This window comes from Occultella aeris (assembly GCF_902703175.1).
Taxonomy (GTDB): Bacteria; Actinomycetota; Actinomycetes; order Actinomycetales; family Beutenbergiaceae; genus Occultella; species Occultella aeris.
In genome coordinates this window covers 1-49323 of the sequence record NZ_CACRYJ010000029.1, presented here as the reverse complement: position 1 = coordinate 49323, position 49323 = coordinate 1, and the positions used below count along the sequence as shown (strand labels likewise).

Below are 49323 nucleotides of genomic sequence, written 5' to 3'. Positions count from 1 at the left end.
GGGTGGTGGTGCGTCGGGTGGCCGGGGTGGGTGGAGGGTGCCGTTGATGATGTGGCCGAGGAAGGTCGTGGTCTCGTCGCGTTCGCGGCGGTAGCGCAGCCCGGCCGGGGTGGTCCACTCGAACACGCCGGGTTCGGTCTGCTCGACGTCGAAGTCGCCGTGGGTCTTGAGGTTGTGGTCCCGGCCGCATAGCGGAGACAGGTTGTCCGCCGAGGTCCGCCCACCGGAGGGGTCGCCGGGCTCGTCGGACCCATCCGGGGCATCGACCCAGGGCACGTTGTGATCCAACTGGCACCCTCCCGCGGGGCACGAGCAACCGGGCCGCACGCAGGTGCGGTCCCGGGCCACGATGTGCTCGGCCAACTCCTGGGTCGGCCGGTACCGGGTATGCCCCAGATCCAGCACCGCCTCCGAGAGCGGGTCGGTGACCAGGCGCCGCCAGATCCCACCCGCCGCGATCGCCCGCGCCGTGGCCGGGGTGATCGGCCCGTACCCGGTCAGGATCGGCACCGACTCCGGATCGATCGACCGGGTCGGCGGATCCGGATGATCCGGATGCGGATCCGACGCCGCCACACCGGTCCCAGCCCCGTGCTGGCGGGGCGTGGCGGAGTTCGGACACAACGGATCCCGACACCGACCCCGCACCGACGGGTCGGCCGCGGTCGGTGCGGCAGAGGGCGCGCCCGACCCGGCTAGACCACCCGGGCCGCCGTCGGGCCCGGCCGCAGCTGGGTCACCGGAGCCCGCTCCGGTCACGGCCCCAGACGGGCCACCAGATCCCGCCCGAGCGCGCGGCGAGTCAGGGCCACCCGAACCGGTAGGGATACCCGAACCGACAGGGGTACCCGAACCGGGCGGAGTCTGCCCAGCAGCCGGAGTCTGCCCCGCAGCCGGAGCCTGCCCCGCAGCCGGAGTCTGCCCTGCGGGTGGGGTAGCCACCCCGGCTGGGGTGTCCGGGGCAGAGTTCTGGCCCGTAACCGTGACCGTGTCCCCGTCTGCGAGGAGGTCCGGGGGCAGCAGGTGCTCGATCGCGACGATCACCTGGATCTCCGGCCGCCGCCCACCCACCGTGCCGGCCAGGGGTGTGCCGTCGGGGAACTCACCCGTGGCCAACGCCTGGGAACCGACCCCGGCGAGGGCATCGAACCGCAACTGATCCAGGGTCCGGTCATCACCATCGGCCTTCGCGGCCCGGGCCGCGGCGTCCAGCGCGACATCCAACGCCAACACCTCCGGAGCAGGCCCCTCGATCCACATCGACGCCGCCCCATCGGGCAACGCCCGGGGCCGGGTGACCTTCCGGCCACGCGCCTTACGCTGGGCGCGCTCATGCGCGCCATCGGGGTCGACACTGATCAACGCCTTCGAAATATCACGCCGCAACTGCTGCGGCGTCCGACCCGCCGCCCTGGGCAACACCAGGTCCTCGACCGCCATCGCGGCCTGCCACGGCACCTCATACAACGCGTCGACCATCACCTTGGCCTTCGCCACATCGATGCGGCCCAGCCGCAACGCGGTCCCGGTCTTCGCCAGGATCGTGGTGAGCATGATGCCCTGCCGCACCAGCGACAAACACTCATACCTCGGCGCGGTCAAATCGGATCGAAAGCTCATCACCAGCGGTGCACGCCTCCCCACCGGTGACCAGAGCAAGGGCGGGCTGGTTCATCGCCGACCGCTCCGCCAGGATCGCCGCCGCCCTCGTCAACGTCTCCTGCGCAGCCGCCTGCACCCGCCGCGCAGCCGCCGCGACCTCCACCAACGTCGCATCATCGACCTCATCCAGGTCCAAGGCTTGGATGCGCGTCATCAGCGCCGGCGTCGGGAGCATCTGCGCCAACCGGGCCGCCTCGGGCAACGCCTCCCACACGGCCACCATCGCCGACAGTGCCGCCTCCAGCCCGGACCGCTGCGAGGCCAACAGCACCCGGACCGAGCCCGGTCCGGCAGGCCAGAACTGCACCCGCGAGGACCCCTCGTCCTCACCCCGGGCCGCACCGCTCACCAGCTCCTGCGCCATACCCAGAACACTATGACCGACCACCGACATTTGGATTGGCACCGAGCCCGTGGGCGACCCGAACCACCGACCGGGACGCGTTGTGATCTCTGAGGATTGAGAGGTCGTCCGCGGGCTTGTGTCTATCCCCGAAACCCTGTGATTCCGAGAATGCGAAGAGTCGATGGAAGCGAGCAAACCTCGCCACGCAGTGTCGATCAGCTGACCTGACGCCGCTGCTCGAGGTCGGCCTGGATCCAGGTCGCCGCGGCCTGCACGCGTCGATTCGTGCCAGCGTCCCGGCCGAGCCCGAGCTTGTTGAATATCGACGACACGTGGGTGTCGACGGTGCGCTCCGAGACCACCAGCGTGGCGGCGATCGCGGCGTTGCTCTGCCCCACGGCGATGAGCCTGAGCACCTCCTGCTCCCGCGGACTCAGCGTCCCCTCCAACGGTGCGGCACCCACCGCCTCGTTCTCCGGGGCATCCGGACCGGGCGCCGCCATGAATCGGGCGACCCGCGCCTCGACCGGCCGGTACCCAGCCACGAACACGACGCACAGCACCACCGCGACCGTGCTGGCCGCGAGCGCACTCGGTGTCCCGGCGCCGACCGCCAGCAAGGCGGCAAGCACCGCCGCCAACTGCGCGGTGATCGTGACCCACAGCGCACGCAGCACCCACTGTGCGGCCCGACCGATCGTGCCGGTGACGCCATCGTCCCGGGCTGCGCAAGCGACCGCCAGCCCGGGGGCCACGATGACGGGCGGGAGGCAGAACGCCACGGCCAGCGCGGCGGTCGCGATCGCGTCCTCCAGCAGGCTCGCCGCGGACCCGATCGACAGCAGTACACAGGTGGCGAGCGTCAATAGCGGCGTCGCGGCGGCGATGGCCGCGATGGTCAGGCGGCCGCGGCGCAGTCCCACGGATCGACCGGCGGCGCGGAACACGAGCGTCGGCGCGAGCGCCGCCGACACCATCCACCCGAGCGTGCTCAGGCCGAAGATCGCATCGGCCGCGGGAGACCCCAGCACGGTCCGCCCCAGCGGCGCAGACGCCGCATAGTCGGGCTCGTACGTGAGCACCCCGAACCCGGTGACCAGGCCGCAGACCGCCAGCGCCACGGGCACGATGCCTCCCCAGCGCAAGGATCCCGGGGCTTCGAGCAGTTCCTCGGCCGCTACGAGGCAACAGATGCTGCACAACGTCACCGGGATGATGAACCACGCGCCCTCCCAGGCGACCACCCACGACGACGCGTGCACCGTCGCGAGCCCGGCGACCGCGGCATAGGCGGCCAGCGACAGCGCCAGAGCGGCGACCCAGCGCGCCACCCGATGGTGCCCTGTGCCGTGCAGCACCAACCCCGACATCAGCACCACGGCGGTCACGGCGCCGACGCCCACGACGAACAGGGTGGGGCTGACCGGATCGATCCCCCGGGCCGGTGCGGTCGCGTAGGCCACGGCCGCGAAGGAGAGCGGCAGCAGGCAGCCCGGGACCCACGCCCAGAACGGGCCCAGGTCCCGGAGACTGCGAGTACCGACCGCCGCGGTCACGATCACATTGTGGTCCGGTCACCGGCCGTCGCATAGACCCAGGCCGCGGCACCGAACGCCACCGAGGCGACCAACCAGCCGATCCCCATGGCGAGGGCCGAGATGAGACCGCCGATCACGATGACCGGTGTGGACGCCATCAGCAGCACCGCGACCCACACCGGGCAGGTGCCCCGGCGCGCGGCGAGGACGGCGGCGATGCCGAGCAGCAGGACGCCGGCAGGCAGACAGACGAACAGCGCGCCCGCCAGCATCGCGAGCGGTTGGGCGTCGTATGCCGCGATCAGGCTCAGCACCTGGGCATCGTCGAGGCCGGCGGCCGGCGCGACCGAGATCGCGGCGACAGGTCCGGGATAGGTCGCGACGACGAACCCGACGAACGCGATCGCGGCCGCGGCGCCCCCGAACCGAGGTGCGCCACGCCGGACGGCCGCGCCGACCACGAGTGCACCCGCGGCCCCGAGGAGGCCTGCGAGGAAAAGCAGCAGCACGCTGAGTTGCGCACCGGCGGGATCGGCCATGATCTTCGCGGCCGAGGTGGGGATCGAGTCGGCGACCGCGTAGGAGGAGGTCAGTGCCCAGCCGGCCATGCAAGCCGGGCCGAGCGCAGCGACGGCGGCCAGGGCGAGACGGGTCGTCCTGGACAGGCCGACGGGGGCGATTGGAACCTTGGGCTTCAGCGTGGTGATGTTCATGCCCCGGAACGTACGGAGAGCGGCCCGGCCGAGGCATCCGTGCCACCACCGGAACATGCTCGGATCGCCCGATTCCGTGCGGGCACGGACCCAGGATCAGACGAGCATGGACACCGGCTCCTCGACGACCCGCGTGAACGCCGCGAGCCACTGCGCTGCCACGACGCCGTCGGCGATCCGGTGGTCCGCGGACAATGTGCAGGTCATCACGGTGGCGATCGCGAGGGCACCGTCGGTGACGACCGGCCGCTGCTCGGCCGCGCCGACGGCGAGGATCCCCGCGTGCGGCGGGTTGATGATCGCCGCGAACTCCCGCACGCCGTGGGCACCGAGGTTGGAGACGGTGAACGAGCCGCCCTCGAGTTCGTCCTGGCGCAGCCGTCTCTCGCGCGCCCGCGCGGCGAGGTCGGCGATCGCCTCGCTGAGCTCACGCAGGCGCATCCGCTCCACGCCCCGGACCACCGGCGTGTACAGCCCGTGGTCGGTGGAAACGGCGACGGCGACATCCACCCCCGTGAAGTGGCGGACCGCATCGTCGGTCCAGCTGGCGTTCAGGTTCGGCACCCGTTCGTGCGCGGCGGCGACCGCTCGGACCACGAGGTCGTTCACGGAGACGCGCCGGCCGCCGTCGGCGTTGATCCGACGGCGCAGGTCCAGCAGGGCGTCGACGCGGATCTCCGCGGACAGGTAGTAATGCGGCACGGTCGCCTTGGACTCCGTCAGTCGGCGGGCGATGGCGCGCCGCATCCGGGTGTGCGGGACGTCGGTGAAGGCAACGGCGGCTTTCGCCGACCGGTCCTGCCCGACGGCGGTCGCCGGCTGATCCCGGACGGTGTCCGTGGTGTCCGTGGTGTCTGCCGCGCTCGCGGCGGCCTCGACGTCCCTGCGCACGATGCGCCCGCGCGGCCCCGAGCCGCGCAACGAGGCCAGGTCGAGGCCTCGGTCCCGGGCCAGCTTGCGGGCGAGTGGGCTCGCGAAGATCCGCCCGCCCCGGGTGGCGAGCTCGCCCGCGGCCGGGGCATCGTCGCGCGCGTTCGGCGCGGCACCCGACCCACCACCTACGGCGACCCGACCGCCCGAGTCCACTCCGCCGTCGGGCCCCGCGCCACCACCCGATCCACCATCGACGGCGACCTCACCAGCCGGGCCCGCTCCGCCGTCGGGCGTCGGGTCCTCCTGCCCCACCTGCGCGAGGAACGCCGCCAACACGGCGTCGTCCTCGCCGGGGGCGAGCAGCACCGCGATGGGTGCGCCGACGTCGACCGTCGCGCCGGCGGCCACGAGCCGGCGCCCGAGGACGCCGTCGGACTCGGCCTGGTACTCCACCACGGCCTTCTCGGTCTCGATCTCGGCGAGCGGCTGGCCGACGCGCACGCTCGCGCCCTCCGCGACCAGCCAGGTCGCCAGTACCCCCTCGGTGGCATTCGCGAGAACCTCCGGCATCCGAACGATGGTGGGCATCGCTCACACCTCCATCGTCGCGACGCGCTCGAGGGCGGCGAGCACCTCGTCGGTGCGGGCGATCGCGGCACGTTCGAGGACCTTGGAGATGCTCGGGGACGCCTCCGACCCGTGCACGCGCTGCACGGGCTGGTCGAGCCAGTCGAAGAACCGCCGGTTGATCTCGTCCGACAGCCACCCGCCGTAGGACGTGCCGACCGCGCCCTGCTCGACGATCAGCACCGTGTTCGTCTTGCGGATCGATTCGCCGACCGTCTCCCAGTCCAGGCTCGCCCGGTCGAGCCAGCGCAGGTCGATCACCTCGGCGTCGATGCCGTGCTGCTCGACCGCCTCGAGTGCGTGGTTGACCATGCTCAGATAGCTCAGCACGGTAAGCGCACCGCCCCGCCTACGCACCGACGCCCGGCCGAGCTCGATGCGGTAGTCGAGGTCGTCGACGGGCACCGGGCCGGTGGTCTGGTACAGGTCCACGTGCTCCAGGACGAGCACCGGGTCATCGAGCGCCAGCGCGGTGTTCATGAGGCCGATGTAGTCGAACGGGGTGGACGGCGCCACGATCCGCCAGCCGGGGCTGGTCGCGAAGATCCCGGCCGGGTCCATCGAGTGCTGGGAGCCGTAGCCGCTGCCCGCGGCGACCTTCGTGCGCAGCACCAGTGGCACCGCGCTGGTGCCGCCGAACATGTGCCGCGCCTTGCCGATCTGGTTGAAGACCTGATCGGCCGCCACCCACATGAAGTCCGGGTACATGAACTCGACCACCGGGCGGAACCGGCCATCCAGGGCGATGCCGCCGCCGAGCCCGGCGAACGCGTTCTCCGAGATCGGGGTGCCGAGGATCCGTCCCGGGAAGCGCGCCGGCAAGCCCTTGGTGACCCCGTTCGTGCCACCGGCGAGCTTGTGCACGTCCTCGCCGAGCACCACGTACCGCTCGTCGGTCTCCATGCGGCGGCCCATGACGGCGGCCGCGCACTCGACGAGGCTGCGCTCGGCGAGTTCTCCGGTGTACTCGGCCGGCTCCAACGTCCGACCGCCCTCGAGCTCACGGGCGTCGCCGCGGACCCCGACGTCCACGAAGGTGCGCTCCGGCCACAGCCCGGGCCGGATCCGGCGGCTGCCGGGCTTGCCGTCCGGGTCCGCCTCGATCAGCTCGGCGGCGACCTCGGCCATCACCCCGGAGGCCTGTTCGCGCACCGCGGCGTCGTCGGTGAGCAGACCGCGGGCGGCCATCTCGGAGGCCACCCGCGCGAGCGGGTCCCGCGCGCGCCAGGCGGCTTCCTCGTCCTTGCTGCGGTAGCCGAACGCGCTGCCCGGGTAGGGGCCGTTCTGGTGGAAGAACCGGTAGACCTCCGCCTCGATCACGGCCGGCCCGTTGCCCGCGCGCAGGTGCGCGAGGGCCTGCGTGGTGGCGAGGTGCACCGCGAGCGGGTCCATCCCGTCCACCCGCCAGGCGGGGATCCCGAAGCCGGGCCCGCGCCCGGACAGCCGTGGCTCGCCGGTCGCCTCGGCGACGCTCGTCGACACCGCGTAGAGGTTGTTCTCGATGAAGAAGCACAGCGGCAGGTCCCAGGCCGCGGTGAGGTTCATCGACTCCAGCACCGACCCGATGTTCACGGCGCCGTCGCCGAAGTAGGAGATCGTCACGTCATCGGTGCCGGCGTGCCGCTGCGCCCAGGCGTTGCCTGCGGCGAACGGCACTCCCCCGCCGACGATCGCGTTCGTGCCGAGCGCACCGGCCTCGTGCCACTGCAGGTGCATCGACCCACCGCGGCCGCTGCAGAAACCAGGGGCGAGGCCGAGGATCTCCGCGAGGGTGCGGCTCAGCACGGTGCGGATGTCCGCGGTGACGAGCGCGGTGAGGTCGATGCTCGGGCTCACGTGTGAGATCGCTTTCGCGAGGAACTGGTGGTGGCCGCGGTGGGACCCGTTGACCCCGTCCGAGGAGCGCAGCCCGACGATGGATCCGACGGCGCCGCCCTCCTGCCCGATGCTGGAGTGCGCCGGGCCATGCACGAGGCCCGCGCCGGCGAGTTCCAGCACGGTCTCCTCGAACGCCCGGATCAGGTGCAGCTGGCCGAGCATCGCCGCGAGCAGCGCCGGGTCCGCCTCATCCCAGTCCTGCGGCGTGCTCCGCACCTCGACCCACGGGACCGAGGGGGTGAGCGTATTGACCTGCGGCATCGCAGTTCTCCTTCGACGGCGGCGTTGAACGAGTGAGCTGCCTCAGGATATGGCCCTATTGGATCCAATAACAAGATGAACGACGGCGGATGTTACGCAAACCTAGCCAGTTGTGTTTCGTATGGATACATTTGGGCGAACTAGCGCTCTCAGTGTGGACAGGAGGCTCCCATGGCACTACCCGGGCTCGTCGGCACCGAGCACGTCGGCTTCACCGTCCCGGATCTGGACGAGGCCACCCGGTTCTTCGTGGACGTGATCGGCTGCGAGTGGCTCTACTCGCTCGGCCCGTTCGAGGACCCCGACGGCGACTGGATGGCCGACCACCTGAACGTGGAGCCACGCACCGTCATGCGCGAGAACCGGTTCTTCCGGTGCCGCACCGGGCCGAACTTCGAGGTCTTCTCCTACGACCCGCCCACCCCGGCGGCACCGCAACCCCGCAACAGCGACATCGGCGGGCACCACCTCGCGTTCTACGTCGAGGACCTGGACGCCGCTGTCGCCTACCTGCGCGAGCAGGGCATCCGGGTGCTCGGCGAGCCGACCGCGAGCTCGCGACACAACACCGGGCAGCGCTGGGTCTACTTCCTGTCCCCCTGGGACATGCAGTTCGAACTCGTGAGCTACCCGAACGGCAAGGAGTACGAAAAGTCGGCGACGACGCTACTTTGGCACCCGGCACATCCGAACGACTGACCCGATCGGACCGGGCCGACCGAGCAGCACCGAGAAGGGAGCGGCGTGGCGAGCATCCCACGGGCGGACGCCCTCGCGTCCCAGCGCATCGTCGCGGGCCTGCGCGCACAGATCCTGGCCGGCGACCTCGAACCGGGCGCACGGATCCGCCAGGAGGACCTCGCCGAGAGGTTCGGGGCGAGCCGGCTCCCGGTCCGCGAGGCCCTGCGACTGCTCGAGGCCGAGGGTCTGGTGCGCCTGGTCGCGAACACCGGCGCATGGGTCGCCAGGCTGAGCCTGACCGAGTGCACCGAGGCGTACCTGATCCGCGAGCGTCTGGAGCCGCTGCTGCTGGCGGAGTCCATCCCGTCCTTGACCGAGCCCGCCGTGTCCGAGCTGGACCGGCTCGCCGACGCCATGGAGTTCGCGGACCTGGAGACGTTCCTGGTGCTGGACCGGCAGTTCCACATGCTGTCCTTCAGTGGCGCGGTCTCGGAGTCGCTCGCGGCCCAGGTCCGCCGGCTCTGGAACACCACCCAGCACTACCGGCGGGCGTTCGCCATCCACGTGGACATCCAACACAGCCACCTCACCCATCACGAGCACCACCTGATGGTCGACGCGATCAGCCGCCGCGACCCCCAGGACGCCGAGGCGCTGGCGGCCCTGCACATCCGCCGGACCCGCAAGGCGCTGGCCGAGCACCCGGAGCTCTTCGACGTAGCATGAGGCGTGCGCACGCCGAGCAAGTGGGAACAGAAGGTCAGCCAGAACCCCGAGCACTCGCACTGGTACGTGCAGCGGTTCCGGACCATGGCTGCGGACGGCGCAGACCTTGCCGGTGAGGCGCGGCTGATCGACGCCATGCTGCCGCGCGGGGCGCGGGTCCTGGACGCCGGCTGCGGGCCGGGCCGGGTCGGCGCCTTCCTGGCCGGGGCCGGCCACGAGGTCGTCGGCGTGGACGTCGACCAGGTGCTCATCGAGGCCGCCCGGACCGATCACCCGGGCCCGACGTGGCTCGTCGGCGACCTCGCCGAACTCGACCTCCCGACGGCGGGGGTCGCCGAAGGCTTCGACGTGATCGTCTGCGCGGGCAACGTGATGACGTTCCTCGCCACGGGCACGGAGGTGGAGGTGCTGCGCCGGTTCCGCGAGCACCTGAACGACGGCGGTCGTGCCGTGGTCGGTTTCGGCGCCGGGCGAGGCTATGAGTTCGAGACGTTCCTCGCCGACGCCGCGACCGCCGGGCTGACTGTGGACACCATGTTCTCCACGTGGGACCTGCGCCCGTTCGCGCCGGACTCGGACTTCGTCGTGGCGGTGCTCAGCAAGGGCTGAGCCGCCGCCAGTCGAGTCGGCGCAGAGCCGTCACTCGGTCGACAGGGCGGATCTGATTCCCCACCGATAGCCATCGGGGTCTGCCACGACCGCATACGACTGCCCCCAGGGCATGTCGGCGAGTTCCTGGACCACTCGACCTCCGTGCGACCTGATGGTCTCGACGAACGCCACCGCACCGGGCCTGGCATCGATGGTGACGTCGAGCGTGGCAGAGCCCGCCGCTGCGGCAGGAGCGGAAGAATCCCACCAGGCAGCGAACTCCGTCCCGTGCAGGCAGACCGGAGCGAAGCCGGTCGTCGCCGCCCAGGCGCCCGGTGCCTCGTTGCCCGGCAACATGATCGGTCGTAGCCGGCAGCCCACGGCCTCGTAGAAGGCGCGACTGCGCTCAAGGTCCGAGACCACAAGGTTGATCTGACTCACGCTCATCGACCGAGTCAAGCAATCCTCGGAGCGGGCCGTCAACGTTCGCAGGCTACGTCCGCTCGTGCGGGCGCCCGCCCAGATACAAGGCGGACAGCTCCGGGTCCGCGAGCAGGTCCGCGGCCGGACCGGTGATGTGCAGCCGGCCGAGGTCGAGCACACAGCCGATGTCCGCCGTCTCCAGGGCCCGCCGGGCGTTCTGCTCGACCAGCAGCACCGCGGTACCCGCATCACGCATCGTGACGATCTGCTCGAACACGGCTGCGGTCGTCTTCGGGTCCAGGCCCATCGACGGCTCGTCGAGCAACACCACCTTCGGGTCCACCATGAGCGAGCGGGCGAACTCCACCTGCTTCTGCTGGCCGCCGGAGAGCAGCCCCGCGAGCGAGGACCACCGCTCCCCCACCACGGGGAACAGGTCCTTCACGAACGCGGTCCGCTCCGCGATCAGAGCCCGGTCCTTGACCGAGTAGGCACCGAGGCGGATGTTCTCCTCGACCGTCATCTCGGGGAACACACTGTGTCCCTGGAGCACATGGGCCAGGCCACTGGCGAGCCGCTCCTGGGGCCCTTGCCGGGTGACGTCGACGCCGTCGACCAGGACCTGTCCGGCGCGCGGGGTGAGCATGCCGCTCGCGACCCGCAGCACGGTGGACTTGCCGGCGCCGTTCGGCCCGACGAGGCACACGATCGTGCGCGGTGGGACCTTGACCGTCAGGCCGCGCAGGACGAGGGCGGCGCGGCCGTACCCGGCCTCGATCCCGTTCAGCTCGAGCAGGTTCGCGGCCCCGGTCGCACGCGTGGTCCCGGACCCAGGCTCTGGTGCCGGCGACGTGGGCTGTTCAGACGCCAAGGTAGGCCTCCAGCACTCGCGGGTCCGCCTGGACGTGGGCCGGGTCGCCCTCGGCGATCGGCCGGCCTCGGTCGAAGACAACCACGTGATCGGACAGGCTCATCACCAGCTCCATGTTGTGTTCGACGACCACGAAGGTGCGCCCCTCGGCATTCAGCTCCCGGATCAGTGCCGAGATCCGCCCGATGAGGGCGGGGTTCACGCCACCGGCGGGCTCGTCCAGCATGATGATCTCGGGGTCGCCCATCAGGACGCCCGCGAGCTCCAGCAGCTTCTGCTGCCCGTAGGAGAGGTTGCGCGCCTCGGCGTGCTCGAGGTGATCGATGCCGACCCGCCGCAGCCACACCCGGGCCGCCGCGATCGCCGTCGGGTTCTTCGCGGAGCCCAGGGCGCCGGTCAGGGAGGGGTTCTTCACCGCGACGAGCAGGTTTTCCAGCACGGTCATCCGCGGGAAGATCCGGCACACCTGGAAACTGCGGCCGAGTCCGAGCCGGGCGATCCGGTCCGGGGACGATCTGGTCACGTCGTGGCCGGCCAGCGTCACCGTGCCGGCATCGGCGCGGATCATCCCGGTCACACAGTTGAAGAAGGTGGTCTTGCCGGAGCCGTTCGGCCCGATGATGGCGTTCACCTTGCCGGGCTGGAAGGACACGCTGGCGTCGACCACGGCGTGCACGCCGCCGAAGGACTTGCTCAGGTTCGCGACCTCGAGAGTGACGGTCATGGCTTGCTCGCCTCCTCGGCGTCCCGCTCGGCGGCCAGGTCCGCCGCGCTGATCTCCCGGATCGAGGAGGCCTGCGGCCCGAACCGGGCGAACAGGCCCTTCACCGCCGGGATCACACCCTCCGGCATGAACAGCACCACCACGGCCAGCAGCAGTCCGGTCGCGACCAGGTGGAACTGGGTATCCCCGTACTGGGCCTTGAAGAACTCGATCGCGATGCCGACCACCAGGGCGCCGAGGAGCGGGCCGAACAGGGACCGGACGCCCCCGAGCAGCGACATCAGCACCATGTACGCGCCCATCATGATCGAGAACTGGAACACCGGGTCCAGGTCACCGAACCAGAGCGCGTAGAGCCCACCGCCGAGACCGGTGAAGAACGCGGACAGGATGAACGCGACCAGCTTGGCGCCGGTCGTCGGCACCCCGAGCGAGCGCGCCTTGTCCTCGTCCTCGCGGACCGCCTTCAGACCCATCCCGAACCGGGACCGGTCGATGGCCCACCAGGCGAGGAGCATCACCGCGAGCAGGCCGAGATAGATGTAGTAGAAGGTCCGGTGGTGGTCGGTGCGGATCAGGTCCGGGAACGGCCGCGGCAGCGAGAGCCCACCGGAACCGCCCGTGATCGACCCCATCGACTGGAACATCAGCAGCAGGATGAGCACGAACGCGATCGTCACGATCACGAACGAGGCTCCCCGCACCCGCAGGGCCGCGATCCCGATGGGCACCGCGATCACCGCCACGATCAGCGCCGCCAGGGCGAGGGCGAGGAACGGCGAGACACCGGCCTTCACCACGAGGATCCCGGTGCCGTAGGCGCCGAGGCCGAAGTAGGCGGCGTGGCCGAGCGAGATGTACCCGGTGAACCCACCCATGAAGTTCCAGCCGGTCGCGGTCACCGCGTAGTTGAGGATCACCACGCCGGTGGAGAGCAGGTACCCGACCTTCGTGGTCTGCGGGAACACCACCAGCACCGCGGCGAGGGCCAGGAGGGCGATCACCCTCGCCGCGGTCAGCCAGCGGGCCCCGGTCAGGGCGCGCTCGAGTTCCAGCGTCTCAGAAGCGTTGCGCAAGGCGACCTCCGAAGAATCCCTGCGGGCGCACCATCAACGTCACGAACAGCGCCACGTAGAACACGGTCTGCGCCCAGGTGGTCCCGAGCGGGATCTGCAGCAGCGACTGCGAGATCCCGAGGACCATCGCCGCGATCGCCGCTCCCGGCACCGACCCGAGGCCGCCGACCACGATGATTGCCATCAGCGGCCCGATCCAGTGCCAGTGCAGGGACGGGTAGATGGTCGCGTCCATCGCCAGCGCGGTACCCCCGACGGCAGCGGTCGCCAGTCCCAGCCCGAAGCCGTAGCTGGCCACACGGTCGGTGTTGATGCCGACCAGCTGCGCCGCCTCCTTGTTCTGGATCGTGGCCCGCAGCGCCTGGCCGAACCCGGTCTTCTTCAGTATCAGCCACAACGCTCCGAGCGCGAGCACGGCCAGCGCGAACGCGACGAGCTTGACCACCGGCACCTCGGCCCCGAACAGGGGCACGCTCGCCGAGCCGTAGCTGAAGTGGATCCGGCGCTGCACGCCCGTGAACACGAACCCGAGCATGCCCTCGATGATCAGCGCGATCGCGAACGTGAGCAGCACCGACATCATCGTGAGCGTGGCCGGCTTCAGCCGGGTGATCAGCAGCCGCTGCAGGCCGACTCCGACGACGAAGAACAGCGGCACCGTGATCACGAGCGAGAGGAGCGCGTCCAACCCGGTCCTGGTCGCGAAGAACCAGGCCAGGTAGGCCGCGAGGATCAGGAACGCGGAGTGGGCGATCTGCACCACCCGCATCACCCCGAAGTACAGCGTCAGTCCCGAGGCCAGCAGGGCATAGAGCCCACCCAGCAGGATCCCGAGAATGAGGCTCTGGACGAGTAGCGACATGAGGCCTCAGGTCACCATTCCGGCTTGATGTTGATGAACTCGGCCGTGGCCTGGTCGGCCGGCAGCACGATCTCCGGCTGGCCGGCCACGTACTGCTGGATGAAGTGGGCGCCGTTCGGGCGTCCCGCCTCGTCCCAGGCGAGGTCACCGACCACGGTCGGCACGGTGTTGGCGTGCAGCCAGTCGATCAGTTCCTGCTGGCACTCGCCCTGCTCGGCGCACCCGACCGCCTCGACCGCGGCCTGGACCACCTGCCCGGCCGTGTAGGCGTTCGCCTCGTCCTCGCTGGGCTCGCGGTCGTACAGCTCCGCGATCGCCTCGACGAACTCGGCGTTGCCCGCGTAGTCCGCCGTCGGGGAATATCCGGTGGGGGCGAGCACGCCCTCCACGCCAGCACCGAGAGCGTCCACGAACTCCGGCAGCGTCGGCGCCGTGGTGAACGCGGCCATCCGCGGCTGGTAGTTCAGCTGCTGCACCGCGACGATCATGTTCACACCGTCCTGGTACTGCGTGCCGCCGACCATCAGGTCCGCATCGGCCTCGGCCAGCGCCGCGGCGATCCCGGAGAAGTCGGTGGTGTTCGGCGGGTACACCTCGTCGACGAGCGTGGTGATGCCGGCCTCCTCGAGCTTGTCCTTGAGGCCGTAGGCTGCGCCCTGGGCGAGGGGGTCGTCCATCGTGGCGTACGAGGCCGTCTGCGGACGTTCGTCCTCGGGCATCTCCATGATGTAGTCGAAGAGGTAGTTGTAGTGGTCGTCGGCGATCGCCGGCGCCGCGTAGAAGAGGTTGCCGTAGCCCGCCTCGAAGATGTTCGCGGCGGCACCGGCGGGCTCGACGAAGAGCATCCCGTACTCGTCGACCACGCGGGCCGAGGCGAGCACGAGGCGGCTCGAGAACGGACCGATCACGAGGTCGACCTCGTCCTGGGTGATCAACGCCTCGTAGTCGGCGACGACCCGGTCCGCGTTGGACTGGTCGTCCACGATCTTCAGCTCGATCTGGCGCCCGAGGAGGCCGCCGTTCGCGTTGACCGTCTCCGCCCAGAGCTCGTAGCCACGCTGCACGCCCTGGCCCGGTTCGGCGAAGTCACCGGTGAGCGGGAGCGAGATCCCGATCAGGATGGGGTCGTCGCCACCCTCGCCGTCGTCGTCGCCCTCGTCGCCACCGCCACTGCACGCGCTCAGGATCAGCGCCGTGGCACCGATCCCGGCGATCAACGCCGAGGTCCGGCGCCGTCGTGAGGTCCACCTGCTCATCAGTTCCTCCTGTGCATCATTGCCATCGACCGAGGTACTTCGCACTCGAGAGCGCGGGTTCATCTGCAATCGTTTGCCGTTCTAGCTACAGTGCTGCCGCGGCGGATCCAGATGTGTTGGGAGTGACGCTATCCGACCCCGGCGACATCCGTCAATGAATCGGCCACCCGACTTCGAAGCGCCGTTACCCCTGACATCGCGCCGATTGTCGACGCTCGCCATGGCAACGGCAGCGCTCGCGTAGGCAGGTCGTGGTACGCCACGTCGGAATGCCGCTCGCCTTGACGACGGCGCACCCCGAGCCTACATTCAAGCAACCGTTTGCAGTCCGTCGGGGTCGGCGAGGACCCGGAAACGAGGCCGCTATCACCGCACCGGGGCGCTCCCTGCGTCTGCTCCTGGCGGCCGCGTTCCTGAGCTCGGTCGACCGGATGCTGATCGCGCCACTGCTGCTGCCGATCGCTGAGGACCTGGGCACGACGGTCGCCGCGGTCGCGACCACGGCGACCGTCTATTTCATCGGCTACGGCTGCACGCAGGTGCTCTGGGCGTTCGTCGCGGACCGGATCGGTCGCGTGAACGCGCTCCGGTTGGCACTGGCGTTGGGCGGCCTGGCCACGCTCGCCTCCGCGGCGGCACCCACCATCGAGGTCCTGATGGTGCTGCGGGCGTTGGCCGGGGCCGCGTTCTCGGCGGCGGTGCCGACGGCGCTGACGTACGTCGGGGACTCGGTCGAGTCGCGGGACCGGCACGGCCCGCTGGCGGACATCATGACCGCCACGGCGCTCGGCATGGCCGCCGCAACGCTCGGGGCCGCCGCGCTCGCCGACCTGATGAACTGGCGGCTCCCGTTCGCCGTCGGGGGTGTGCTCGTCCTCGGCTTGGTCGTGGCCCTGCGGCGGCTGCCCGAGCCGGAGCGGACCGGACCGCGACTGCCGATCGGCGCCTCGGTGCGTCGGGTGGTCACGAGCCGATGGGCGGTCGCGGTGATCGTTCTGGTCGCGGTCGAAGGTGCCCTGTTCCTCGGCGCGCTGCCGTTCCTGCCGACGCTGCTGCAGGCCGGCGGGATGAGCACCGCGCTGTCCGGCGTCGTCACCGCCGCGTACGGGGCGTTCATCGTCGTCTTCGCGGTTCTCGTGAAACGCCAGGCCCGACGGCGTAGCCCGGCCTTCCTGATCGGTGTGGGTGGGGCGAGCGCCACGGCGGCGTTCGCCGCGCTCGTCGTCGATCAGGGCGCCGCGGGTGTTTTCGCGGCGTGCGCCCTGCTCGCCGCCGCCTGGGCGTTCGCGCATTCCACCATGCAGAAGTGGATCACCGAAGTGGTCCCAGCGGCGCGGGCGGTCGCGGTGAGCCTGTTCGCATCCGGGTTGTTCCTGGGCAGCGCACTCGGGACCGCCCTCGGGTCGGGCGCGGTGGCCGGGGGCCACTACCAGGCGTTCGCGTGGGGCTTCGCCCTGGCGACGGCACCGTTCGCCGTGGTCGTCACTGCCGCCCGGCGGGCGTACCGGGACGACGACCTCACGCCCCCGAAGCAGCCTCGATAACCTCGTCGAGAACTTCCCGGGACGACGCGAGCTGCGCGATCCTGGCGTCGATCCGGGCCCGCTCGCCGAGCAGGGTCTCCACCAGGGAGGGCGTCGCCACCGCCGCGGGACCACCGTCACAGTCGCGCATGCACGGCAGTACGTCCGCGATCGTCCGGCTGGACAGCCCGGCGGCGAACAACTTCTGGATATGGATCACCCGGTCGACGGCGGACTCGGTGAACTCCCGGTGCCCACCCCCGGTGCGCCGGGCCGCCAGCAGGCCCTGCTCCTCGTAGTACCGAAGCGACCGCTCACTGACCGCGGTCCGTCGCGCCAACTCCCCGATCCGCATCACATCTCCTGCCGCCATCGGCCACCTCGTACTTGAATCTGACACCAGTGTGAGGTCTTACCGTTCCGACATGTCGAACGACCTGCTCCTGAGCCCGTATTCCCGCGGCCGCCTGAACCTGCCGAACCGCCTCGTCATGGCGCCGATGACCCGCTACCGCGCGGCCGCGGACGGCACCCCGCTGCCGATCGTCGCCGAGCACTACGCCCAGCGCGCGTCGGCCGGGCTCATCATCAGTGAGGGCATCTACCCCGACCGCCGCGGCCAGAGCGGGTGGCGGCTGCCGGGACTGACCGACGCCGCGCACGTGGCCGGGTGGCGGCGGGTCACCGATGCGGTGCACGCCCGGGGCGGTCGGATCTGGGCCCAGTTGATGCACGGCGGCCGCAACGGACACCCGCTGGCCGGGCTGGCCGGAGCACTGCCGATCGCACCCAGCGCGGTGCCGGCGGCCGCCTCCGTGCACCTGCCGGACGGCACCAAGGCGGCGCCGGTGCTCCCCCGGGTCATGTCCGAGCGGGACATCGCGGACACGGTGGCCGCCTACGCCACCTCGGCCCGGCTCGCGATCGACGCCGGCTTCGACGGCGTCGAGCTGCACGGGGCGAACAACTACCTGATCCACCAGTTCCTCGCCGACAACACGAATCTGCGCACGGACGACTACGGTGGCGGACCCGAGGGCCGGGCGAGGTTCCCGCTCGAGGTGACCTCCGCCGTCGCCGGCGCCATCGGAGCGGACCGCACCGCGATCCGGCTCTCTCCGGGCAACCCCCAGTTCGGGATCACCGAGGCCGACCCGGGGCCCGTCTACCGGCCGCTCGTGGACCGGCTGGACCACCTCGGCCTGGCCTACCTGCACCTCACCGACGGCGACGACTACCCTGCCCTGGCGGACCTGCGCCCGCGCTGGCACGGCACCCTGATCGCGAACGTCGGCGAGAACCGGGACCAGACCACCCGCGACGCCGGCGAGCAGACCCTGCGTTCCGGGCTCGCGGACCTGGTCTCCTACGGCCGGGCGTTCCTGGCCAACCCGGACCTGCCGGCCCGATTCGCGGTGCGGGCACCGCTGAACCCGATCGACCAGGCCCACCTGTACACGCCGGGTCCGCGCGGCTACCTCGACTACCCCACGCTGGTCAGCGCGGCGGCGCCGTCGAGCCCCGCACCACCAGCTCGACGGGCAGGCTGATCACGGACGTCGCGGTGTCCTCGCCGGTGAGCAGGCGCAGCATGATCCGCGCGGCCTCGGCGCCGAGCAGGGCGTGCGGCACCCGGATCGTCGTCAGCGGCGGGGCGAGCTTGTCCACGTAGGGCATGTCGTTGTACCCCACCACGCTGACGTCCTGGGGGCAGCGCAGGCCCCGCTCGCGCAGCACGTCGCAGGTGCCGATCGCGATCTGGTCGTTGCCGCAGGCGATCGCGGTCGGCGCACTCTCAGCGTCCGTAGCCTCGAACAGCGCCGCGGCTGCGGCCGCACCGGCCTCGACCGAGTAGGTCGCGCACTCCAGGACGAGGTTCGGGTCCACGGTCAGCCCGAACTCGTGCATGCTCTGCCGGAACGCCCGCGCGCGCGCTCGGCCGGTGGACAGGAACTGGGGGCCGGCCAGGTGCGCGATCCGGGTGTGCCCGAGCTCGGCGAGGTGCCGAACGGCCATCTCCATGCCGCCGGCGTCGTCGCCCACCACGAGCGGGATCCGGGCACCCTCGACCCGTCGGTTGACGAGCACGAGCGGGCGGTCCCCGTCTGCCGCATGTCGGAGCACCTCGTCCTCCAGTTGGGCGCTGGCCACGATCAGCCCGTCCACCTGGCGACCGATGAAGGCCTCCAGGACGTCCCGCTCCCGGTCGATGTCGTTGTCGGTGTTGCCGATCAGGCAGGTGTACCCGGCCTCGGTGAGTACCGCCTCGGCGCCCTTGACGATGGGCGGGAACAGCGGGTTCGTGATGTCCGGGACGATGATGCCGACGGTCATACTGCGTGAGGTCTTCAAGCCACGGGCCATCGGGTTCGGTCGGTAGGCGAGCTCCTTGGCGGCCCGCTGGACCTTGCGCACGGTGTCCGGGTTGACCATGCCCTGGGTGGCCGGGTTGAGCGCGCGCGAGACCGTGCCCGGATGCACCCCGACCCGGTCCGCGACGTCTTTGAGGGTGGCGCCCCGCGCCCCCGGTGGCCTCACCAAGCCACCGCGATGTACTTCGACTCGGTGTACTCCACCATGCCCTCGTGACCTCCCTCGCGCCCAAGACCGGACTGCTTCACCCCACCGAACGGGGCCGCCGGATCGGAGACGAGGCCTCGGTTCAGGCCAACCATGCCAGACTCCAGGGCCTCGCTGACCCGAAGCCCGCGGGCGAGGTCGCCGGTGTAGACGTAGGAGACCAGCCCGAACTCGGTGGAGTTCGCCAGGGCGATGGCCTCCGCCTCGGTCTCGAACGTCACCACGGGTGCGACCGGTCCGAAGATCTCCTCGTCGAGGAGCTGTGATCCGGCCGGTACGCCGGCCAGCACGGTCGGCGCGTAGAAGTAGCCGTCGCCCGTGATCGCCCCGCCACCGGTGCTCACCGTGGCACCGCGTGAGACGGCGTCCCCGACGAGTTCGCTCACCTTGTCCACGGCGGCTTGGTTGACCAAGGGCCCGACGGCGTTGGCCCGGTCGATCCCGGGGCCGACCGTGAGCGCGCCCATCCGCTGGGCGAGGCGCTCAGTGAACTCCTCGGCGATCCCCGCCTGCGCGTAGAACCGGTTCGCGGCGGTGCAGGCCTCGCCGCCGTTGCGCATCTTGGCCACCATGGCGCCGTCGAGTGCGGCCTCCAGGTCCGCGTCGTCGAACACCAGGAACGGCGCGTTCCCACCGAGCTCCATGGAACTGGAGATGACCTGCTCGGCGGCGACCCGGAGGAGGGACCGACCGACCTCGGTGGAGCCGGTGAAGGAGAGCTTGCGCACCCGCGGGTCGCCGAGGATCGCCTCCCCAACGGGGCCGGAACGGCGCGAAGGCAACACGTTCACCACGCCGTCGGGCACTCCGGCCTGCGCCAGCAGGGCGCCGATGGCGAGCGCCGTGAGCGGCGTGTCCGAGGCGGGTTTGAGGATCACCGTGCACCCGGCCGCGAGCGCCGGGCCGATCTTGCGGGTCGCCATCGCCGCCGGGAAGTTCCACGGGGTGATCAGCAGTGCAATGCCGATCGGCTGGCGGACCACCATGATCCGGTTCGAGCCCGACGGCGCGGTGGTCAGCTCGCCGTGCAGGCGCACCGCCTCCTCGGCGTACCAGCGGAAGAACTCGGCGGCGTAGCGCACCTCGCCGAGGGCGTCGGCGAACGCCTTGCCGTTCTCGCGCACGATCAGTTCGGCGAACTGCTCCTCGCGGTCGGTCATCAGGTCGAACGCGCGGCGCAGGATGCTCGAGCGTTCCCGGGGTGCGGTCGCGGCCCAGCCGGCGGCCGCGGCCGCGGCGGCGTCCACGCACCGGCCGGCGTCGGCGACGGTGCCGTTCGCGACTGTCGCGATGACCCCAGCGGTGGCGGGGTCGATCACGTCGAACGTCGAGGCGTCGTCGGCGGGGCTCCACCTCCCGCCGATGAGGAGGTCGGTGGGTACCTCGAGTCCGGTCACCAGGTCGGTCAGCATCGGTCGGTCCTCCGTCGGGTCCGCGGGCGTGCGTGGGTCTTCGTCCTCAGTATGGGTTCGTCACGAACAGTTCGTCCGCCGGGAACAAGGTGATGACCTTGGGGCCGTCGGCGGTGACCACGATCTCCTCCTCGATCCGGGCGGCGGACACCCCGTCCGAGGCCGGGCAGTACGTCTCGAGGGCGAACACCATTCCCTCCTGGAGCTCCATCGGGTGCTCCAGGGAGTTCAGCCGGGAGATGATCGGCCGCTCGTGCAGAGCCAGGCCGAGACCGTGCCCGAACTGCAGGCCGAAGGCGGCCATCTCGGAGTCGAAACCGAAGTCCTCGGCCTTCGGCCAGACCCGGGCGATCTGGTCGGTGCTCACGCCGGGCCGGACCAGGTCGATCGCGGCATCGATCCACTCCCGGCACTGGGTGTAGGCGTCCTTCTGGGGCTGCGTGGCACGGCCGACCACGAAGGTGCGGTAGTAGCACGTCCGGTAGCCCATGTAGGACTGGATGATGTCGAAGAACGCCTGGTCGCCGGGCCGGATCAGGCGGTCGGAGAAGTTGTGCGGGTGCGGGTTGCACCGCTCCCCGGAGACGGCGTTGATCGCCTCCACGTCGTCCGAGCCCATGTCGTAGAGCTGCTTGTTCGCGATCGCGACGAGCTCGTTCTCCCGGATGCCGGGCTTGAGGGCCTCGGACAGCGTCTGGTAGACGCCGTCCACCATCGCGGCCGCGGTGCTGAGCAGGGCGATCTCGTCCGCGGACTTGATCTGCCGTGCGTCCAGCATGACCTGCTGGCCGTCCCGGACGTCGAGCCCGACGCGCTGCAGTTCCAGCACCATCGGCAGCTCGGCGATGTCCACCCCGATCGGCAGGTCCGCGACCCCGGCCGCCGCGAGCTCGCTGCGGATCTCGGCGACGGCGCGCGCGATCAGCCCGGCGTCCGGGGCGACGGAACCGCGCAGTCCGAGCATGCCCGGCCGGGAGTTGCCCGGCTGCAGCCAAGGCGCGTAGATCTCGTGGTGCAGCGCGGCCGAGCCGAAGTCCCAGACGATCGGCTCGCGGTCGCGCATCAACAGCGCGTACCGGGCCACCTTGTCCCTGGCCCACTCGCCGATCATCGTCGAGGTGAGGTAGCGGATGTTATTGACGTCGAAGACGAGCAACGCGCCCAGTTCCGATGCGTCCAGGGCGGCGCGGGCCCGGGCCAGCCGGTAGGAGCGCAGCCGGTCGTAGTCGACCCGCTCCTCGAAGTCGACGGCCATCCGGCCGGGGGACGGGGTCAGGCTCATGGTCACCATGTCAGGCCTTCCGTTCGCAGTTGCTGGCAGGTACGCGAGGGGGTCGGTTCGGCTGGGGTCAGCTGAGGCCGTCGGAGACGGCGGCATCCTCGGGCTCGAGGGTGAGGCCGGCTGCCCGGGCCTGGAGCTCCAGCAGGACCGCGAAGTCCTCGCTGACGTGTCCCTCCCCAACGGCGGCGGAGACGAGCTGGTGCACCAGGGCGGCCACCGGCATCGGTGCGTCGAGGCGGCGACCGGCGGCGAGGCCGAGGTCGAAGTCCTTGCGCAGCAGCACCGGGGTGAACGTCGGCGTCAGGTCGAGGTTCACGAACGCCGGCGTCTTGTACTTCGTGAACGTCGAGCCCAGCACCGAGTCGTTCAGGAACGCCAGGAAGTCGGCCCTGCTGATCCCACCCTTCTGGGCGAGCACGGTGATCTCCGCCAGGGACTGGGTCACCACGCCGAGGAACAGGTTGTGGCAGATCTTGACCAGGCGGGCCCGCTCGCCCTCGCCGACGTAGGTGACGGCGCGGCCGATCGCCTGCAGCTGGGACTCGACCTCGTCGTGGACCTCGCGAGGTCCGGAGGTGACGATGGTGAGCCGGCCGGCGTCGATGACCTTCGCGTTCCCGGACACCGGGGCGGCGAGCATCCGGGTGCCGCGCGCGGTCACCTCCGTCCGGATCGCCTCGCCCTCGTCCGGATCGACGGTCGAGGAGTCGACGAGCAGGCGAGGTCCGGCGCCGGCCGCGAACAGGCCGCCCTCACCGAAGAGCACCGCGTGCAGGTCCGCGCCGGTGGAGACCATCGTGTAGACGACGTCCCGGTCCGCCAGGTCCGCGGGGCGGTCGACGACGGTGGCGCCGTCCGCGATCAGCGCCTCGGCCTTGGCCCGGGTCCGGTTGTACACGGCAACGTCGTGCCCGGCGGCGAGCAGGCGCCGGGCCATGGCCGCGCCCATCCGCCCGGCCCCGATCCACCCGATCCGCGCTTGTGTCTCCTGGGACATCGATGTCTCCTGCAATCGTTTGTTGGCTTGTGTTGAAAGTACCAGAGTGGGTATGGAGATACTAGAGCCGCAATCCATTGCAGTCGACGAGGCGCGGCCTTTGGGCCAGCGGTCCGCACGCCCGCGCGGCTCCAGTGACCCGAAGTGCGGGTCAGCGCCCACGTGACCCACAACTCGCGTCAGCGGAACGTGCGTCGGGGAACCCCGTCGTGACTCCACTGACCCGAAATGCGGGTCAGCGCCCCTTGACCCACAACTCGGGTCAGCCGAACGAATGTGGGAACTCCGTCGTCACTCCACTGACCCGAAATGCGGGTCAGCGCCCCTTGACCCACAACTCGGGTCAGCGGAACGAGGGTCTCGTGGAAGAGGCGAGGGTGCTACTTGCCTCTCGAGCGGCGTCGGGCGGTGACCAGGGCCACCGTCACCCCGACGACGACGAGCAGGGTCGCGAGCGCACTGGCCAGCGTGATGGAGCCGCCCGGGGTGAGCGCGTTGAGCACCTCCGCGGCGATCACCTGGCCGGCGATGGTCAGCAGGGCGAGGGTGAGCACACCGTGCACGTGCACCAGCGCGGCGGCCAGGAAGATGAACGTGATCCCGATGAGCCCGGCCAGGTACATCCACCACTGCGTGGGCCACGCCCCGAGATCCTCCCCTGGTGCGATCAGGCTAACGGCCAGGAACACGACCACCACGGTGGTCGCCAGGGTCACGTTCAGCACGGTGGACGGCACCGGCCCGGCGATCCGGGCGACCCGGCCGTTCACGGCCTGCTGGAACGCATTGCCCGCTCCACCGAGGAACGGCAACAGCACCAGGACGACGACCTCCCAGGAAGCGTCCGGCCCGGTCGCGACCCCGCCGATAGAGGCGATCAGCACCGCCGCGACGGCCGACCCGGCGGCGACGACGCGGCCCGGACTCAGGGGTTGCGGGCCGCCCGGGGCCAGGCTGGTGCGATCGACCAGCAGGGCCGCCGTGGTCTGGCCCGCGACGGCGGCGACGGCGAACAGGGCCACCCCGATCACGCTCACCGAGAGCGCCTGGCTGAGCACGAACACACCGCCGACGCAGCCGCCGACGAACGTCCACCACGGGTAGGAGCCGGACCGGATGGCGCGCGCGAGTGTGACCACGCCCCGCCGCGCCGTCGGGATCGAGACCGCGATGATCAGGATCGTCGTCAACCCGCCGAGCATCGAGACCGTGGCCGCCACTCCGGCCGCGCGCATCCCGGTGCCGAGCTCGGCGCGGAACGTGCCGTTGATGAGGGCCTGCACCGACGTCAGCGCCCCGGCGATGACCATGACCGGGATGCTGGCGATCCGCACCCAGCGTGGTGTGGACGCGTAGTCGACGCCGGGCGGACGCCCGCCCGCCGTCATCGCCTATCGGGCGTGGCGGTGTCAGGGGTTTCGGGCGGACCGACCGTGAGCGCGATGCCGTCGAGGATGTCGTGCTCGCTGGTCCGCACGTGGGTGAGCGATCCCCCGGCGGCGGCGACCTCGGCGACCACCCGCGAGATGATCTCGAACCAGATCAGCGCACCGGCAGCGATCACGTCCACGCGGCCGGGGTGCAGGTAGGGCAGGGCGACCCGCGCCGCCCGGTCCATCGCGACCAGGTCCTGGCAGGCGGCCAGGGCCTGGTCGACGGGCAGCATGGCACCGTCGATCCGCTCCGGGCGGTAGGTGTCCAGGCCGAGGGCATGGGCGGTGACGGTGGTGACCGACCCGGCGACGCCCACCAGGGTGGCCACCTGGCCGAGCGGCACCCGTGCCGCGGCGTCGTCGAGGAGGGTGCGGATGGCCGCCGCGGCCGCCTCGACCTGCGCCGGGGTGGGCGGGTCGTCGCGCAGGTGCCGCTCGGTCAGGCGCACCGATCCGATGTCCAACGAGATGGACGCCGTCGGGCTCGTCCGCCCGAGGACCAGCTCGGAGGACCCACCACCGATGTCGACGACGAGGTAGGGGGCCTCGGCCCGCGGCCCGATCCCACTGATCACGCCGGCGAACGAGAGGGAGGCTTCCTCGGCCCCGGAGATCACCTCCGCCGGAACGCCGAGACGCTCACGGACGCCGTCGAGGAACTCGTCCCGGTTGCTCGCGTCACGGGTCGCCGAGGTGGCCACGAACCGGATCGCCTCGACGCCATGCTCCCGGCACAGCTGCGCGTAGGTCTCGGTCGCGGCGAGGGTGCGAGCCAGTGCGACCGGGTCGAACCGGCCGGTCGCGTCCACGCCCTGCCCGAGCCGGACCATCTCCAGCCGGCGGACCACATGCGTCAGCGAGCGCCGGTCCGGGGACCGGTCCGCGATGAGCAGCCGGATGGAGTTCGTTCCGCAGTCGATGGCAGCCACACGAGTCACCCCCACAGCCTCCCACCTCCGGGCGTCAACAGGTGCAGCGGTCCGGTCTCCAGACATCCGCGATGAGCGCGAGGGCCTCGTCGCCGAGCGGATTCACGCCGGGCCCGGCCGCGAGCGAGTGCGCGACGAGCACGTGCAGGCACTTCACCCGGGTGGGCATGCCGCCGGCGGAGATGCCGTCGATCTCGGGGACCTCGCCCAGCTCGGCGCGCTGGGCGAGGTAGTGCTCGTGCGCGCGGGCGTAGTCGGCGGCGAGCTCGGGGTCCTGGGTGAGGCGCTCGGACATCTCACGCATCACCCCGCTCGCCTCCAGGGTGCTCACGGCGGCGACGGCACCGGGACTGGTCAGGTAGTACGTCGTGGGGAACGGCGTGCCGTCCTCCAGGCGGGGGGCGGTGCGGACCACGGTGGGACGGCCGCACACGCACCGGGCGGCCACGGAGACCACACCGCGGGCCGGGCGGCCGAGCTGCTCGGCGAGCACGTCCAGGTCGGCGGCGCTCACGCCGGACGGGGTCACACCATCGCTCTCGGAGGCGGTCATCAGTCGGAGACCTCCCCGGCCACCTGGACGGAGTCCCACACGGTCAGGTACCACGGGCCGGTCGGGGGCACGCTCACGGGTCCGTTCTCGGCCGGGTCGGCGGCGGGCTCCTCGCCGGTGATCGTCTCGGGGTCGACCACCCGGTAGGGGGTCTCCCCCGGCATCACGAACCCGAGCCGGTCGCGCGCCCTGGCCTGCACGTAGGCGTCGTCGTTCCACTGCTCGACGGCGTCGGTCAGTTCGGCGTTGCGCTGCTCGGCGGCCACGATCTGGGCACTCAGGGCACGGTGGCGTTCCTGCTGGGTGATGTACGCGCGCAGCGTGGGAGCGAGCACGATGAAGGCCATCAGGATCACCACGAAGAGCACGAGGGTGCGGACCGTGATCTGTCGTGGCGCCTTGTGTACCTCGGTGCTGGCGCCGGCCTGCTTCGCCGCGCTGGCCCGGCGGGCGGCCGTCGGCTTCGCGGCCGGCTTGGCGGCAGGCTTCGCGGCGGACCTCGCTGCGGGCTTCGCGCCGGACTTCGCAGCGGCCGACGCAGACCGCGGTGTGCGCGCAGAGGCCGCGCGCACACCGGTGGCAGCGCGGCTCGACGTGGCGGGCCGATTCGTCGTCGCCACGGACCCGCTCGAGCGCGGGGCGGCTGGACGTCGGGGACTCACTCCCTCATGTTCTCTCACGGCGCGGGGTTTTCGGCGGAGCAGCAGGGCGTGAGTCGTGCCACAACAGGCAAGGACTGCCCACTGACATCGGTGCCGGCGACAGCCCGGCCGGTCCGGCCTCGGCCCGCGCACGCCGACGGCGGGCGCCCCCTCGAGAGGGGACACCCGCCGTCGTTCCGCCTTGCCGGCCGTGCGAACCGAAGCAGCACCGGGCAGCTGTGGCTCAGACGCTCCGACTCAGACGCTCGGGCCGTTCCAGCGCGGGAACGCCGAGCCACCCGCGTACCGGCCCGAGCTGTCCAGCTCGTCCTCGATGCGGAGCAGCTGGTTGTACTTGTTGATGCGCTCGCCGCGGGCGGGCGCTCCGGTCTTGATCTGGCCGGCGTTCACGGCCACGGACAGGTCCGCGATCGTGGTGTCCTCGGTCTCGCCGGAGCGGTGCGAGACCATCGCGGTGAACCCGTTGCGCTGGGCCAGGGTGACGGCGTCCAGCGTCTCGGTCAGGGTGCCGATCTGGTTCAGCTTGACCAGCAGCGAGTTGGCGGAGCCGAGCTCGATGCCCTTCGCGAGGCGCTCGGGGTTCGTGACGAACAGGTCGTCGCCGACGAGCTGGACCTTGTCGCCGACCTTGCCGACGAGCTCGGCCCAGGAGTCCCACTCGTCCTCGGACAGCGGGTCCTCGATGGAGACCAGCGGGTACTCCGCCACGAGGGTCTCGTAGTAGGCGACGAGGTCGGCGGGCGAGGTGGCCTTGCCCTCGAACTGGTAGGCACCGTCGGAGAAGAACTCCGTGGCCGCCACGTCAAGGGCGAGCGCGACGTCCCGGCCCGCGGTGAAGCCGGCCTTCTCGATCGCGACCAGGATCAGGTCGAGCGCGGCGCGGTTGGACTCGAGGTTCGGCGCGAAGCCGCCCTCGTCGCCGAGGCCGGTGGCCAGGCCGCGGTCCTTGAGCACGGACTTGAGCGCGTGGTAGACCTCGGTGCCCCAGCGCAGGCCCTCCTTGAAGGTGCCCGCACCGATCGGGGCGACCATGAACTCCTGGATGTCCACGTTCGAGTCGGCGTGCGAACCGCCGTTGAGGATGTTCATCATCGGCACCGGCAGCACGTGTGCGTTCGGCCCGCCGATGTAGCGGAACAGGGACAGGTTGGCGCTCTCGGCGGACGCGCGGGCGGCGGCGAGGGAGACGCCGAGGATGGCGTTCGCGCCGAGCTTGCCCTTGTTGGCGGTACCGTCCAGGTCGATCAGGGTCTGGTCGAGGTGGCGCTGGTCCGCGGCGTCGAGGCCGAGGATCTCGGGGGCGATGACGTCGGTCACCGCGGCGACGGCGTTCTGCACACCCTTGCCCAGGTAGCGGCCCTTGTCGCCGTCGCGACGTTCCACGGCTTCGAACGCACCGGTCGACGCGCCCGACGGGACGGCGGCGCGTGCGAACGAGCCGTCCTCCAGCGCCATCTCGACCTCGACGGTCGGGTTGCCGCGCGAATCGAGGATCTCGCGCGCTCCTACGGCCTCAATGGTGGCCACAGTGACTCCTTCAATGTTGTGGTGTTCAGGTTCGGTGAGCCACGGTCCACGATAGTGGCCCGGGACGTGTCGGTTCAGAGCGGGAGATCCCGTTCCGCGGCGCGGATCCTGGCCTCCAGGGCCCGGGTCTGCGCCCGCAGTGCAGCCTCGGCGTCGACGTGCTCGGCGTCCGCGCGGCGGACCAGCTCCAGCAGGGCGGCGCCGATGATGTCCGACGGCGCGGGCTCGCTCGCCGGGTCCGGTGCGGGTTCGTGGTGGTCCGGTTCGAGGCCCGCCTTGCGGGCCCGGCCGAGCACCTTCTGCGCGCGGGCCAGGGCCGGCAGGTGTGGTGGGATGCCGTCGAGGATCGACTCGCGAACCTTCTCCTGGGCCTTGATCGCGTCCCAGTTCCGGTTCACGTCGGCGGGCGTCAGCGCGGCGGCACCCGCATCGGCGGCGAACACGTGCGGGTGGCGGCGCACCAGCTTGGCCACGAGCGTGCGGGCGACGTCGTCGATGTCGAAAGCGACGCCGTCGGACGCCTCGGTGGCGACCCGGGCGTGGAACAGCACCTGCAGCAACAGGTCGCCGAGCTCCTCCTGAAGCGCGGCGGCATCACCGGACTCGGCGGCCTCCGCGACCTCGTGGGCCTCCTCGATCGCGTACGGCGCGAGCGAGGCGTGGGTCTGCTCGGCGTCCCACGGGCAGCCGCCCGGGGAGCGCAGCCGGTCCATCACGGCCACCGCGTCGAGGAGAGCGCCACCTGGGCGGTCGGCCTCGCCGGGACCGGGGACGCTCATCCGGCGACCGGGGCCTCGGGTGCGAGGATCCAGTCGGGAGTGACGGCTGCGATGGCATTGGCCTCGGCGTCCCACTCGCCGTAGCGGGGGCTGATCACGACGTCGGAGTCCGTCAGCCGCGCGTTGGCGTCGTCGAGGATCGCCTGACCGTCCGGGCTCTGGCTGAGGTCGCCCTGGGCGAGGATCATCCGGGTCACCCGCAGGGTGTCCGCGCTGTAGTCGGCGACCGGCACGCCCTGAGCGGCCGCAGTGGCCTCGAGCACCTCCTGCGCCTGCTGGTCGGAGTAGGCGATCCCGTTCTCGGAGGCGACCTGGAGGAACTGCGGGGCCGCGATGAGCAGTTGGAGCACCTGCGTCGGGGCGGGGTCCGCGGTCAGCATCGGGGACAACTGGGTGTCCGTGGTGGCCAACGTGTTCTCGGTGATGCGGCTCCCGTCCACGACGGCCGCGGCGCCCGGGTTCGCGGAACAGGCCGTGAGGGCCAGGGCGCCCACGGCCAACGAACCGGTGATCTTGAGGAGGCGAGACGTTGTGACCACCGAGGCGAAACCCTTCACGCGCGAACAGATACCGGGGCCATCGTATCGTCACGGGTACTCGCCGGCGACGACCCGGTCGACCTCCTCGGCCGACTCCGGCCACGGCCCGGGCGGCCACGGTCCGCCGAGCCGCTGGCGGCGGTGCCGAACGCGCAGGTCAGGCCGCCGCGCGGGCGCCCTTCGCCAGGGCTCGCCCGTACTCGTGGGCCAGTTCCTCGGCCTCGGCGTGCATGCGGGCAGCGAGGTCGGAGAACTGGTCGAGCGCCGGGTTCGTGCCGACGAGCGTGAACTCCGTCTCGACCACGTCCAGGTCCAGGTTCCAGACATCCTCGAGGATGCGCCGCATCCACGGCGTCGCGTGGTCCCACCCCTCCCGCGGGGTCCCCGCGCCGTACGCGCCGCCACGGACGGTGGCGAGCACCGCGCGCTTGCCGGCCAGGCTCGGCGAGTCCCCGGGGGCCAGCCGCGGGTCGGTGAGCGCCAGGTCCGTCCAGGTCTTGAAGTGCTGGGAGACCCCGAAGTTGTACAGCGGCACCGCCAGCAGCAGGACGTCGGCCGCGAGGAGCTCGTCGGCCAGCTCGGTGGCGAGGTCGACGGCGCGTTGCTGGTGCGTGGAACGTCCGGTCGGCGGCGCGAAGGCGGCCTGTGGCCAGGCGTCGGCCGGGATCGGGTCGCGCCCGAGGTGGCGGGTTGCCACGGCGCCGTCCGGGTGCTGGGCGCGCCACTCGGACTCGACGATGTCGGCGATCCGGCTGCTGTGCGAGCCCTCGAATCGAATGCTGGCGTCGAGGCGGAACAGGGTGGGCATGGGACCTCCGAGCGGGTTCAAGTCACTAGCAGGATGCTAGTGCTCGTAGAAACCTAGCACTCGTGAAAACCGAGCACCAGGCCCTCGGGCAGGGTAAACTCAGCAGATGTCTGCCGATGCCCACAGCCACGCGGAGTGCGACACGGGCGTGCGCCGGGCGTTCGACCTGCTGGGCAAGCGCTGGAGCGGACCGATCCTCTCGGTGCTGCGCAACGGGCCGATGAAGTTCTCCGAGTTGCGCCGGGCCGTCGGTCCGATCACGGACTCGGTCCTGGCCGACCGGCTCGTGGACCTGGCCGATTTCGGGGTGGTCGTGCGGACCGAGACCGATGGCCGCCCGCCTCAGATCAGTTACGCGCTGACCGAGCGCGGAGAGAGCCTGCAGCCGATCCTGGATCAGCTCGGCCGGTGGGCCGCGAGCGAACTGGACCGCGCCCCGTTCGAGGGGTGTGCCGAGGCCGGTGCGGCCGAGGCCCAGAGCGACGCGGCCGAGGTCTCGGCGTAGTCACCGCCGCCCGACCGGCACACCGGCAGGTCGCCCGACGCCGTCGGCATACTCGTCGGATCGTCAGCGGTACTCGTCAGCGACGACGCGCTCGACCTCCGCGGCGGACTCCGGGAACAGGGTGGTCAGCAGGAGCCGGTAGAAGCGGGCCGTGTCCGCGCCGGTGGCGACGAGGGCATTGGCCGCGGTGCCCGGGAAGTCGCCGGTGCGGGCCACCAGGGACCTGCCCTCCTGCTCGCCGTCGACGGCGATGGTGACGTCGGCCTCGGCTGTCGCGATCACCTCGGGGTCGAGCAGGTAGGCGGCGGCGAGCGGGTCGTGCAGGTCGAACGACAGGCTCCCGTTGGCGATGAACGCGAAGTTCGCGTACGTGCGGGTGATCGCGTGGATGAAGCGGGACACCGGGGTGTCCAGGCGGAGCAGCAACTCGCCGATCCCCGGCGTCAGATCCGCCTCCGCGGTCGCGTCCAGGCCGACCATGACCACGTCGGGGAAGCCCGCGGCGAACACGGCCTCCGACGCCCCCGGGTCGCACCAGAGGTTGAACTCGGCCCACTGCGTCATGTTGCCCCCGCCCTCCGCCCCGCCCATGAGCACCAGGGAGGCGACGTTGCCGGCGAACGCCGGGTCGGCCGCGACGGCTGCCGCGACGTTCGTCAGCGGGCCGAGCGTGAGCAGCGTGACCTCGCCCGGGTGGGCGGCGGTGTGCGAGAGGAGGAAGTCGACGGCGGACTCCTCCCGTTCGCGCATGGTGACCGTCCGGCCACCCTCGCCGCCGAGCCCGTCCGCGCCGTGCACGTCCGGGCTGAACTCCCGGCCACGGGCGGCCCTGCCCTCGCGGCCGCGATACACACCGATGTCGGTCCGGCCGGCGAACTCCAGCAGGCGCAGTGCGTTCCCGGTCACCTGGTCCAGGTCGGCGTTGCCGCCGACGGTCGTGACGCCGTCGATCTGCAGCCCGTTCGCCGGCGCCGCCGCGGCGGCGCACAGGAACAACAGCGCGATCGCGTCGTCGATGCCCGGGTCCGTGTCGATGATCAGCCGCCGCACTGCTGGACCTCCTCGTCAAGGCTGCCCAGCGTATCGCCCGTTGGACCGGACTGGACGTTATTGTCCGAGTGACCTTAAGATCAGTCCAGCGTTAACGTCTCAATGACTCTTACTCTCCAGGAGGTGACCATGGCACCGACGCTCGCGGTGTCCACGGTGATCTTCGCGCTGCGCCCCGACGAGCGCAGTTCCGCCGCGGTCGGCACCCGGCCCCAGCTCTGGCTGCCGCTCGTGGTGCGCCTGCGGGACCCGTTCGACGGACGCTGGGCGCTGCCTGGCGGTCCCCTGCGCGAGGACGAGGGCCTGGCCGACGCCGCCTCCCGGACCCTGCTGGAGACCACCGGGCTGCGCCCGAACTACCTGGAGCAGCTCTACGCGTTCGGCGACGCGGACCGGCCCGGCGCCGAGCACGGGCGGGTGGTCTCGGTCGTGTACTGGGCGATGATCGGCGCCGAGGAGGCACACTTGGCCACCACCGGCCAGAACGTGCGCTGGCTCGCCGCGGACCGGCTGCCGGACCTGGCCTTCGATCACAACCGGATCGTGGACTACGCGCTCTGGCGGCTGCGCACGAAGGTCGAGTACTCCCGGATCGCCCACGCCTTCCTTGGCGAGACGTTCACCCTGCGCGAGCTGCGCGAGGTGCACGAGGTGGTGCTCGGCAAACCGGTCGACCCGGCCAACTTCCGCCGCCAGGTCGAGGCGAGCGGCGCCGTCGTCCCCACCGGTCAGGTCCGCACCGGCGGCCGGCACCGGCCTGCCCAGCTGTACCGCTACGACACCGCCATCGAGCCGGTCGATCTCGGCCCGCTGGCCCCCGAACCGCAGAAATCCCCCACCTCCACCGAGGAGACCCCATGACGACCACCGCTTCGGTCGACACCACCATCCAGCTCATCGACGCCGGCCGGGCCACGGGCTCGACCTGCAGCCCGGACCTTGCCAGCGGCCCGTGGGCGTTCGACGCCAGTCCCGGCTACGGGCCCGGCGCGTCGCTGGCGGACCCACCCCCCGCCGTCGCCCCCCGTCAGGGCGAACTGCCCAGGGAGTACCGCGAGGCGGACCCGGCCGACCTGGACGCGCGCGTGCGCGCCGCGAAGGCGACGCTCGGCGACCGGGTGGTCATCCTCGGACACTTCTACCAGCGCGAGGAGGTCGTCACACACGCGGATTTCGTGGGCGACTCCTTCCAGCTCGCGAACGCGTCGCTCACCCGCCCGGACGCGGAGGCGATCGTCTTCTGCGGCGTGCACTTCATGGCCGAGACCGCGGACCTCCTCTCCGGCCCCGAGCAGGCCGTGATCCTGCCGAACCTGGCCGCCGGCTGCTCGATGGCGGACATGGCGGACATCGACCAGGTCGAGGAGTGCTGGGAGCAGCTCACCGAGCTGTACGGCACGGAGCCCGACGAGAATGGCAGGGTGCCGGTCATCCCGGTCACCTACATGAACTCCTCCGCCGCGCTGAAGGGCTTCTGCGGCCGCAACGGCGGCATCGTGTGCACGTCCTCGAACGCGGCCACGGTGCTGGAGTGGGCGTTCGAACGCGGGCAGCGCGTGCTGTTCTTCCCGGACCAGCACCTCGGGCGCAACACCGCCAAGGCGATGGGAGTACCGCTCGAGGCGATGCCGATGTGGAACCCGAACAAGCCCCTCGGCGGCAACGACGAGCGGGCCCTCGGTGACGCCCAGGTGATCCTGTGGCACGGGTTCTGCTCGGTGCACCGCCGGTTCACGGTGGGGCAGATCGAGCAGGCCCGCGCCGAGCACCCCGGCGTGCGCGTGATCGTGCACCCGGAGTGCCCGATGCCGGTGGTGGACGCTGCCGACGAGTCCGGCTCCACCGACTACATCCGCAAGGCGATCGACGCCGCCACCGAACCCACCACGTTCGCGATCGGCACCGAGGTGAACCTGGTCCAGCGCCTCGCCGCGCAGTACCCGCAGCACACGATCTTCTGCCTGGACCCGGTGGTGTGCCCGTGCTCCACGATGTACCGGATCCACCCGGGCTACCTGGCCTGGGTGCTGGAGTCCTTGGTGGCCGGCGAGGTGCCGAACCGGATCACGGTCCCGGCGGACGTCGCCGATCCGGCCCGGCTGGCGCTGGAACGGATGCTCGCCGCCAAGCCGCCCGTGGCGGGAGCCTGAGATGGCGCGCGTGCTGGTCATCGGCTCCGGGATCGCCGGGCTGGTCGCGGCCGCGGAGGCCGCCCGCACCCACGACGTGGTGCTGGCCACCAAGGGCGACCTCGGGCTCAGCAACACCCGCTACGCCCAGGGCGGCATCGCCGCGGTGATGTTCGCCGAGGACGACGTCGAGGCGCACATCGCGGACACCCTCACCGCCGGCGCCGGGCTGTGCGACCGCGAGGCGGTCCGGGTGCTGTGCACCGAGGGCCCGGCCCGGATCCGGGACCTGGTGGCCGCGGGCGTCGAGTTCGACATGGCCGGCGGCCGCTTCGCCCAGGGCCTGGAGGCCGCGCACTCGTTCCCGCGGGTGCTGCACGCCGGCGGCGACGCCACCGGCGCCCGGATCGAGGCGGCGCTGACCGCGCGGGTGCGCGCGAGCGCGGTCGCGATCCACGAGCACACGTTCCTGACCGACCTCATGGTCGCCGGTGGTCGCGTGGTCGGGGCCAGCCTGCTCGACGGCGAGGCTGGCGTCCTCGAGGTCCGTGCGGACGCCGTAGTGCTCGCCACCGGCGGCGCCGGCCAGCTGTACCCGTACACGTCCAACCCCGCGGTGGCCACCGGGGACGGCGCCGCTGCGGCCGCGCGGGCCGGCGCCGCCCTCGCGGACCTGGAGTTCTACCAGTTCCACCCGACCACGCTCGCCCTGCCCGGGAACTTCCTGGTCTCCGAGGCCGTGCGCGGCGAGGGTGCGGTGCTGCGCGACGCCGACGGTGAACGGTTCATGCTCGCCGTGCACCCCGACGCCGAGCTCGCCCCCAGGGACGTGGTGGCCCGGGCCGTGGCCGACCGGATGGCCGCGACGGGCGCGCCGGTCTACCTGGATGCCACCGCGTTCGGCGCGGACGTGCTCGCCCACCGGTTCCCGAGCATCGACGCCGCCGTGCGGGCGGCCGGGCTGGACTGGGCGCGGACCCCGGTGCCGATCACCCCGGCCGCGCACTACTGGATGGGCGGCGTGGTCACCGACCTCTGGGGCCGCACCTCGCTGCCCGGGCTGTACGCCGTCGGCGAGGTCGCCCGGACCGGCGTGCACGGCGCGAACCGGCTCGCCTCGAACTCGCTCCTCGAGGGCGCGGTGTTCGCCCACCGCGCGGTGCAGGCCCTGGCACACCCCAGCACGCGAGTGCGTAACACCACGCTCACCTCTCGAGATATGCGCGAGATCGTGCGCACTCGGGTGCCGGGGTCCGCTCGTGGGGCGGGCGCTGTGTCGGGGTTCTCCCGGGCCGCGGTCCAGGACCTGATGTGGGACGCCGTCGGGCTGCGCCGGGGCGGCGGCGGGCTCACGCGGGCCATCGAGACCCTGGACGTCTGGGCCGCGAGCGCACCTGCGCCGCAGTCCCCCGCCGAGCACGAGGACGCGAACCTGCTCCTGCTGGCCCGGCTCACCGCACGGGCGGCGCTGGCACGCACCGAGTCCGTCGGGGCGCACTTCCGCACCGACGCGCCCGCCCTCGCACAGCCGGCCCGGAACGTGGCGGTGGGCGCATGCTGACCCGGACCGTGATCGAGGCGGCCGTGGCCGCCGCGCTGGCCGAGGACGCGCCCTGGGGCGACCTGACCTGCGCGGCGCTGGTGCCGCCGTCGGCCACCGCGACCGCCGACCTGGTGGCGCGCACCGATGGCGTGCTGGCCGGCGGCGAGGTGTTCGCGGCCGCGTTCACGCTGACCGACCCTTCGGTCGAGGTCACGCTGACAGAGCCCGACGGCGCCGCGTTCGCCGCGGGGGCGACGCTCGCCCGGGTGGTCGGCCCGGCGGGCGCCGTGCTGCAGGCCGAGCGGATCGGGTTGAACTTCGCGCAGCGACTGTCCGGGATCGCGACGGCGACGCGTGCCTATGTAGAGGCCGTCGCGGGTACCGGGGCGAGGATCGTGGACACCCGCAAGACCACGCCGGGGCTGCGCGCGCTCGAGCGGCACGCCGTGCGGGCCGGCGGCGGGCACAACCACCGGTTCTCCCTGTCGGATGCGGTGATGGTCAAGGACAACCACCTGGCGGTGCTGGTGAATTCCGGCGTCGGCGTCACCGAGGCGCTGCTGGCTGCCCGCGAGCGCCTGCCGCACACCACGCACATCGAGGTGGAGGTGGACCGGATGGACCAGCTCGACGCGGTCCTCGCTGCCGGGGTCGACACGATCATGCTGGACAACTTCACGCTCGACGAGCTGCGTGCGGGGGTCGCCCTGATCGATGGCCGGGCGATCGTGGAGGCGAGCGGCAACGTGCGTCTGGACACCGTGCGCGCCATCGCCGAGACCGGCGTGGACGTGATCTCCGTGGGCGCGCTGACCCACTCCTCCCCCGCCCTGGACCTGGGGCTGGACGTGAGCGTGGGCTGATGCTGTACCTGGATGCGGCCGCGACGACCCCGGTGCGCCGGGAGGCGCTGGAGGCCATGTGGCCCTACCTGACCGGAGAGTTCGGGAACCCGTCCAGCCACCACACCGTCGGCGAACGGGCCGCCGCGGCGATGGCCGACGCTCGGTCCCGGGTCGCGGGCGTGCTCGGCTGCCGGCCCGGTGAGGTGGTGTTCACCTCCGGCGGGACCGAGGGCGCGAACCTGGCGATCAAGGGGCTGGCGCTGGCGAACCCACGTGGGCGGCACCTCGTCACGACCGGGATCGAGCACGAGGCCGTGCTGGCCTCGGTGGACTACCTGGTGCGGGTGCACGGGTTCACGGTGACGCGGGTGGCGGTGGACGCCGAAGGGGTGGTGACGCCGGAGGCGCTCGCCGCGGCCCTGCGCCCGGACACCACGCTGGTCTCGATCGCGCTGGCCAACAACGAGATCGGCACCGTGCAGGACGTCGCCGCCCTGGCCGCGGTCGCCCGCGTTCGCGGTGCCCTGTTCCACACCGACGCCGTCCAGGCGGCGGGCTGGCTGCCGGTGGGCGCACGTGACCTCGGCGTGGATGCACTCTCGATCTCCGGGCACAAGGTCGGCGCCGGCAAGGGGATCGGTGCGGTATACCTGCGCGGGCGGCTGCCGGTGGAGCCGGTGCTGCACGGCGGCGGCCAGGAGCGCGAGCGACGCTCCGGCACCGAGAACGTGCCGGGCGCCGTCGCCCTCGGGGTCGCACTGTCGCTCGCCGAGGTCGAGCGCGACGAGCTGGCGCCCCGCGTGCGCGCGGCACGGGAGGCGTTCATCGCCCGGGTATTGGACCTGGTGCCGACGGCGGTGCTCACCGGGCCGCGGGCCGATCGCCTGCCGAACCACGCGTCGTTCTGCTTCCCTGGTACCAGCGGGGAGGCCGTGCTGCTGGAACTGGAGCGGCTCGGCGTGGTCTCCTCGAGCGGATCGGCGTGCGCGGCGGGCTCGGACGAGCCCTCGCACGTGCTGATCGCGATCGGGGTGCCGCCCGAGGTGGCGCAGACCTCGGTCCGGTTCACGTTCGGGCGGGACGTCACCGAGGCGGACCTGGCCGGGGCCGCGGAGTCGGTGGGCGCGGCGGTGGCGAGCGTCGCGGCGGTTGGCACTATTTGATATCGTTGATATCAACCCACGGAGGTGGACATGGCTCAACTCTTGGTTCGAGACCTGGACGAGCGCGTCAAGGAGCGCCTGCGGCTGCGCGCCGCTGAGCACGGACGTTCCATGGAGGCCGAGGCCCGCGAGATCCTCACGGACGCGGTCTCGCCACCTCGGGAGTCGGTCATGCACGCGTTGCGCAGGGCTGCGCTCGCCCACGATGGCGTCGACGATCTCATGCTCCCGCCCCGAACGGAGTTGCAGCGACCGGTTGATCTGGGCGCATGATCGTCCTGGACACGAACGTCGTCTCGGAACTGATGCGAGCCCACCCCGAACCAAGCGTGGCCTCCTGGTTCGAACGGGTCGCCGACACCGATCTCGCGATCACCACGGTGACGACGGCTGAACTCCACTACGGCCTGGCGCGGTTGCCCGAGGGCCATCGCAAACTCGCTCTGGCCACCGCGTTGAGCGAGGTCCTTTCGGCCTACGCCGATGCTCTCCTCCCCTTCACGGCCTCGGCAGCAGAGCGCTACGGAGAGATCGTGAGCAGCCGCGAGTCGATCGGACGACCGATCACGGTGCTCGACGCGCAGATCGCCGCCATCTGCGCGGACCTCGGGTCGACCCTTGCAACGCGGAACGTCCGCGACTTCGAAGGTCTGGACATCGAACTCATCGATCCCCGGAAGCCGGACAGCACCGCTCGTTGACCGCCGCAATGCTGCCCGCGTAGCGTTTCATATCGGGCCGGACGGGCCGAGCGAAGGAGACCGGCGATGGGCGGAACTGGCCGGTCCACTCCGCCCCGACTTCCCCCGCGGTGGTTCATCCGCATGTTCTGGGCGGGCCACCGAGCCGTGTTCCGCGGGACCGGCGGGCGACTCGGGCTCGCCCGACCCAAGCCGGGCAAGGCCGGCCTGATGCGACTGCGAACCGTCGGCCGACGCAGCGGCGACCCGCACGCCGTCATGCTCGCGTACATCGAGGACGGCCCGAACCTCGTCACCCTCGCGATGAACGGCTGGGGCGATCCGCCGCCGGCGTGGTGGCTGAACCTGCAGGCAGGCCCGCAGACCACGGTCGACCTGCCCGGCGAGGAGCGCGCCGTGCGCGGCCGCGTCGCTCAGGGCGACGAGCGCGAGCGCCTCTGGGCCCGGTACGCCGAGCTCTTCGAGGGAGATCTCGACGAGTACGCGGCGATGCGCTCGCGGGAGACACCCGTCGTGGTGCTCGAACCGGCCGCTTCCGATCCGTCCTGACCGAGCCGCTGGAATAGTGTCGGGGCGTGACCGAGGACGGCGACCGCGACGCGGGCCAGGAGGAGAAGCGCTCCGCCACGATCTATGACGTGGCCCGGCGCGCAGGCGTCAGCCATCAGACCGTGGCGCGGTTCCTCAACGGCGAGGGCGGCATCCGGCCCTACAACAAGGTCAAGGTGGTCGCCGCGCTCGAGGAGCTACGGTACCGGCCGAACATGGCCGCACGGTCGCTGGCCACAAAGCGGACGTACCGGATCGGCGCACTCGGGTTCGAGATCGCCGGCCACAATCCGGGCCGGGTGCTGCAGGCCGCCAGTGACGCCGCCCGTGAACTGGGTTACGTCGTCGAGGTGGTGGGCCTGGATCCGCTCGACCCGGGCCAGCTCGCCAACGGCGTCGAGACGCTGATCCGCAACGGGGTGGAAGGGCTGCTGATCACCTCCCCGACCGTGGGCATCGCCGATGAGCTCAGCCGCCTGCGGATCGAAATCCCGGTCCTGGTGGACGGTGCGAGGGAGACCGACGAGTTGCAGCGCCGCGGCACCCTGTTCGCCCTGGAACACCTGCACGACCTCGGCCATCGGCGGATCGCCCACATCGCCGGGCCGTCCCAATGGACCGCGGCGCACCTGCGGCGCGCCACCTATGAGTTGTTCATGTCCGAGCGAGCCGAGGCCCCCATGGTCTGGGAGGGCGACTGGGAGTCCCGGTCCGGGTACACCCACGCCGAACGAGTGGCGGCCGAGGCGTCGATCACGGCGGTGTTCGCCGCCAACGACCGCATCGCCCTCGGCGCGCTGCTCCGGTTCCACGAGCTCGGGATCCGCGTGCCCGGTGACGTCAGCGTCGTCGGGTTCGACGACATGCCCGAGTCGGAGTTCTTCCACCCGCCCCTGACCACGGTCCGGCAGCACTTCGACGCCGGCGGCCGGACGAGCGCCGCCCGGCTGATCGCGATGATCGAGGGACGACCGGTCGAAGCGCCCTATCCCGAGCCCGAGCTCATCGTCCGCGCGTCGACGGGTCCCGTCGCGACCTGAGGCTTGCACCTCTCGGGCCATCGACCTACAGTGGCCACACCTCGAAACGTTACCGGTAACGTTTCGATCCGAAGACCTCAGTGTCAGCACGAAGGAGTGGTGTACATGGCAACGCGACGAACACGTCTGGGCGTCCTCACGGGCGCCCTCGCAGCCTCGGCCCTGGTTCTCGCCGGGTGCTCAGGATCCCAGCAGGACGAAGGTTCGGTGGTCCTTGAGTACTGGTCCTGGGCCCCCAACATCGAGCAGGTCGTCGCCGTCTGGAACGAGGCCAACCCGGACATCCAGGTGGAGGTCAACACCGCCGTCGCCGGGGCCGAGATCACGGCCAAGCTGCTGGCCGCGGCCGAGGCCGGCAACCTCCCGGACGTCTCCAACACGACCTACGACAACCTACCTAGCCTCATCATCAACGACATCGCGGCCGACGTCACGGACGTCATGGGTGACCGCGAGGCGCAGACGGCCGGACCGGCCTGGAACCTCACCACCTTCGGCGGCGTCAACTACGCCGTCCCGCAGGGGACCTCGCCGCAGATGCTGTTCTACCGCACGGACGTCTTCGCCGAGCACGGCATCGAGGCGCCGACCACCTGGGACGAGTACGCGCAGGCGGCCCGGACAATCCACGCCGCGGACCCGGACACCTACCTGGCGACGTTCCCGGCCAACGACGCGCAACTGTTCGCCGCGCTCAGCCAGCAGGCCGGCGCCCAGTGGTGGTCCCAGAGCGGAGACGCCTGGTCGGTGGACATCGCCAGCGACGCCAGCGACCGGGTCGCGGACTACTGGGAGGGCCTCGTCGACGAGGGCGTCGTCGCCACCATGAAGACCTACACCCCCGAGTGGCAGGCCGCGCTGGCCGACGGCACCCTGGTGAGCTGGCTCGGCGCCGTCTGGACGCCACCGCTCATCGAGCAGAACGCCCCGGAGACCGCCGGCCTCTGGCAGGCGGTTGCGCTGCCCCAATGGACCCCGGACGCGCCCGCGGCCGGCGTGATGGGCGGCTCCGGCACCATCGTGACCACGCAGTCCGACCATCCGGAGCAGGCCCGCGAGTTCGCGCTCTGGCTCAATACCTCCGACGAGGCGCTGAACGCCTACATCCAGTACGCGAACATCTGGCCCGCGGCGCTCAGCGGCCGGGACCTCGACGGGCTGGCGGAGCCGCCGAGCTTCATGGCGAACCAGCCGGACTTCTACGACCTCGCGGCGCAGATCGACGAGTACACGGTCGAGGTCACCTGGGGTCCGAACGTCGCAGCCGGGTTCGACACGTTCAACAACGCGTTCAGCGACGCGATCGCGAACGGGACGCCGTTCCGGGACGCGCTCGAGACGGTCGAGACCTCGGTGGTCAGCGACCTTGAGACCCTCGGGTACACGATCGAATGACCTCGCTGACCAGCGGGCGGAGCCGGCTCCGGCTCGCCCCGTACCTGTTCCTGGCACCGGCCCTGATCCTCGCGACCGCGTTGCTGACGGTCCCGATCGGGTACACCGTGTGGCGGAGCCTGCACGCGAGCCGGATCACCGGTGGCGGCCTCGGCGTCGCCGAGGAGGTCTTCGTCGGGATCGAGAACTACGTGCGGGTCCTCGGCCGGGCCGACCTGCTGCCGTCGTTCGGTCGGCTGCTGGCATTCGCGGCGATCTTCGTCCCGACCGCGATGCTGCTCGCGCTCGTGTTCGCGCTCCTGCTCGACAACGTCTCGAGCAGACTGACCCGGTTCTCCCGCATCTCGATCTTCGTACCGTACGCGGTCCCGGGTGTCATCGCTGCACTCATGTGGGGATTCATGTACCTGCCGGGAGTGAGCCCGTTCCATGACGTCGCGGTCGCCCTCGGGCTGCCCCGGCCCGACTTCCTCGGACACTCGGGCATCATCGCCTCGATCGCCAACATCGCGATCTGGGGCGCGGTCGGGTTCAACATGGTGATCCTGTACACCGCCCTGCGCGGACTGCCGAACGAGTTGTACGACGCGGCCCGGATCGACGGCTGCAACGAGTGGCAGCTGGCGTTGCGGATCAAGGTGCCGCTGGTCGTGCCCGGCCTGATCCTCACCGGGATGTTCACGGTGATCGGGGCGCTGCAGGTGTTCAGCGAGCCGAACACGATGGTGACGCTCTCGACCGCGATCGGGTCCGATTGGGTGCCGATGATGGTGGTCTACCGCGACGCGTTCATCACCAATGACCTCTACGGCGCGTCCGCACTCGCGATCATCATCACCGTCGTCACGCTGGCCGCGTCGTTCCTGCTGCTCGGCATCGCCCAGCGCCGCGCCTTCGGGTCGGAGAGCCGCTCATGACCGCCACCCTCCCCCGCACCCCCGACCGGGTCGCGGCGGCGGTGCCGGCCCGGGCCCGCACCTCCTCGGGCATCCTGCCGACGGCCATCCTGCTGATCGGGGCGGCCTACTGCCTCCTGCCCGTGTACTGGCTGATCTCGGCCGCCACGAAACGCCCCGACGAGCTCTTCTCGACCTTCTCACTGGCCCCGAGCTTCAACGGCGGGTTCGTCGACAACCTGGTCGGCCTGTCGCAGTACGCCGGCGGCGCGTTCTGGCAGTGGTGCCTGAACAGCCTGATCTACGCCGGCGGCGGCGCGGTGGCCGCGACCGCCGTGGCCGCACTCGCCGGGTTCGCGCTGGCCAAGTACGAGTTCCCGGGCAAGCGGCTCGTGTTCGGGTACCTGCTCGTCGGCGTCCTGGTGCCCGGGGTCATCGTCGCCATCCCGCAGTATTTGCTGCTGTCCCAGCTCGGGCTCGCGGGCACCCGGTGGTCGATCCTGCTGCCCGCGATGATCAGCCCGTTCAGCATCTACCTGACCCGGGTGTTCACCGCCGGCGCGGTCTCCGACGAGGTGATCGAGTCGGCCCGCCTGGACGGCGCCCGCGAGTTCCGCCTGTTCCGTTCGGTGGCGTTGCCGATGATGGCGCCGGGGCTGATCACCGTGTTCCTGCTGCAGTTCGTGGGGATCTGGAACAACTTCCTGCTCCCGTTCATCATGGTCACCCGCAGCGACATGATGCCGCTCACGGTCGGCTTCTACTCGATGATGAACCAGGGCTCGGACCAGACCAACGTGTACAGCTTCGTGATCATGGGGTGCCTGCTCGCCGTGGTACCCCTCATCGCGCTCTTCCTGTTCCTCCAGCGCTACTGGCGGCTGGACCTCATCAGCGGTTCCCTCAAGGGCTGATCCAGCCCGTCCCCGAAAGGACTCTCGTGCCCACACTCCTGCCCGACGGCGCCTGGCCCGTCATGCTGACCCCGTTCCGTGCCGATCGCTCGATCGACTGGGATCAGGTCGCGGCCTACGCCGACTGGCTCGTCGAGCTGGGGTCGGCCGGTGTCTTCACCGTCGCCCTGTCCAGCGAGATGTACGACCTCACGCCGGCCGAACGCATCGCGCTCGCCCGCCGTGTCGTCCAGACGGTCGACGGCCGGGTGCCCGTGATCGCCTCGGCGATCGGCGCCGGCCCGGACGAGACGGCCGAGGCTGCCGCCGGGCTGGCGGACGCGGGGGTGAGCGCCGCGGTCCTGGTCAGCCCGCTGCTGGCCGCCCCGGACGAGGACGACACGGCGTGGATCCGCGGCGCCGAGCGGATCCTCGACCGGGTGCCCGACCTCGACTTCGGGGTGTACGAGTGCCCGGTGCCCTACAAGAGGTTGCTCACGCTGGAGACGGTCCGGTGGCTGTCCGACACGGGCAGGTTCACGTTCTACAAGGACACCAGCCACCGCGTCGACGTGATGGCGGCCCGGATCGAGGTCCTGGCCGGGTCACCGCTACGCCACTACAACGCCGAGATCTCCTCACTCGTCGAGAGCCTTCGCGCCGGCGGTGCGGGCTTCAGCGGCTACGCGGCGAACATCTACCCAGAGCTCGTGGCGTGGCTGTGCGCGAACCATGACACCGCACCCGAGGCGGACGTCGCCACCGTGCAACGGATCCTGAGCGTCGCCGAGCACAGCATCAACTCCCGCTACCCGTCGTCGGCCAAGTTCTTCCTCGCGCACAGTTCGCGCCTGACCATGTCCAGCGTGAGCAGGTGGAAGCCGGAGTCCATCGGCGGGCACGATGGACAGCCCCTGATCGACCTGGCCCGGTACCTCGAGACCGCGGGGCTGCCGGCGCTCGACTCGGGTCGCCGCTGAGCCCCCTCGCCGCACTGCGTGACCAGATCGCTCACACAGTGCCTGCCGCCTGACGAAGAACGATCTACCGTTCTATGTCAGGCGGCAGGTTCTGCGTGACAGCCGGAGGCACTTCGTCGACGCGACGCACGGCCTACGAGGAGCTCGCCACCTTCGCGGCGGCTGCCACGGTCGCGCCCGGGGCGAGGATCGCGTCGATCAGGTCGCCGACCCAGGTGATCAGCTGCTCGTCCCGCAGCGAGGTCCCACCGACACGGGACGTCGTCGGGGCCGGCACCAGGGCGGTGCGCACGGCCGGCTTCAGGATGGTCCCGGGGTAGAGCCGCTTGAGCCGCAGCTGGGCGGACTCGGCCAGCTCGACCGGAGCGAACCGGATGTACTTGCCCTGCGCGGTCATGTCCACGAGCCCGGCGGCGCGGGCCTTGACCCGCAGCCCGGCGACGGCGAACAACCGCTCGACCGGCTCCGGCACCGGCCCGTACCGGTCCACGAGCTCCTCCCGGACGGCGTCGATCGCCGCGGCGTCCCCGGCCTTCGCGATCTTCGTGTAGGCCTCCAGCCGGAGCCGCTCGTGCGCGATGTACTCGTGCGGCAGGTGGGCATCGATCGGCAGTTCCACCTTCAGCTCGGGCAGTTCCTCGGGCACCTCGCCGCGGAAGTTCGCCACCGCCTCGGAGACCATCCGCACGTACAGGTCGAACCCGACACCGGCTATGTGCCCGGACTGTTCGCCGCCGAGCAGGTTCCCGGCACCGCGGATCTCCAGGTCCTTCATGGCGATCGCGGTGCCCGAGCCGAGGTCGGTGTGCGCGGCGATGGTCTGCAGCCGGTCGTGCGCGGTCTCGGTGAGCGGGCGCTCCGGCGGGTACAGGAAGTAGGCGTAGGCACGCTCGCGCCCACGGCCGACCCGGCCCCGGAGCTGGTGCAGCTGGGACAGGCCGAGCACGTCCGACCGCTCGACGATCAGGGTGTTCGCGTTCGAGATGTCCAGGCCGGTCTCCACGATCGTGGTGCAGACGAGGACGTCGAACCTCTTCTCCCAGAAGTCCATGATGACCTGCTCGAGCTGGTGCTCGCCCATCTTCCCGTGGGCGACGGCGATCCTCGCGTCGGGCACGAGTTCGGCGAGTCTCGAGGCGGTCCGGTCGATCGACTCGACGCGGTTGTGCACGTAGAAGACCTGCCCCTCGCGCAGCAGCTCGCGCCGGATCGCAGCGGCGATCTGCTTCTCCGCGTAGGCGCCCACGAACGTGAGCACCGGGTGCCGCTCCTCCGGCGGGGTGGCCAGGGTGGACATCTCCCGGATCCCGGTGACGGCCATCTCCAGGGTCCGCGGGATCGGGGTGGCACTCATCGCGAGCACGTCCACGTTCGTGCGCATCTGCTTGAGGGTCTCCTTGTGCTCCACCCCGAAGCGCTGCTCCTCGTCCACGACCACCAGGCCGAGGTCCTTGAAGTGCACCTCGCCGGTGAGCAGCCGGTGCGTGCCGATGACCACGTCGACCGTGCCGTCGCTGATGCCCTCCTTGATGGCCCTGGCCTCGGCGTCGCTCTGGAACCGGGACAGGCCCTTGACCACCACGGGGAACCCGGCGTACCGCTCGGAGAACGTGTCGAAGTGCTGCTGCACGAGCAGCGTGGTGGGGACCAGCACGGCCACCTGCTTGCCATCCTGGACGGCCTTGAATGCGGCCCGCACGGCGATCTCGGTCTTGCCGTAGCCGACGTCGCCGCTGATCAGCCGGTCCATCGGGACCGCCTTCTCCATGTCCGCCTTGACCTCGTCGATGGTGACCACCTGGTCCGGGGTCTCCACGAACGCGAACGCGTCCTCGAGCTCACGCTGCCACGGGGTGTCCGGCGCGAACGCGTGCCCCTTCGTGGCCATCCGGGCCGAGTACAGCCGGATCAGCTCGCCGGCGATCTCCTTGATCGCCTTGCGGGCCCGGCCCTTCGTCTTGGCCCAGTCCGAGCCGCCCATCTTGTTCACCGACGGCGACTCTCCACCGGTGTACTTGGTCACCTGGTCGAGGGCGTCGCTGGGCACGTAGAGCCGGTCCCCCGGCTGACCGCGCTTGGAGGCCGCGTACTCGATCACCAGGTACTCGCGGGTGGCGGCGGTGCGCCCGGTCCCGATCGTTCGCTGGACCAGTTCCACGAACTTCCCGACACCGTGCTGCTCGTGCACCACGTAGTCGCCGGGGCGCAGCGCGAGCGGGTCGACGACGTTGCGACGCTTCGACGGCATCCGGCGCATGTCCCGGGTGGACGTACCGGCCCGGCCGGTCAGGTCCGCCTCGGTGAACACGGCCAACTTGAGCGGTTCCGAGACGAAGCCACGACCCACGCTCGCGGTGGTCACGAGCACCACGCCGGTCGGTGGCAGCTCGGGGGCCTCGCCCGGGCGGGCGTCGCCCTGCGCCGGTTCGACGGCGGAGACGAGCCGGGCGGGCACGTCGCCATCCAGGAGCTGCTCCACCATGCGGCGGGCCGGCCCTGCACCTTCGGTGACGAGCACCAGGCGCCAGGCGGCGCCGGTGAGGTCACGCAGGTCCGCGACGGCCCGTTCGGTCTCGCCCCGGTAGCCCTCCACGTCCCGGGAAGCGACAGTGACGGTGCGGGCGTCGAGCTCGTCATCGTCGTCGAGGAGCTCTTCGAGCTCGGCGTCGCCGGCGAACGAGCCGAACGTCCACCAGCCGAGCCCGCGGCGCGCGGCGACATCACGCACCTGGGCGATGGTGGCGAAGCTGGCCTCGGACAGGTCCAGCGGGGTGTGCGCCCCGGCCGCGGCCGAGGTCCACGCGGCAGCGAGGAACTCCTCCGTGGTCGCGACCAGGTCGTGGGCGCGGCGACGGACCCGTTCCGGGTCGTTGATGATCAGTAGCGAGTCGGCCGGAACCAGGTCCAGCACCGGTTCCATCCGGTCCACCAGCACCGGGGCGAGGGACTCCATGCCGTCGACGGCGATGCCCTGACTGAGCTTCTCGAGCATCTCGGCCGCCCCGGGCAGCCGCTCGACGAGGTCCGCGGCCCGGGCACGCACCGCGTCGGTGAGCAGGATCTCCCTGGTCGGCGGCGCCCAGATGCCGTCCTCGCTCACCTCGAGCGAGCGCTGGTCGGCGGCCGAGAACCAGCGGATCTCCTCCACGTCGTCGCCCCAGAACTCGATCCGCTGCGGGTGGTCCTCGGTGGGCGCGAACACGTCCAGCAGGCCACCACGGACGGCGAACTCGCCGCGGCGCTCCACCATGTCCACCCGGGTGTAGGCAGCGGCCACGAGCCGCGCCACGACGTCCTCCATCGGCGCGGTGTCGCCCGCGCGCAGCGCCACCGGCTCCAGGTCGCCGAGCCCGGCGACGACCGGCTGGAGCGCGGCACGTACAGGAAGGATCAGCACCCGGATCGGGCGGGTCGACCCACCCGCCCCGGTGCGCACCGCGCCCGAGGAGGCTCCGCCGTCGGGCGTTGGCGCTTCTCCGTCGCGGGCGAGCGGCTCCGCATGGGCGAGCCGGCGCAGCACGGCGATGCGGCGTGCGACGGTGTCGCTGCGCGGCGAGAGCCGCTCGTGCGGGAGGGTCTCCCAGGACGGGAACACGGCCACGTCCGCGGGGTCGAGGTAGGCGGCCAGTGCGGCGGCGAGCTCGTCGCCCTCGCGCCCGGTCGCCACGACGACCACCAGGGGCCGAGTGCTGTGCTCGGGGTGCCCGGCGAGCTCGGCGAGCAGCGGGGCGCGGACCCCGACGGACGCGGAGACGTCGATCGCGCCGCGGGCGGGCAGCGACTCGAGGAGCTCGCGCACGCCGTCGTCGGCGCGCAGCGCAGGCAGGATTCCGGTGAGGTTCTTGGGCACGCGAGGCTTCCTTCCAGGGCGGCGCGGGAGACGAACTGGCTCCCATTTGCCGCACACGTCGAGCCCGAACCGAATCTCGGGCCGGGTCAGGTGCGCCCTCAAGCGTACGCCCGCAGCGGGAAGTCACTTGTATCCTGGGCGTTGGGCCGGTTGTGGCCAGAATCCGAGGTTGCAGACATGGCCACAGACCCACCGGTCGACGGCGAGACCGACGCGCGTCCCGAGCCCGGGAGCGGGTCGGGTCCGAAGCGGAGGCGGAAGCGCCTGAGCCGCACACGGGTCGCACTGATCGTGGCGGCCGGTCTGGTCGTCGTGCTGTTCGGCGGGCTCATCGCGACCATCGCGGTGATCCAGAACCGGGTGGCGGCGAACATCGACTGGATCGACGACCCGTTCGAAGGTCTGACCGATCGGCCCAGCGCCGGGGCCGGGGCCACGGAGGGCGCCACCGAGGAGCCGGCGGGGGCTGCCGTGAACATCCTCATGCTCGGGTCGGACAGCCGGATCTCCGCCGGCGATCCGAGCCAGTGGTCCTACGGTGCCCAGCGCACCGACGCGATCATGCTCGTCCACATCGCCGGCGACCGGCAGTCCGCCCAGGTCATGTCGATCCCCCGGGACTCCTGGGTGCCGATCCCCGGTCACGGCGAGAACAAGATCAACGCCGCATTCTCCTTCGGCGGGCCCGCGCTGCTGATCCAGACCGTCGAGGCCCTCACCGGTGTGCACATCGACCACTTCGCCGTCGCGGACTTCGAGTCCTTCGCGGTCCTCACCGACGAGCTCGGCGGCGTGGAGATCAACCTGCCGAACGGTCTCGACAACGCCGGCGTGACCCTGGCGCCGGGGACGCACACGCTCACCGGGGAGCAGGCACTGGCCTACGCCAGGCAGCGTTACGACCTGCCCGGCGGCGACTTCGACCGGGTTGCCCGGCAGCAGAACTGGATGCGTGCGATGGTCTCGCAGGCGTTCCGCACCGATGTCCTCGCCGACCCGATGCAGCTGACGAGCCTGCTCGACGCGGTCTCCTCGAGCCTGTCCGTCGACGAGGGCTTCACGGTCGCCACCATGCGCGACCTCGCGCTCAGCCTGCGGGACCTGCGCCCGGGCTCGATGGACTACCTGACCGTGCCGGTCGAGGGCACCGGCCGCAGCCCGGACGGGCGGCAGTCGATCGTGGTCCTCGACCAGGCGCGTTTCGACGCCCTCATGGACGCCGTAGCCAGCGATGCGGTGCCGCAATACCTGGCCGAGCACCCGGACGACGTGACCATACTCGGCTCGGCAGTGAACTGAGGACGGGCGGGATCCACCGTCCCTCGATGTCGCCGAGCAGGGTGTCGACGGCGTGCAGCCGCCTGCTCAGGATCCGGGTCTCGGTGGGATCCGGGCTCGTGTTGACGCCGATCAGCAGCTGATCGCGATATCGGCGAACCTCCTGGATGCGAACCTCGTCGTTCACGGACATCTACGCCTCCCTTCGTAGCCTCCCCGGACGGCCCCCAGCCGGGCGAGGAGTGGTGGTGCTTGGACTGATTGTGTGCCGAATGCCTCGATTGCATCAATGGGTCGGCGCGGATGGACCTCCGGGTGCGGGGCCGGCCGGCGGCCGCAAGCCGAGGTTCGGGGCGGGCGGGTACGGCGGGGCG

47 protein-coding genes are annotated in these 49323 nt (G+C 71.2%); 20 read left to right on the top strand and 27 right to left on the bottom strand.

The annotated features are described in order from the left end of the window. The 6 genes from HALOF300_RS10680 to HALOF300_RS10655 form a co-directional block, all read right to left on the bottom strand. Nucleotides 1-1569: HNH endonuclease signature motif containing protein (locus HALOF300_RS10680; protein ID WP_231955240.1), on the bottom strand; the 1569-nt coding region annotated here is incomplete at its 3' end. Nucleotides 1570-1582: 13 nt separating this feature from the next. Further along, entirely contained in the window at nucleotides 1583-2026 is a 444-nt protein-coding gene (locus tag HALOF300_RS10675; protein WP_156740946.1) for a hypothetical protein, read from the bottom strand. 197 nt (nucleotides 2027-2223) lie between these two features. Then, on the bottom strand, nucleotides 2224-3564 hold the full coding sequence (locus HALOF300_RS27520; RefSeq protein WP_269455279.1) for a helix-turn-helix transcriptional regulator: 1341 nt from the start codon (nucleotides 3562-3564) through the stop codon (nucleotides 2224-2226). Nucleotides 3565-3566: 2 nt separating this feature from the next. After that, entirely contained in the window at nucleotides 3567-4259 is a 693-nt protein-coding gene (locus HALOF300_RS10665) for a hypothetical protein (protein ID WP_156740945.1), read from the bottom strand. A 96-nt stretch (nucleotides 4260-4355) separates the two neighbouring features. Continuing rightward, nucleotides 4356-5720 (bottom strand): 2-oxo acid dehydrogenase subunit E2, encoded by a 1365-nt coding sequence (locus tag HALOF300_RS10660; protein WP_156740944.1) that lies wholly within the window; start codon nucleotides 5718-5720, stop codon nucleotides 4356-4358. A gap of 3 nt (nucleotides 5721-5723) precedes the next feature. Continuing rightward, complete coding sequence (locus HALOF300_RS10655; protein WP_156740943.1) at nucleotides 5724-7898, bottom strand: alpha-ketoacid dehydrogenase subunit alpha/beta; 2175 nt, start codon at nucleotides 7896-7898, stop codon at nucleotides 5724-5726. Between the two features lie 171 nt (nucleotides 7899-8069). Between HALOF300_RS10655 and HALOF300_RS10650 the strand changes: the two genes are divergently transcribed. The 3 genes from HALOF300_RS10650 to HALOF300_RS10640 are packed head-to-tail and all read left to right on the top strand — an operon-like array spanning nucleotide 8070 to nucleotide 9914. Continuing rightward, entirely contained in the window at nucleotides 8070-8597 is a 528-nt protein-coding gene (locus HALOF300_RS10650) for a VOC family protein (RefSeq protein WP_156740942.1), read from the top strand. 45 nt (nucleotides 8598-8642) lie between these two features. Next, nucleotides 8643-9305: a GntR family transcriptional regulator gene (locus HALOF300_RS10645; RefSeq protein WP_156740941.1), complete on the top strand. Its 663-nt coding sequence runs from the start codon at nucleotides 8643-8645 to the stop codon at nucleotides 9303-9305. A gap of 3 nt (nucleotides 9306-9308) precedes the next feature. Next, nucleotides 9309-9914, top strand: a complete 606-nt coding sequence (locus HALOF300_RS10640; protein WP_197522465.1) for a class I SAM-dependent methyltransferase — start codon at nucleotides 9309-9311, stop codon at nucleotides 9912-9914. A gap of 30 nt (nucleotides 9915-9944) precedes the next feature. Here the strand turns inward: HALOF300_RS10640 and HALOF300_RS10635 are convergent, their stop codons facing one another. The 6 genes from HALOF300_RS10635 to HALOF300_RS10610 are packed head-to-tail and all read right to left on the bottom strand — an operon-like array spanning nucleotide 9945 to nucleotide 15108. Next, nucleotides 9945-10379: a VOC family protein gene (locus tag HALOF300_RS10635; protein WP_156740940.1), complete on the bottom strand. Its 435-nt coding sequence runs from the start codon at nucleotides 10377-10379 to the stop codon at nucleotides 9945-9947. Between the two features lie 10 nt (nucleotides 10380-10389). After that, a complete protein-coding gene (locus tag HALOF300_RS10630; protein WP_156740939.1) occupies nucleotides 10390-11190 on the bottom strand; it encodes an ABC transporter ATP-binding protein in 801 nt (266 codons plus the stop codon). Further along, on the bottom strand, nucleotides 11180-11914 hold the full coding sequence (locus HALOF300_RS10625; RefSeq protein ID WP_156740938.1) for an ABC transporter ATP-binding protein: 735 nt from the start codon (nucleotides 11912-11914) through the stop codon (nucleotides 11180-11182). The genes HALOF300_RS10630 and HALOF300_RS10625 overlap by 11 nt, the downstream gene beginning before the upstream one ends. After that, a complete protein-coding gene (locus HALOF300_RS10620; protein ID WP_231955238.1) occupies nucleotides 11911-12990 on the bottom strand; it encodes a branched-chain amino acid ABC transporter permease in 1080 nt (359 codons plus the stop codon). The genes HALOF300_RS10625 and HALOF300_RS10620 overlap by 4 nt, the downstream gene beginning before the upstream one ends. Further along, the gene (locus tag HALOF300_RS10615) at nucleotides 12974-13852 is read right to left on the bottom strand and encodes a branched-chain amino acid ABC transporter permease (RefSeq protein WP_156740937.1); all 879 of its coding nucleotides are present in this window, start codon (nucleotides 13850-13852) and stop codon (nucleotides 12974-12976) included. The genes HALOF300_RS10620 and HALOF300_RS10615 overlap by 17 nt, the downstream gene beginning before the upstream one ends. Before the next feature lie 11 nt (nucleotides 13853-13863). Continuing rightward, the gene (locus HALOF300_RS10610) at nucleotides 13864-15108 is read right to left on the bottom strand and encodes an amino acid ABC transporter substrate-binding protein (RefSeq protein ID WP_156740936.1); all 1245 of its coding nucleotides are present in this window, start codon (nucleotides 15106-15108) and stop codon (nucleotides 13864-13866) included. 269 nt (nucleotides 15109-15377) lie between these two features. Between HALOF300_RS10610 and HALOF300_RS10605 the strand changes: the two genes are divergently transcribed. After that, nucleotides 15378-16652 carry an MFS transporter gene (locus HALOF300_RS10605; protein WP_156740935.1) on the top strand — a complete coding sequence of 425 codons (1275 nt, stop codon included), beginning with the start codon at nucleotides 15378-15380 and terminating at the stop codon, nucleotides 16650-16652. Here the strand turns inward: HALOF300_RS10605 and HALOF300_RS10600 are convergent. Then, nucleotides 16627-17004, bottom strand: coding sequence for a MerR family transcriptional regulator (locus HALOF300_RS10600; RefSeq protein WP_231955235.1), 378 nt, complete (start codon nucleotides 17002-17004; stop codon nucleotides 16627-16629). The genes HALOF300_RS10605 and HALOF300_RS10600 overlap by 26 nt on opposite strands. Before the next feature lie 52 nt (nucleotides 17005-17056). On the opposite strand from HALOF300_RS10600, the gene HALOF300_RS10595 reads away from it, so the two are divergent. Next, a complete protein-coding gene (locus HALOF300_RS10595) occupies nucleotides 17057-18181 on the top strand; it encodes an alkene reductase (RefSeq protein WP_156740934.1) in 1125 nt (374 codons plus the stop codon). On the opposite strand, the gene HALOF300_RS10590 is transcribed toward HALOF300_RS10595, so the two are convergent. The 12 genes from HALOF300_RS10590 to HALOF300_RS10535 all read right to left on the bottom strand — a co-directional run bounded on the left by HALOF300_RS10590 (nucleotide 18129) and on the right by HALOF300_RS10535 (nucleotide 30132). Beyond that, nucleotides 18129-19169 carry a LacI family DNA-binding transcriptional regulator gene (locus tag HALOF300_RS10590; RefSeq protein ID WP_197522463.1) on the bottom strand — a complete coding sequence of 347 codons (1041 nt, stop codon included), beginning with the start codon at nucleotides 19167-19169 and terminating at the stop codon, nucleotides 18129-18131. The two genes, HALOF300_RS10595 and HALOF300_RS10590, sit on opposite strands and share 53 nt — an antisense overlap. Beyond that, nucleotides 19166-20623 carry an NAD-dependent succinate-semialdehyde dehydrogenase gene (locus tag HALOF300_RS10585; protein ID WP_156740933.1) on the bottom strand — a complete coding sequence of 486 codons (1458 nt, stop codon included), beginning with the start codon at nucleotides 20621-20623 and terminating at the stop codon, nucleotides 19166-19168. The genes HALOF300_RS10590 and HALOF300_RS10585 overlap by 4 nt, the downstream gene beginning before the upstream one ends. Before the next feature lie 46 nt (nucleotides 20624-20669). Then, nucleotides 20670-21905 (bottom strand): M24 family metallopeptidase, encoded by a 1236-nt coding sequence (locus HALOF300_RS10580; protein WP_231955232.1) that lies wholly within the window; start codon nucleotides 21903-21905, stop codon nucleotides 20670-20672. Between the two features lie 67 nt (nucleotides 21906-21972). Continuing rightward, nucleotides 21973-22902: an NAD(P)-dependent oxidoreductase gene (locus HALOF300_RS10575; protein WP_156740931.1), complete on the bottom strand. Its 930-nt coding sequence runs from the start codon at nucleotides 22900-22902 to the stop codon at nucleotides 21973-21975. Nucleotides 22903-23282: 380 nt separating this feature from the next. Next, the gene (locus HALOF300_RS10570) at nucleotides 23283-24290 is read right to left on the bottom strand and encodes a DMT family transporter (RefSeq protein WP_156740930.1); all 1008 of its coding nucleotides are present in this window, start codon (nucleotides 24288-24290) and stop codon (nucleotides 23283-23285) included. Next, nucleotides 24287-25273 carry a Ppx/GppA phosphatase family protein gene (locus tag HALOF300_RS10565; protein ID WP_269455278.1) on the bottom strand — a complete coding sequence of 329 codons (987 nt, stop codon included), beginning with the start codon at nucleotides 25271-25273 and terminating at the stop codon, nucleotides 24287-24289. The genes HALOF300_RS10570 and HALOF300_RS10565 overlap by 4 nt, the downstream gene beginning before the upstream one ends. A gap of 25 nt (nucleotides 25274-25298) precedes the next feature. Then, nucleotides 25299-25817 carry a DUF501 domain-containing protein gene (locus HALOF300_RS10560; protein WP_156740928.1) on the bottom strand — a complete coding sequence of 173 codons (519 nt, stop codon included), beginning with the start codon at nucleotides 25815-25817 and terminating at the stop codon, nucleotides 25299-25301. Continuing rightward, nucleotides 25817-26437, bottom strand: a complete 621-nt coding sequence (locus HALOF300_RS10555; RefSeq protein ID WP_156740927.1) for an FtsB family cell division protein — start codon at nucleotides 26435-26437, stop codon at nucleotides 25817-25819. The genes HALOF300_RS10560 and HALOF300_RS10555 overlap by 1 nt, the downstream gene beginning before the upstream one ends. Before the next feature lie 279 nt (nucleotides 26438-26716). Then, complete coding sequence (gene eno / locus HALOF300_RS10550; RefSeq protein ID WP_156740926.1) at nucleotides 26717-28006, bottom strand: phosphopyruvate hydratase; 1290 nt, start codon at nucleotides 28004-28006, stop codon at nucleotides 26717-26719. Nucleotides 28007-28080: 74 nt separating this feature from the next. Further along, a complete protein-coding gene (locus HALOF300_RS10545; protein ID WP_156740925.1) occupies nucleotides 28081-28785 on the bottom strand; it encodes a MazG family protein in 705 nt (234 codons plus the stop codon). Continuing rightward, the gene (locus HALOF300_RS10540; RefSeq protein ID WP_156740924.1) at nucleotides 28782-29324 is read right to left on the bottom strand and encodes a SurA N-terminal domain-containing protein; all 543 of its coding nucleotides are present in this window, start codon (nucleotides 29322-29324) and stop codon (nucleotides 28782-28784) included. Before HALOF300_RS10540 ends, HALOF300_RS10545 begins: the two co-directional genes overlap by 4 nt. Nucleotides 29325-29481: 157 nt before the next feature. Continuing rightward, nucleotides 29482-30132 (bottom strand): FMN-dependent NADH-azoreductase, encoded by a 651-nt coding sequence (locus HALOF300_RS10535; RefSeq protein ID WP_156740923.1) that lies wholly within the window; start codon nucleotides 30130-30132, stop codon nucleotides 29482-29484. Between the two features lie 106 nt (nucleotides 30133-30238). On the opposite strand from HALOF300_RS10535, the gene HALOF300_RS10530 reads away from it, so the two are divergent. Next, on the top strand, nucleotides 30239-30637 hold the full coding sequence (locus HALOF300_RS10530; protein ID WP_156740922.1) for a winged helix-turn-helix transcriptional regulator: 399 nt from the start codon (nucleotides 30239-30241) through the stop codon (nucleotides 30635-30637). Between the two features lie 63 nt (nucleotides 30638-30700). Here HALOF300_RS10530 and HALOF300_RS10525 read toward each other — a convergent pair whose 3' ends face one another. Next, nucleotides 30701-31687 (bottom strand): nucleoside hydrolase, encoded by a 987-nt coding sequence (locus HALOF300_RS10525; protein ID WP_156740921.1) that lies wholly within the window; start codon nucleotides 31685-31687, stop codon nucleotides 30701-30703. Between the two features lie 129 nt (nucleotides 31688-31816). Here HALOF300_RS10525 and HALOF300_RS10520 point away from each other — a divergent pair, with 129 nt between their 5' ends. The 13 genes from HALOF300_RS10520 (at nucleotide 31817) to HALOF300_RS10460 (ending at nucleotide 43821) form a co-directional block, all read left to right on the top strand. Next, the gene (locus HALOF300_RS10520) at nucleotides 31817-32548 is read left to right on the top strand and encodes an NUDIX hydrolase (RefSeq protein WP_156740920.1); all 732 of its coding nucleotides are present in this window, start codon (nucleotides 31817-31819) and stop codon (nucleotides 32546-32548) included. Continuing rightward, nucleotides 32545-33837 (top strand): quinolinate synthase NadA, encoded by a 1293-nt coding sequence (nadA, locus tag HALOF300_RS10515; protein WP_156740919.1) that lies wholly within the window; start codon nucleotides 32545-32547, stop codon nucleotides 33835-33837. Before HALOF300_RS10520 ends, nadA begins: the two co-directional genes overlap by 4 nt. A 1-nt stretch (nucleotide 33838) precedes the next feature. Further along, nucleotides 33839-35377 (top strand): L-aspartate oxidase, encoded by a 1539-nt coding sequence (nadB, locus tag HALOF300_RS10510; RefSeq protein WP_156740918.1) that lies wholly within the window; start codon nucleotides 33839-33841, stop codon nucleotides 35375-35377. Further along, nucleotides 35371-36222, top strand: a complete 852-nt coding sequence (gene nadC / locus HALOF300_RS10505; protein WP_156740917.1) for a carboxylating nicotinate-nucleotide diphosphorylase — start codon at nucleotides 35371-35373, stop codon at nucleotides 36220-36222. Before nadB ends, nadC begins: the two co-directional genes overlap by 7 nt. Next, on the top strand, nucleotides 36222-37367 hold the full coding sequence (locus tag HALOF300_RS10500) for a cysteine desulfurase family protein (protein WP_156740916.1): 1146 nt from the start codon (nucleotides 36222-36224) through the stop codon (nucleotides 37365-37367). Before nadC ends, HALOF300_RS10500 begins: the two co-directional genes overlap by 1 nt. 30 nt (nucleotides 37368-37397) lie before the next feature. Next, nucleotides 37398-37640: a FitA-like ribbon-helix-helix domain-containing protein gene (locus HALOF300_RS10495; RefSeq protein WP_156740915.1), complete on the top strand. Its 243-nt coding sequence runs from the start codon at nucleotides 37398-37400 to the stop codon at nucleotides 37638-37640. Further along, nucleotides 37637-38068, top strand: coding sequence for a type II toxin-antitoxin system VapC family toxin (locus tag HALOF300_RS10490; RefSeq protein ID WP_156740914.1), 432 nt, complete (start codon nucleotides 37637-37639; stop codon nucleotides 38066-38068). Before HALOF300_RS10495 ends, HALOF300_RS10490 begins: the two co-directional genes overlap by 4 nt. Before the next feature lie 66 nt (nucleotides 38069-38134). Beyond that, nucleotides 38135-38617: a nitroreductase/quinone reductase family protein gene (locus tag HALOF300_RS10485; RefSeq protein ID WP_156740913.1), complete on the top strand. Its 483-nt coding sequence runs from the start codon at nucleotides 38135-38137 to the stop codon at nucleotides 38615-38617. Between the two features lie 26 nt (nucleotides 38618-38643). Continuing rightward, complete coding sequence (locus HALOF300_RS10480) at nucleotides 38644-39657, top strand: LacI family DNA-binding transcriptional regulator (protein WP_156740912.1); 1014 nt, start codon at nucleotides 38644-38646, stop codon at nucleotides 39655-39657. Between the two features lie 105 nt (nucleotides 39658-39762). Beyond that, nucleotides 39763-41052 carry an ABC transporter substrate-binding protein gene (locus HALOF300_RS10475; protein ID WP_156740911.1) on the top strand — a complete coding sequence of 430 codons (1290 nt, stop codon included), beginning with the start codon at nucleotides 39763-39765 and terminating at the stop codon, nucleotides 41050-41052. Beyond that, on the top strand, nucleotides 41049-41969 hold the full coding sequence (locus tag HALOF300_RS10470; protein ID WP_156740910.1) for a carbohydrate ABC transporter permease: 921 nt from the start codon (nucleotides 41049-41051) through the stop codon (nucleotides 41967-41969). The genes HALOF300_RS10475 and HALOF300_RS10470 overlap by 4 nt, the downstream gene beginning before the upstream one ends. Continuing rightward, nucleotides 41966-42862 carry a carbohydrate ABC transporter permease gene (locus HALOF300_RS10465; protein ID WP_156740909.1) on the top strand — a complete coding sequence of 299 codons (897 nt, stop codon included), beginning with the start codon at nucleotides 41966-41968 and terminating at the stop codon, nucleotides 42860-42862. The genes HALOF300_RS10470 and HALOF300_RS10465 overlap by 4 nt, the downstream gene beginning before the upstream one ends. A gap of 26 nt (nucleotides 42863-42888) precedes the next feature. After that, nucleotides 42889-43821 (top strand): dihydrodipicolinate synthase family protein, encoded by a 933-nt coding sequence (locus HALOF300_RS10460; protein ID WP_156740908.1) that lies wholly within the window; start codon nucleotides 42889-42891, stop codon nucleotides 43819-43821. Nucleotides 43822-43954: 133 nt separating this feature from the next. On the opposite strand, the gene mfd is transcribed toward HALOF300_RS10460, so the two are convergent. Further along, nucleotides 43955-47671 carry a transcription-repair coupling factor gene (gene mfd, locus HALOF300_RS10455; RefSeq protein WP_156740907.1) on the bottom strand — a complete coding sequence of 1239 codons (3717 nt, stop codon included), beginning with the start codon at nucleotides 47669-47671 and terminating at the stop codon, nucleotides 43955-43957. Between the two features lie 177 nt (nucleotides 47672-47848). Between mfd and HALOF300_RS10450 the strand changes: the two genes are divergently transcribed. Beyond that, nucleotides 47849-48970, top strand: coding sequence for an LCP family protein (locus tag HALOF300_RS10450; RefSeq protein ID WP_156740906.1), 1122 nt, complete (start codon nucleotides 47849-47851; stop codon nucleotides 48968-48970). Nucleotides 48971-49323 lie beyond the last annotated feature (353 nt).

Bases quoted from the DNA above. Each gene is read 5' to 3' on its own strand.
- nadA (WP_156740919.1), top strand. From the start codon at position 32,545: ATGACGACCACCGCTTCGGTCGACACCACCATCCAGCTCATCGACGCC.
- HALOF300_RS10605 (WP_156740935.1), top strand. From the start codon at position 15,378: ATGCCGCTCGCCTTGACGACGGCGCACCCCGAGCCTACATTCAAGCAA.
- HALOF300_RS10675 (WP_156740946.1), bottom strand. From the start codon at position 2,026: ATGGCGCAGGAGCTGGTGAGCGGTGCGGCCCGGGGTGAGGACGAGGGG.
- HALOF300_RS10470 (WP_156740910.1), top strand. From the start codon at position 41,049: ATGACCTCGCTGACCAGCGGGCGGAGCCGGCTCCGGCTCGCCCCGTAC.
- HALOF300_RS10530 (WP_156740922.1), top strand. From the start codon at position 30,239: ATGTCTGCCGATGCCCACAGCCACGCGGAGTGCGACACGGGCGTGCGC.
- HALOF300_RS10570 (WP_156740930.1), bottom strand. From the start codon at position 24,290: ATGACGGCGGGCGGGCGTCCGCCCGGCGTCGACTACGCGTCCACACCA.
- HALOF300_RS10625 (WP_156740938.1), bottom strand. From the start codon at position 11,914: ATGACCGTCACTCTCGAGGTCGCGAACCTGAGCAAGTCCTTCGGCGGC.
- HALOF300_RS10600 (WP_231955235.1), bottom strand. From the start codon at position 17,004: ATGGCGGCAGGAGATGTGATGCGGATCGGGGAGTTGGCGCGACGGACC.
- nadB (WP_156740918.1), top strand. From the start codon at position 33,839: ATGGCGCGCGTGCTGGTCATCGGCTCCGGGATCGCCGGGCTGGTCGCG.
- HALOF300_RS10615 (WP_156740937.1), bottom strand. From the start codon at position 13,852: ATGTCGCTACTCGTCCAGAGCCTCATTCTCGGGATCCTGCTGGGTGGG.
- HALOF300_RS10575 (WP_156740931.1), bottom strand. From the start codon at position 22,902: ATGTCCCAGGAGACACAAGCGCGGATCGGGTGGATCGGGGCCGGGCGG.
- HALOF300_RS10520 (WP_156740920.1), top strand. From the start codon at position 31,817: ATGGCACCGACGCTCGCGGTGTCCACGGTGATCTTCGCGCTGCGCCCC.
- HALOF300_RS10495 (WP_156740915.1), top strand. From the start codon at position 37,398: ATGGCTCAACTCTTGGTTCGAGACCTGGACGAGCGCGTCAAGGAGCGC.
- HALOF300_RS10595 (WP_156740934.1), top strand. From the start codon at position 17,057: ATGTCGAACGACCTGCTCCTGAGCCCGTATTCCCGCGGCCGCCTGAAC.
- HALOF300_RS10465 (WP_156740909.1), top strand. From the start codon at position 41,966: ATGACCGCCACCCTCCCCCGCACCCCCGACCGGGTCGCGGCGGCGGTG.
- HALOF300_RS10500 (WP_156740916.1), top strand. From the start codon at position 36,222: ATGCTGTACCTGGATGCGGCCGCGACGACCCCGGTGCGCCGGGAGGCG.
- HALOF300_RS10665 (WP_156740945.1), bottom strand. From the start codon at position 4,259: ATGAACATCACCACGCTGAAGCCCAAGGTTCCAATCGCCCCCGTCGGC.
- HALOF300_RS10580 (WP_231955232.1), bottom strand. From the start codon at position 21,905: ATGAGCCTGACCCCGTCCCCCGGCCGGATGGCCGTCGACTTCGAGGAG.
- HALOF300_RS10650 (WP_156740942.1), top strand. From the start codon at position 8,070: ATGGCACTACCCGGGCTCGTCGGCACCGAGCACGTCGGCTTCACCGTC.
- HALOF300_RS10450 (WP_156740906.1), top strand. From the start codon at position 47,849: ATGGCCACAGACCCACCGGTCGACGGCGAGACCGACGCGCGTCCCGAG.
- nadC (WP_156740917.1), top strand. From the start codon at position 35,371: ATGCTGACCCGGACCGTGATCGAGGCGGCCGTGGCCGCCGCGCTGGCC.
- HALOF300_RS10535 (WP_156740923.1), bottom strand. From the start codon at position 30,132: ATGCCCACCCTGTTCCGCCTCGACGCCAGCATTCGATTCGAGGGCTCG.
- HALOF300_RS10545 (WP_156740925.1), bottom strand. From the start codon at position 28,785: ATGAGCGTCCCCGGTCCCGGCGAGGCCGACCGCCCAGGTGGCGCTCTC.
- HALOF300_RS10560 (WP_156740928.1), bottom strand. From the start codon at position 25,817: ATGACCGCCTCCGAGAGCGATGGTGTGACCCCGTCCGGCGTGAGCGCC.
- HALOF300_RS10485 (WP_156740913.1), top strand. From the start codon at position 38,135: ATGGGCGGAACTGGCCGGTCCACTCCGCCCCGACTTCCCCCGCGGTGG.
- HALOF300_RS10475 (WP_156740911.1), top strand. From the start codon at position 39,763: ATGGCAACGCGACGAACACGTCTGGGCGTCCTCACGGGCGCCCTCGCA.
- HALOF300_RS10490 (WP_156740914.1), top strand. From the start codon at position 37,637: ATGATCGTCCTGGACACGAACGTCGTCTCGGAACTGATGCGAGCCCAC.
- HALOF300_RS10610 (WP_156740936.1), bottom strand. From the start codon at position 15,108: ATGAGCAGGTGGACCTCACGACGGCGCCGGACCTCGGCGTTGATCGCC.
- HALOF300_RS10655 (WP_156740943.1), bottom strand. From the start codon at position 7,898: ATGCCGCAGGTCAATACGCTCACCCCCTCGGTCCCGTGGGTCGAGGTG.
- HALOF300_RS10585 (WP_156740933.1), bottom strand. From the start codon at position 20,623: ATGCTGACCGACCTGGTGACCGGACTCGAGGTACCCACCGACCTCCTC.
- HALOF300_RS10660 (WP_156740944.1), bottom strand. From the start codon at position 5,720: ATGCCCACCATCGTTCGGATGCCGGAGGTTCTCGCGAATGCCACCGAG.